At 51.9% G+C, this 56394-nt stretch carries 51 protein-coding genes and 9 tRNA genes; 48 read left to right on the top strand and 12 right to left on the bottom strand.

Translation table 11 applies throughout. The features are described 5' to 3' along the window. The first annotated feature begins 75 nt into the window (after window positions 1–75). The 9 genes from ACXAGQ_RS27070 to ACXAGQ_RS27030 all read left to right on the top strand — a co-directional run bounded on the left by ACXAGQ_RS27070 (window position 76) and on the right by ACXAGQ_RS27030 (window position 1048). Window positions 76–151: transfer RNA gene (locus ACXAGQ_RS27070), tRNA-Gly, on the top strand. A 42-nt stretch (window positions 152–193) separates the two neighbouring features. Beyond that, a tRNA-Met gene (locus ACXAGQ_RS27065) sits at window positions 194–270 on the top strand. A 3-nt stretch (window positions 271–273) separates the two neighbouring features. Further along, window positions 274–349, top strand: a tRNA-Gly gene (locus ACXAGQ_RS27060). Between the two features lie 42 nt (window positions 350–391). Beyond that, window positions 392–468: transfer RNA gene (locus ACXAGQ_RS27055), tRNA-Met, on the top strand. A 93-nt stretch (window positions 469–561) separates the two neighbouring features. Further along, a tRNA-Gly gene (locus ACXAGQ_RS27050) sits at window positions 562–637 on the top strand. A gap of 42 nt (window positions 638–679) precedes the next feature. Next, a tRNA-Met gene (locus tag ACXAGQ_RS27045) sits at window positions 680–756 on the top strand. Window positions 757–759: 3 nt separating this feature from the next. Then, window positions 760–835: transfer RNA gene (locus ACXAGQ_RS27040), tRNA-Gly, on the top strand. 42 nt (window positions 836–877) lie between these two features. Then, window positions 878–954: transfer RNA gene (locus tag ACXAGQ_RS27035), tRNA-Met, on the top strand. Between the two features lie 18 nt (window positions 955–972). After that, window positions 973–1048, top strand: a tRNA-Gly gene (locus ACXAGQ_RS27030). 846 nt (window positions 1049–1894) lie between these two features. On the opposite strand, the gene queG is transcribed toward ACXAGQ_RS27030, so the two are convergent. Further along, window positions 1895–3022: a tRNA epoxyqueuosine(34) reductase QueG gene (gene queG / locus ACXAGQ_RS27025; protein WP_475258259.1), complete on the bottom strand. Its 1128-nt coding sequence runs from the start codon at window positions 3020–3022 to the stop codon at window positions 1895–1897. 173 nt (window positions 3023–3195) lie between these two features. Between queG and ACXAGQ_RS27020 the strand changes: the two genes are divergently transcribed. The 12 genes from ACXAGQ_RS27020 to motX all read left to right on the top strand — a co-directional run bounded on the left by ACXAGQ_RS27020 (window position 3196) and on the right by motX (window position 16701). After that, the gene (locus tag ACXAGQ_RS27020; RefSeq protein ID WP_475258161.1) at window positions 3196–4686 is read left to right on the top strand and encodes an NAD(P)H-hydrate dehydratase; all 1491 of its coding nucleotides are present in this window, start codon (window positions 3196–3198) and stop codon (window positions 4684–4686) included. Window positions 4687–4693: 7 nt separating this feature from the next. Next, the gene (gene tsaE / locus ACXAGQ_RS27015; protein ID WP_475258159.1) at window positions 4694–5158 is read left to right on the top strand and encodes a tRNA (adenosine(37)-N6)-threonylcarbamoyltransferase complex ATPase subunit type 1 TsaE; all 465 of its coding nucleotides are present in this window, start codon (window positions 4694–4696) and stop codon (window positions 5156–5158) included. 4 nt (window positions 5159–5162) lie between these two features. Then, a complete protein-coding gene (locus ACXAGQ_RS27010) occupies window positions 5163–7052 on the top strand; it encodes a LysM peptidoglycan-binding domain-containing protein (RefSeq protein WP_475258157.1) in 1890 nt (629 codons plus the stop codon). 2 nt (window positions 7053–7054) lie between these two features. Continuing rightward, on the top strand, window positions 7055–9223 hold the full coding sequence (mutL, locus tag ACXAGQ_RS27005) for a DNA mismatch repair endonuclease MutL (protein ID WP_475258155.1): 2169 nt from the start codon (window positions 7055–7057) through the stop codon (window positions 9221–9223). After that, window positions 9216–10151, top strand: a complete 936-nt coding sequence (gene miaA, locus ACXAGQ_RS27000) for a tRNA (adenosine(37)-N6)-dimethylallyltransferase MiaA (RefSeq protein ID WP_475258154.1) — start codon at window positions 9216–9218, stop codon at window positions 10149–10151. Before mutL ends, miaA begins: the two co-directional genes overlap by 8 nt. A gap of 86 nt (window positions 10152–10237) precedes the next feature. After that, complete coding sequence (gene hfq / locus ACXAGQ_RS26995; protein ID WP_039458576.1) at window positions 10238–10507, top strand: RNA chaperone Hfq; 270 nt, start codon at window positions 10238–10240, stop codon at window positions 10505–10507. A gap of 25 nt (window positions 10508–10532) precedes the next feature. Then, window positions 10533–11822 (top strand): ribosome rescue GTPase HflX, encoded by a 1290-nt coding sequence (hflX, locus tag ACXAGQ_RS26990; RefSeq protein WP_475258153.1) that lies wholly within the window; start codon window positions 10533–10535, stop codon window positions 11820–11822. 57 nt (window positions 11823–11879) lie between these two features. Continuing rightward, a complete protein-coding gene (gene hflK, locus ACXAGQ_RS26985; protein WP_475258151.1) occupies window positions 11880–13037 on the top strand; it encodes an FtsH protease activity modulator HflK in 1158 nt (385 codons plus the stop codon). A gap of 2 nt (window positions 13038–13039) precedes the next feature. Next, a complete protein-coding gene (hflC, locus tag ACXAGQ_RS26980) occupies window positions 13040–14038 on the top strand; it encodes a protease modulator HflC (RefSeq protein WP_475258149.1) in 999 nt (332 codons plus the stop codon). An 88-nt stretch (window positions 14039–14126) separates the two neighbouring features. Beyond that, window positions 14127–14321, top strand: coding sequence for a DUF2065 domain-containing protein (locus ACXAGQ_RS26975; RefSeq protein ID WP_039459590.1), 195 nt, complete (start codon window positions 14127–14129; stop codon window positions 14319–14321). A 122-nt stretch (window positions 14322–14443) separates the two neighbouring features. Next, entirely contained in the window at window positions 14444–15760 is a 1317-nt protein-coding gene (locus ACXAGQ_RS26970; RefSeq protein ID WP_475258148.1) for an adenylosuccinate synthase, read from the top strand. Between the two features lie 311 nt (window positions 15761–16071). After that, entirely contained in the window at window positions 16072–16701 is a 630-nt protein-coding gene (gene motX, locus ACXAGQ_RS26965) for a flagellar protein MotX (protein ID WP_475258147.1), read from the top strand. Between the two features lie 99 nt (window positions 16702–16800). Here the strand turns inward: motX and hmpA are convergent, their stop codons facing one another. After that, a complete protein-coding gene (gene hmpA / locus ACXAGQ_RS26960) occupies window positions 16801–17985 on the bottom strand; it encodes an NO-inducible flavohemoprotein (RefSeq protein ID WP_475258145.1) in 1185 nt (394 codons plus the stop codon). A gap of 103 nt (window positions 17986–18088) precedes the next feature. Here hmpA and nsrR point away from each other — a divergent pair, with 103 nt between their 5' ends. The 6 genes from nsrR to rplI all read left to right on the top strand — a co-directional run bounded on the left by nsrR (window position 18089) and on the right by rplI (window position 23599). Next, window positions 18089–18520 carry a nitric oxide-sensing transcriptional repressor NsrR gene (gene nsrR / locus ACXAGQ_RS26955; RefSeq protein WP_475258144.1) on the top strand — a complete coding sequence of 144 codons (432 nt, stop codon included), beginning with the start codon at window positions 18089–18091 and terminating at the stop codon, window positions 18518–18520. Window positions 18521–18637: 117 nt separating this feature from the next. Beyond that, a complete protein-coding gene (gene rnr / locus ACXAGQ_RS26950) occupies window positions 18638–21193 on the top strand; it encodes a ribonuclease R (RefSeq protein ID WP_475258142.1) in 2556 nt (851 codons plus the stop codon). 3 nt (window positions 21194–21196) lie between these two features. Further along, window positions 21197–21931 (top strand): 23S rRNA (guanosine(2251)-2'-O)-methyltransferase RlmB, encoded by a 735-nt coding sequence (gene rlmB, locus ACXAGQ_RS26945; protein WP_475258140.1) that lies wholly within the window; start codon window positions 21197–21199, stop codon window positions 21929–21931. A 299-nt stretch (window positions 21932–22230) separates the two neighbouring features. Next, window positions 22231–22629 (top strand): 30S ribosomal protein S6, encoded by a 399-nt coding sequence (gene rpsF, locus ACXAGQ_RS26940; RefSeq protein ID WP_107351035.1) that lies wholly within the window; start codon window positions 22231–22233, stop codon window positions 22627–22629. A 252-nt stretch (window positions 22630–22881) separates the two neighbouring features. Beyond that, complete coding sequence (gene rpsR / locus ACXAGQ_RS26935) at window positions 22882–23109, top strand: 30S ribosomal protein S18 (protein WP_002539422.1); 228 nt, start codon at window positions 22882–22884, stop codon at window positions 23107–23109. Window positions 23110–23146: 37 nt separating this feature from the next. Beyond that, on the top strand, window positions 23147–23599 hold the full coding sequence (gene rplI, locus ACXAGQ_RS26930) for a 50S ribosomal protein L9 (protein ID WP_475258138.1): 453 nt from the start codon (window positions 23147–23149) through the stop codon (window positions 23597–23599). A 107-nt stretch (window positions 23600–23706) separates the two neighbouring features. Here the strand turns inward: rplI and ACXAGQ_RS26925 are convergent, their stop codons facing one another. After that, window positions 23707–24462, bottom strand: a complete 756-nt coding sequence (locus ACXAGQ_RS26925; protein WP_475258136.1) for a DUF481 domain-containing protein — start codon at window positions 24460–24462, stop codon at window positions 23707–23709. 226 nt (window positions 24463–24688) lie between these two features. On the opposite strand from ACXAGQ_RS26925, the gene ACXAGQ_RS26920 reads away from it, so the two are divergent. From ACXAGQ_RS26920 to ACXAGQ_RS26895, 6 genes are all read left to right on the top strand, one after another. Beyond that, on the top strand, window positions 24689–26086 hold the full coding sequence (locus tag ACXAGQ_RS26920; RefSeq protein ID WP_475258134.1) for a replicative DNA helicase: 1398 nt from the start codon (window positions 24689–24691) through the stop codon (window positions 26084–26086). A 62-nt stretch (window positions 26087–26148) separates the two neighbouring features. Further along, the gene (alr, locus tag ACXAGQ_RS26915; RefSeq protein ID WP_475258132.1) at window positions 26149–27228 is read left to right on the top strand and encodes an alanine racemase; all 1080 of its coding nucleotides are present in this window, start codon (window positions 26149–26151) and stop codon (window positions 27226–27228) included. A gap of 36 nt (window positions 27229–27264) precedes the next feature. Continuing rightward, on the top strand, window positions 27265–28515 hold the full coding sequence (locus tag ACXAGQ_RS26910) for a BamA/TamA family outer membrane protein (protein ID WP_475258131.1): 1251 nt from the start codon (window positions 27265–27267) through the stop codon (window positions 28513–28515). Window positions 28516–28657: 142 nt separating this feature from the next. Further along, window positions 28658–29401, top strand: a complete 744-nt coding sequence (locus tag ACXAGQ_RS26905) for a hypothetical protein (RefSeq protein ID WP_475258129.1) — start codon at window positions 28658–28660, stop codon at window positions 29399–29401. Next, entirely contained in the window at window positions 29398–30300 is a 903-nt protein-coding gene (locus ACXAGQ_RS26900; RefSeq protein WP_475258128.1) for a hypothetical protein, read from the top strand. Before ACXAGQ_RS26905 ends, ACXAGQ_RS26900 begins: the two co-directional genes overlap by 4 nt. Before the next feature lie 56 nt (window positions 30301–30356). Next, window positions 30357–31043, top strand: coding sequence for a hypothetical protein (locus ACXAGQ_RS26895; RefSeq protein ID WP_475258127.1), 687 nt, complete (start codon window positions 30357–30359; stop codon window positions 31041–31043). A gap of 4 nt (window positions 31044–31047) precedes the next feature. Here the strand turns inward: ACXAGQ_RS26895 and ACXAGQ_RS26890 are convergent, their stop codons facing one another. After that, entirely contained in the window at window positions 31048–31467 is a 420-nt protein-coding gene (locus tag ACXAGQ_RS26890; RefSeq protein WP_475258126.1) for a secondary thiamine-phosphate synthase enzyme YjbQ, read from the bottom strand. A gap of 293 nt (window positions 31468–31760) precedes the next feature. Here ACXAGQ_RS26890 and pgi point away from each other — a divergent pair, with 293 nt between their 5' ends. After that, window positions 31761–33413: a glucose-6-phosphate isomerase gene (pgi, locus tag ACXAGQ_RS26885; protein ID WP_475258125.1), complete on the top strand. Its 1653-nt coding sequence runs from the start codon at window positions 31761–31763 to the stop codon at window positions 33411–33413. 71 nt (window positions 33414–33484) lie between these two features. On the opposite strand, the gene ACXAGQ_RS26880 is transcribed toward pgi, so the two are convergent. The 3 genes from ACXAGQ_RS26880 to zur form a co-directional block, all read right to left on the bottom strand. Next, complete coding sequence (locus ACXAGQ_RS26880) at window positions 33485–33694, bottom strand: cold-shock protein (protein WP_036822839.1); 210 nt, start codon at window positions 33692–33694, stop codon at window positions 33485–33487. A gap of 271 nt (window positions 33695–33965) precedes the next feature. Further along, on the bottom strand, window positions 33966–34430 hold the full coding sequence (locus ACXAGQ_RS26875; protein WP_475258124.1) for a chemotaxis protein CheX: 465 nt from the start codon (window positions 34428–34430) through the stop codon (window positions 33966–33968). A gap of 35 nt (window positions 34431–34465) precedes the next feature. Continuing rightward, window positions 34466–34909, bottom strand: coding sequence for a zinc uptake transcriptional repressor Zur (gene zur / locus ACXAGQ_RS26870; protein ID WP_475258123.1), 444 nt, complete (start codon window positions 34907–34909; stop codon window positions 34466–34468). 1002 nt (window positions 34910–35911) lie between these two features. On the opposite strand from zur, the gene dusA reads away from it, so the two are divergent. The 7 genes from dusA to ACXAGQ_RS26835 all read left to right on the top strand — a co-directional run bounded on the left by dusA (window position 35912) and on the right by ACXAGQ_RS26835 (window position 42936). Continuing rightward, entirely contained in the window at window positions 35912–36931 is a 1020-nt protein-coding gene (gene dusA / locus ACXAGQ_RS26865; protein ID WP_475258258.1) for a tRNA dihydrouridine(20/20a) synthase DusA, read from the top strand. 217 nt (window positions 36932–37148) lie between these two features. Next, entirely contained in the window at window positions 37149–37379 is a 231-nt protein-coding gene (pspG, locus tag ACXAGQ_RS26860) for an envelope stress response protein PspG (protein ID WP_475258121.1), read from the top strand. A 148-nt stretch (window positions 37380–37527) separates the two neighbouring features. Beyond that, on the top strand, window positions 37528–38166 hold the full coding sequence (locus ACXAGQ_RS26855; protein ID WP_475258120.1) for a TIGR04219 family outer membrane beta-barrel protein: 639 nt from the start codon (window positions 37528–37530) through the stop codon (window positions 38164–38166). A 117-nt stretch (window positions 38167–38283) separates the two neighbouring features. After that, complete coding sequence (locus ACXAGQ_RS26850; protein ID WP_107300958.1) at window positions 38284–38517, top strand: thymidylate kinase; 234 nt, start codon at window positions 38284–38286, stop codon at window positions 38515–38517. A 147-nt stretch (window positions 38518–38664) separates the two neighbouring features. Next, window positions 38665–40491 carry an assimilatory sulfite reductase (NADPH) flavoprotein subunit gene (locus ACXAGQ_RS26845; protein WP_475258118.1) on the top strand — a complete coding sequence of 609 codons (1827 nt, stop codon included), beginning with the start codon at window positions 38665–38667 and terminating at the stop codon, window positions 40489–40491. Then, the gene (gene cysI / locus ACXAGQ_RS26840; protein ID WP_475258116.1) at window positions 40491–42182 is read left to right on the top strand and encodes an assimilatory sulfite reductase (NADPH) hemoprotein subunit; all 1692 of its coding nucleotides are present in this window, start codon (window positions 40491–40493) and stop codon (window positions 42180–42182) included. Before ACXAGQ_RS26845 ends, cysI begins: the two co-directional genes overlap by 1 nt. After that, a complete protein-coding gene (locus ACXAGQ_RS26835; protein WP_475258114.1) occupies window positions 42175–42936 on the top strand; it encodes a phosphoadenylyl-sulfate reductase in 762 nt (253 codons plus the stop codon). Before cysI ends, ACXAGQ_RS26835 begins: the two co-directional genes overlap by 8 nt. Before the next feature lie 129 nt (window positions 42937–43065). On the opposite strand, the gene ACXAGQ_RS26830 is transcribed toward ACXAGQ_RS26835, so the two are convergent. Further along, window positions 43066–43554 (bottom strand): DUF2780 domain-containing protein, encoded by a 489-nt coding sequence (locus ACXAGQ_RS26830; protein ID WP_475258112.1) that lies wholly within the window; start codon window positions 43552–43554, stop codon window positions 43066–43068. Between the two features lie 207 nt (window positions 43555–43761). After that, window positions 43762–44382 (bottom strand): FKBP-type peptidyl-prolyl cis-trans isomerase, encoded by a 621-nt coding sequence (locus ACXAGQ_RS26825; RefSeq protein ID WP_475258111.1) that lies wholly within the window; start codon window positions 44380–44382, stop codon window positions 43762–43764. A gap of 122 nt (window positions 44383–44504) precedes the next feature. On the opposite strand from ACXAGQ_RS26825, the gene ACXAGQ_RS26820 reads away from it, so the two are divergent. Then, window positions 44505–45230 carry a LysM-like peptidoglycan-binding domain-containing protein gene (locus tag ACXAGQ_RS26820; RefSeq protein ID WP_475258109.1) on the top strand — a complete coding sequence of 242 codons (726 nt, stop codon included), beginning with the start codon at window positions 44505–44507 and terminating at the stop codon, window positions 45228–45230. Between the two features lie 85 nt (window positions 45231–45315). On the opposite strand, the gene ACXAGQ_RS26815 is transcribed toward ACXAGQ_RS26820, so the two are convergent. From ACXAGQ_RS26815 to ACXAGQ_RS26805, 3 genes are all read right to left on the bottom strand, one after another. Beyond that, the gene (locus ACXAGQ_RS26815; protein ID WP_475258108.1) at window positions 45316–45768 is read right to left on the bottom strand and encodes a GNAT family N-acetyltransferase; all 453 of its coding nucleotides are present in this window, start codon (window positions 45766–45768) and stop codon (window positions 45316–45318) included. A gap of 97 nt (window positions 45769–45865) precedes the next feature. Continuing rightward, the gene (locus tag ACXAGQ_RS26810) at window positions 45866–46435 is read right to left on the bottom strand and encodes a Crp/Fnr family transcriptional regulator (protein WP_475258107.1); all 570 of its coding nucleotides are present in this window, start codon (window positions 46433–46435) and stop codon (window positions 45866–45868) included. Window positions 46436–46539: 104 nt separating this feature from the next. Next, a complete protein-coding gene (locus ACXAGQ_RS26805) occupies window positions 46540–48501 on the bottom strand; it encodes a bifunctional 2',3'-cyclic-nucleotide 2'-phosphodiesterase/3'-nucleotidase (protein WP_475258106.1) in 1962 nt (653 codons plus the stop codon). A 411-nt stretch (window positions 48502–48912) separates the two neighbouring features. On the opposite strand from ACXAGQ_RS26805, the gene cysG reads away from it, so the two are divergent. Genes cysG through cysQ form a run of 6 tightly spaced genes read left to right on the top strand, consistent with a single transcriptional unit; the run spans window position 48913 to window position 55837 of the window. Further along, window positions 48913–50337, top strand: a complete 1425-nt coding sequence (gene cysG / locus ACXAGQ_RS26800) for a siroheme synthase CysG (RefSeq protein ID WP_475258105.1) — start codon at window positions 48913–48915, stop codon at window positions 50335–50337. 13 nt (window positions 50338–50350) lie between these two features. Continuing rightward, complete coding sequence (gene cysD / locus ACXAGQ_RS26795; RefSeq protein WP_475258104.1) at window positions 50351–51259, top strand: sulfate adenylyltransferase subunit CysD; 909 nt, start codon at window positions 50351–50353, stop codon at window positions 51257–51259. Between the two features lie 10 nt (window positions 51260–51269). Further along, entirely contained in the window at window positions 51270–52700 is a 1431-nt protein-coding gene (cysN, locus tag ACXAGQ_RS26790) for a sulfate adenylyltransferase subunit CysN (RefSeq protein ID WP_475258103.1), read from the top strand. Window positions 52701–52706: 6 nt separating this feature from the next. Beyond that, window positions 52707–54434, top strand: a complete 1728-nt coding sequence (locus ACXAGQ_RS26785; protein ID WP_475258256.1) for an SLC13 family permease — start codon at window positions 52707–52709, stop codon at window positions 54432–54434. Window positions 54435–54458: 24 nt separating this feature from the next. After that, window positions 54459–55079, top strand: a complete 621-nt coding sequence (gene cysC / locus ACXAGQ_RS26780) for an adenylyl-sulfate kinase (protein WP_475258102.1) — start codon at window positions 54459–54461, stop codon at window positions 55077–55079. Between the two features lie 14 nt (window positions 55080–55093). Further along, window positions 55094–55837, top strand: a complete 744-nt coding sequence (cysQ, locus tag ACXAGQ_RS26775) for a 3'(2'),5'-bisphosphate nucleotidase CysQ (RefSeq protein WP_475258100.1) — start codon at window positions 55094–55096, stop codon at window positions 55835–55837. The last annotated feature ends 557 nt before the right edge of the window (window positions 55838–56394 follow it).

The raw sequence follows: 56394 nt of genomic DNA, 5'->3' as shown, positions 1-56394 counted from the left end.
AACCCTCAGGCCGTCGACGGAAGCGCCGCCCGGATCAAATCCGAGCCCCGCAACCAATTCTCTTCAAGAGAATATGCGACACTAGCTCAGTTGGTAGAGCGCAACCTTGCCAAGGTTGAGGTCACGAGTTCGAACCTCGTGTGTCGCTCCAAATTAAAAAGCTCTCATCATGCTTTGAATGGTGAACTACGGACGCGGGGTGGAGCAGCTTGGTAGCTCGTCGGGCTCATAACCCGAAGGTCGTCGGTTCAAATCCGGCCCCCGCAACCAAATGCGACACTAGCTCAGTTGGTAGAGCGCAACCTTGCCAAGGTTGAGGTCACGAGTTCGAACCTCGTGTGTCGCTCCAAATTAAAAAGCTCTCATCATGCTTTGAATGGTGAACTACGGACGCGGGGTGGAGCAGCTTGGTAGCTCGTCGGGCTCATAACCCGAAGGTCGTCGGTTCAAATCCGGCCCCCGCAACCAACAATTTCAGACAGTCTGGCGAATGCTTTGTCATAACCCTCAGGCCGTCGACGGAAGCGCCGCCCGGATCAAATCCGAGCCCCGCAACCAAATGCGACACTAGCTCAGTTGGTAGAGCGCAACCTTGCCAAGGTTGAGGTCACGAGTTCGAACCTCGTGTGTCGCTCCAAATTAAAAAGCTCTCATCATGCTTTGAATGATGAACTACGGACGCGGGGTGGAGCAGCTTGGTAGCTCGTCGGGCTCATAACCCGAAGGTCGTCGGTTCAAATCCGGCCCCCGCAACCAAATGCGACACTAGCTCAGTTGGTAGAGCGCAACCTTGCCAAGGTTGAGGTCACGAGTTCGAACCTCGTGTGTCGCTCCAAATTAAAAAGCCCTCATCATGCTTTGAATGGTGAACTACGGACGCGGGGTGGAGCAGCTTGGTAGCTCGTCGGGCTCATAACCCGAAGGTCGTCGGTTCAAATCCGGCCCCCGCAACCAATTCTCTTTAGAGAATATGCGACACTAGCTCAGTTGGTAGAGCGCAACCTTGCCAAGGTTGAGGTCACGAGTTCGAACCTCGTGTGTCGCTCCAATTTCAGGATAGATGTGCTCCCACGAGGAACCTCGTGTACCTAGTCGGCCACATCACTCCAATTTCTGCTGCCGCTGCAATGTGCAGGGGAACGGCAAAGCTACTACTGTGAAGTATTAGTTCAATTGCAACATTCCTGGACTATTCGACTCTCGATAGTCTTGTGTGTTGTCCCAATGTTCCATAACCGAAGTGTTATTGGGAACCATTATGAAGCGATCAGCTTCGAAAACATCATTGTTGATATTGCCCCTGCAGCCTTATGGCTGTTTATTTTTATCCTGCAATATCAAGATGCTCTGTTTAGTGTCAAAAGACGACACAAGCTCTTTGAATGGTTTGATACGGGTAATGTAAATTACCAGCAGGGAGCTGTGAATCGTATCTGTCTTAATTTATCCCGACCAGTCTATGCCCGAATGCCTTGCCGTTCGTGGGCTAGAGCTTGTGGCGGATAGAAAATACTGAGATCGTGCACAGAGTTATCCACAAAAGCATCTTGTGGGTAAGTCGGTTGATTACGTGTGCCGATACCGTGTGAACAAGTCTGTATTTATCTTTTTATTCTTCAATAAAACAATAATCGATAAAAAAATATCCACAGTATAAAGTGTTGTTTTTTATAGGTTTGGTGACATTTGCTCAAGACTTATATACAACTTGATCCACTCTGTGGATGTTTGGATAACTTTTTTTGAGTAGCAGATATTGAGCTGTGTTTAATATTGGGAATAGCAGATAAAGAGGCAAAAATGGAAATGTTTTCCACATTAGTTCAGAAGCCTGATCAAGCTCTCACTCTGTGTGGATAACGTTGCAATATGGTAGCCGGAGTCATTCCCCTTGCTAGGCATCCCGCGGTAGCCCCTTTTCCACGATGCGTACCAGCCGCTTGGTGTTAGACGGCAGCACGCTGATAGCTGTTTGTTGGCGCTTTTCGAGCTGCTTGCCTTTCGCCCAGTGGATATGCTCATCCAGTAATGCACTTTCACCTTCCCTGGACGCCAACGCTTCGAGAATCTCGGGATTATAAGGGGCGTTCCCCATCGCAATGGTCAAATTGCGCAGCCATTGGATATGGCCAATCCGGCGAATTGCAGACCCTTCGGTATTTTTTAGGAAGGTCGCTTCAGTCCAAGCATAGAGTGTAGTTAAAGGCTGCAACTTTAGGCTGTCACGGCAGTGATAATCCGCTTCTTCTGTCACATCTGAAAAACGGTTAAACGGGCAAACTAATTGGCAGTCATCGCAGCCGTAGACCCTGTTGCCGATGGCTTCTCGGAACTCTTCGGGTATCACCCCATCAAATTCGATCGTTAGGTAAGAAATACAGCGTCTTGCATCAACGACACCTTCCTCGACAATCGCTTGGGTCGGGCAGCTGGTCATACAGGCCACGCACTTGCCGCACTGGTTTTCTTCGGGCTTGTCGACTGGTAAAGGCAGATCAATCAGCAGTTCTCCAAGAAAGAACCATGATCCAGCCTGCTGGTTAAGCAGCAGCGAGTGCTTGCCTGTCCAACCCAGCCCGGCTTTTTCAGCCAGCGGGCGCTCTAGAATGGGGGCGGAATCGACAAACGGGCGGTAGCCGAAGGGGCCGACTTCTTGCTCGATAAGCTGGCCAAGGCGTTTAAGCCGGTTGCGGATAAGTTTGTGATAGTCACGGCCGAGGGCATAACGACTGACATAGGCCGTTTCAGCATGGCTCAGGCTGTAGGCAAAACTTGCCTCAGGCGGAAGGTAGTCCATTCTCGCGCTGATCACCCGGACTGTGCCCGGGTGCAGTTCGGCAGGGCGGGCCCGCATCATGCCGTGGCGGGCCATCCAGTCCATCTCGCCATGGTAGCCGGCATCGAGCCAGCGCTGGAGCTGGGCTTCATGCTCGCTAAGATCGACATCGCTGATCCCAACCTGCTGGAAGCCGAGTTCTTGGCCCCACTGCTTGATTTTCTGGGTCAGTTCGCGATAGTCGATGGTCATACTTCAATACCGAGCTTAATTGGGGGCGGAAGTTTACCACAACCACAGCAAATGTTGAGAGGATCATCATGAAGATCTTGGCCTAATGATCGATCTAGGCCTGGTTGTCGCTACAATGGAACGGGTTGGTATAGGTTTGGCTGTAACAGGCTGGGCAGGAGGATACGATGAGTACGGAATATTGGTCTGGCAAGCTATATCGGGCGGAGCAGGTACGCCGTGGCGAGCGGCAGGCGGCTTCACTGCAATCCCTGGCGATGTACCAGTTGATGGAACGAGCCGGGATGGCCGTTTTTCAGGAGCTTGAGCAAAGCTTTGCCCGCCATAACCATGTGCTGGTTTGCTGCGGTGGCGGTAATAACGGCGGCGATGGTTATATTGTTGCCCGTTTGGCCCTTGAGGCTGGCTATACGGTGACGCTCTGGCACCAAGGGGAGCCGGCGCGGCTGCAGGGGGATGCCGCTCGGGCAAGAGATACCTGGCTCGCAGCCGGCGGGCAGGTTTTACCGCCGGCTAATAGTGTGCCCGAGTCGGTTGATGTTATCGTGGATGCGTTGCTGGGAACCGGCCTCTCGGGTGAGGTTCGCCCGGAAGAACAGCGTTTGATCTCGATGATCAACCGGATCGCCTTGCCTGTTATTGCCATCGATATCCCCTCTGGCTTATGTGCCGATACCGGAAAGGTACTTGGCCAAGCGGTCAAGGCTAAGGCGACTGTCAGCTTTATCGGTAGCAAGCAAGGGCTATGGACTGCAGAGGCAGCGGGCTATGTGGGCCGGGTGTGCTTTGCCGGCTTGCAGGTGGCCGATGACTTTGAGCAAATTGAGCCGCCTTCGGCCCGGTTGATCCAAGCCGATGACATTGCCCTTTCTCTTCCCCCGAGAGCTCGCAATTCCCATAAGGGAGATCATGGTCGGATCCTTTTGGCCGGCGGTGATCATGGTATGGGCGGGGCGATCCGCATGGCGGCAGAGGCGGCGGCAAGAGCCGGGGCTGGGCTGGCAGCCGTGTTGACGCAACCTGACAATGTATTGTCAATTATCACGGCCAGACCTGAAATAATGGCCGTTGGTTGGCAACAAACAGACAAGGTATTGTTGGCGCAGCGCCTAAAGTGGGCCGATGTATTGGTACTCGGGCCGGGGCTTGGCCAGTCAAGTTGGAGCCAGTCGCTATATAGCGAACTTACCAACACTGAAAAAAGCCTAGTCGTGGATGCGGATGGATTGAACTTATTGGCGCGTTCACCAGACTATAAAAATAATCGTATAATTACTCCTCACCCCGGTGAAGCAGCCAGATTGCTAGATTGCTCGGTCCAAGAGGTGGAAGCCGACCGTTTTCGTGCCGCCAGATCGTTGCAAGCCAAGTATGGCGGTGTCGTTGTGCTTAAAGGAGCCGGGACTTTGGTCGATGATGGTACCCAGTGCTGGGTGTGTGCTGCCGGCAACCCCGGTATGGCAACCGGCGGAATGGGCGATGTACTCTCCGGTGTCATCGGGGCCTTGTTGGGGCAGGGTTTGTCTACGGTTGCGGCGGCCAGGTGCGGGGTATGGATCCACAGCACGGCTGCCGATCGCTGCGCAGTAGAGGGGGAGCGTGGTATGCTAGCAAGCGATTTGTTTCCTCATATTCGACAATTAGTAAATCCAAGATAAGAAGATAATGCATAGTTTTGAAATCCTGCTCGCCGATGAGCAGGCGACGGTAGATTTAGGCCACAAGTTGGCACATGCCTGTCAGCGCCAGACCACCATCTATCTGCATGGTGATCTGGGGGCAGGGAAAACCACATTCAGCCGCGGCTTCATTCGCTCTTTGGGTCACCAGGGCAATGTTAAAAGCCCAACCTATACCTTGGTTGAACCTTATGAGCTGCCGCCTTGGCAGGTCTATCATTTTGATCTGTATCGCCTTGCCGATCCCGAGGAACTGGAGTTCATGGGGATCCGTGATTATTTTGCCGCGGATGCTATCTGCTTGGTGGAGTGGCCAGAGAAGGGCGCTGGGCTGCTGCCAGAAGCTGACCTTGAACTGGACATGCGCTATCACGGTGAACAACGCAAAGTCACCCTGACGGCAAATAACGAATACGGTAGTGAGCTCATTAAACGCTTGGAGTTGAGTTGATAGGATGTCGTTACGGGCTTTTTTTCATGCTGTGATTTTAGGGGCCAGTCTGTTTAGTTCACTGGCGGTGGCAAATGAGCTCAAGGGGGTTCGGGTTTGGCCGGCACCAGACGAGACTCGCGTGGTGCTGGATCTTACTGAGGATGCGGTATTCAGTTACTTCACCCTGACCAAGCCTGACCGCTTGGTGGTGGATCTCAAGCAGACAACGTTGAATACCAAGCTGCCTGTGGTGGTTAAGGACAGTGCAATCCTGACCAAAATCCGCAACAGTGGAGCACCGGAAAAAGGGACGTACCGCCTGGTATTGGAAATGAAGTCAGGCATGACCCCGAAGCTATTCAAGCTGGCGCCGACACCGGATGGGACTTACAGCCACCGTCTGGTGATGGACTTGCCGCATGGCAAAGCCGCAACAGCAAAGAAGCCTGAACCGACATCGAAGCCGAACGTGGCCAACCAGCAGGCCATCTTGCCATATGGTACCGACGATATCATTGTCGCCATTGACCCTGGTCACGGCGGTGAGGATCCAGGTTCAATCGGGCCGAGCCGCTTGTACGAAAAGAAAGTCACCTTGGATATTTCGAAAAAGGTGGCGGCACGGATCAACGCGACGCCGGGGATGAAGGCGGTGATGACCCGCCAGGGCGACTACTTCGTCAACCTCAACCGACGGACAGAAATTGCCCGCCAGGGGCGTGCCCACTTGCTGGTGTCGATTCATGCCGATGGCTTCCACAAGCCTCAGCCGCGCGGGGCATCGGTCTGGGTGCTCAATACCCGCCGCGCCAACAGCGAAATTGGCCGTTGGATAGAGCAGCATGAGAAGCAGTCAGAGTTGCTGGGTGGCGGTGATGTGCTGTCCGGTGGTACCGATGATCAGTACTTGAGTATGGCGGTACTCGATCTGCAGTTTAGCCACTCGCAGAAAGAGGGCTACGACGTAGCCAACCGGGTATTGAAGGAAATGAGCAAGGTGACCACCCTGCACAAGAGCAAGCCGGAGCATGCCAGTCTGGCGGTGCTGAAGTCACCGGATATTCCGTCGCTACTGGTTGAAACCGGTTTTATCACCAACCCGACCGAGGAGCGGCTGCTAAACTCGAAGTCACACCAGAACAAACTGGCGGATGCGGTGTACCGTGGGGTGTTGTCGTATTTCAACGAGAAGCCACCGGAAGGAACCTTGTTTGCTTCGCGCAACCAGGGAATCAAGCATAAAGTGACTAGCGGCCAGTCGCTGAGTGTGATTGCCAACCGCTACGGCACGTCAGTGGCGGCGATCAAACAGGCCAATAACCTCAAGTCGAATACCTTGAAGGTCGGGCAGGTACTGGTGATCCCGGGCAAGGTGCCAGCTGCTGCACCAGCGGCAACCGCGGCGGCAACGACGACTAAAACGGTGACCCATACCGTCAAGCGTGGCGATTTCCTTGGCAAGATTGCTAGCCAGTACGGGGTGACGGTTGCCAGTATTAGGAATGGCAACAAGTTACGTTCCGATGAGCTGGCAATCGGCCAGAAGCTGAAAATTTCAGTCAAGGTCCCGCTAGTGGCATCGGCTCCAAGGAATACCGGGACTACTACCAAAACGGTGACCCACACCGTCAAGCGCGGCGAGTTCCTTGGCAAGATAGCCGGCCAATATGGTGTGACGGTGGCAAGCATCCGCAGTGCCAACAAGCTTCGCTCCGATGAGCTGGCGGTGGGGCAGAAACTGAAAATTTCGGTGCAGGCCCCGGCTCCGGTGGTGCATACCGTGCAGCGTGGGGAGTTTCTCGGTAAGATTGCCACCCGCTATGGCGTGACCGTAAGCCGCCTGCGTGAAGCGAACCAGTTACGTACCGATAAACTGGCTGTTGGACAAAAACTTACTATCCCGAGTAGTTGATTATGCCTATTCAGATCTTGCCAGCTCGGTTGGCGAACCAAATTGCCGCTGGCGAGGTTGTCGAGCGGCCAGCCTCGGTGGTCAAGGAGCTGGTTGAAAACAGCCTGGATGCTGGCGCAACCCGGATCGATATTGATATCGATAAGGGCGGCAGCCGGACGATCCGTATCCGCGATAATGGCAAGGGGATCCCGAAAGACGAGTTGGGCCTCGCCCTGAGCCGTCATGCGACCTCGAAGATTGCCACCCTCGATGATCTCGAGGCCATTGCCAGCCTCGGCTTCCGCGGTGAGGCGTTGGCCAGTATCAGCTCAGTCTCGCGCCTGACACTGACCTCCCGTACTGCCGAGCAGGAGGAAGCCTGGGCGGCGTATGCCGAAGGGCGAGATATGGATGTACAGCTTAAGCCTGCCGCCCACCCGGTCGGTACCACATTGGAAGTGCTTGATCTGTTCTTCAATACCCCAGCCCGCCGCAAGTTCCTCCGTACCGAAAAAACCGAATTCGGCCATATCGATGAGCTGTTAAAGCGCATTGCGCTCAGCCGGATGGATGTCACCATCAATCTGCGCCACAACGGCAAGGTGGTGCGGCAGTACCGCGCCGCCAATACCCAAATTCAAAAAGAGCGCCGCTTGGCCGCCGTGTGCGGGCAGGCGTTCTTGGACCATGCGCTGGCGGTTGAGTTAGCGCATGGTGACCTCAGGCTCGGTGGCTGGATTTGCAGCCCGCAGGGTGCCCGATCCCAGAACGATATCCAGTACTGCTACGTCAACGGCAGGATGATGAAGGATAAGCTGATCAACCATGCAATCCGCCAAGCCTACGAGAGCAGCCTAGCGCCGGATCAGTATGCGGCCTATGCCCTGTTCATCGATGTTGACCCGCACCAGGTTGATGTCAATGTTCACCCTGCCAAGCATGAAGTCCGTTTCCACCAGGCGCGCCTGGTGCATGATTTTATTTGCCAGGGGCTGCAAAGCGCATTGATCGAAGGCGCGGCGGATGATCCCGAGCAAGTTATGAATATTCCGGCGCCAAGGGCCAGTGCCCATGCGCCGCAGGCGGCATACTCTCCTCCTGTATCAGAGGCTTTCCCATCACATGAGCATGGCATTGCCGAGCCAGATGCCGCCTCAGCGGCTATTGCCCGTACCCCGGATTACCCCAACAAGGCCCCCGCGCGGGATTGGTTGTCCAGCGGCTCTGCGGGAAATAGCGAAAGCCACGAAAGTCGTGGGAGCGGTGCTGGGCGAGCCGAGTCTTCAGGCGCATCGGCCTACCGTGAGCGGTCGGCGCCGAGGGATGCCCAGGCCTATCGCGACAGCGATTATTCACCAGGCAGCAACTCGTCAAGCTACAATTCCTCAAGCAGCAGTTCGCCAAATAGCGCAGGGCGCTCTGGGGGCGGTCAGCGCGCGCGCCAGCAAGAGGATGGGCCGAGCCCGGAAGAAATTGAAGCCTACCAGCAGTTAATGCGCACGGTGGAGTCGGCACCGCAGCCGAACTCGCCGAGCCAAGTACCGGCGCAGCCATCTGCGCCAGCGCCTGCCGTTACCCAGCCGCCGGCCCGCCAGGATGCCATCGACACCGCCAACGGCATTGGCCTAGGCAAGGCTTTGTCGCTGGTGGCGGAACAATACCTCTTGCTTAGCCGCGATGAGGGATTGGCGCTGTTGTCCCTGGCCAGGGCTCAGGGGCTGCGTACCAAAGGGCAGTTGCGCTTGGCACAGACGGAGGGGTTAAAGCCGCAGCCGCTGCTGATCCCTCACTCCATCCCTGTCGAGCCGAATATGGTAGACTGCGCCGAGCAACATGCATTGCTGCTCAAGCAGTTGGGTATCCAGCTCAAGGCCAAGAACAAGCAACAGCTTGTGATTTTGTCGGTGTGCCAGCCGCTGCGCCAGCAGAACCTGCAACAGTTGATACCGGCGCTGCTAGCCTATTTGGCTGCGGTAGCCGAAGATCCTGAGTCGCAAGGCTGGGACAAACTTCTCGATTGGCTTTCTGGTCAGCTGACCGAGGCCAGCGGGGCCTATAGTTTGTCTCAGGCGATCCAGCTGGTCACCGAGCTCGAGCAGCTCTGGGGACCTGAACTCGAATACTATTTTCCAGACTTGCTGCGTCCGGTCGACGTGAGTGCAGCAATAGAAGCGTTTAATTATGACTAAGCCATTACCTCAGGCGATATTCCTGATGGGCCCGACTGCGTCGGGCAAAACCGATCTGGCGATCCGGTTGCGCCAACAACTACCTGTAGAGTTGATAAGCGTTGATTCAGCCCTTATCTATAAAGATATGGACATCGGTACTGCCAAGCCGGATGCCGATGAACTGGCGCAGGCACCGCATCGATTGATCGATATTCGTGATCCAGCGCAAAGTTATTCAGCTGCGGACTTTCGCGCTGATGCACTGAAAGAAATGGCTGATATAGTTGCACAAGGGCGCATTCCTTTATTGGTTGGTGGTACTATGTTGTACTACAAAGCATTATTGGAAGGTTTGTCACCGTTGCCAGCGGCAGATCCGGTGATCCGCGCTCAGATTGAGCAGGAAGCGGCGGAAAAAGGCTGGCAGGCGATGCATGAGGAGTTGGTGCGGATTGACCCGGTTTCCGGGGCTAGGATCCACCCCAATGATCCCCAGCGCCTTTCACGCGCATTGGAAGTTTTTCGTATTTCGGGTAAAACTTTAACTGAGCTTACGAAAACTCAAGGTGATACCTTGCCTTACAGGGTACACCAGTTTGCAATAACTCCCACGGATAGGGCTGTGCTGCATCGGCGGATCGAGCAGCGTTTTGAAAAGATGATCGAAGCGGGTTTTGAACAAGAAGTTCGTGCTTTGTATGAACGAGGTGATCTGCACCCAGATCTCCCTTCAATACGCTGTGTAGGCTACCGCCAGATGTGGGAATATTTGGACGGGCAGTGCTCTTTGGATGACGCGGTGTTCCGCGGTATCTGTGCCACCCGTCAATTGGCGAAGCGTCAGATCACCTGGCTGAGAAGCTGGAAAGACCTGACGTGGTTGGATAGCAGTGACCCAGAATCTGCGTTACAAACCGTCACAAACTCAGTTAGATGTGATGTTTGATTAGCGTGTATACTGATTACTGTTTTGCGTATTTTTAATTTTGTTCGTTGCTAACTACAACTACAAACAAATAAGGAAAAGAAATAATGGCTAAGGGGCAATCTTTGCAAGACCCGTTTTTGAACGCTTTGCGTCGTGAAAGAATCCCAGTTTCAATCTACCTGGTTAACGGTATCAAGCTACAGGGCCAGATTGAGTCTTTTGATCAGTTTGTGATCCTACTGAAGAACACTGTTAACCAGATGGTATACAAGCACGCGATTTCTACTGTCGTGCCTGCACGTCCAGTTAACCACCACCACACAGGTGACCGCCCGGCTTCGGCAGAACGTTCACAAGAAAAAACCGAAGAATAATATTCTTCATTAAGGAGTTGATTGCTTGTTTGACCGTTATGAAACCGGTGAGCAGGCAATTCTTGTTCATATCAACTTCACGCAAGAAGGGGAGTGGGAAGACTTAAGCGAATGCGAAATGCTGGTCTCCTCCGCGGGAGTCAATACGCTACGGGTGGTTACCGGTAGTCGTAAAACTCCCCACCCTAAATATTACGTGGGTGAAGGTAAAGCACAGGAAATTGCCGAAGCGGTTCGGGCTGAAGACGCCGAGATCGTCATATTCAACCATTCACTTTCTCCAGCGCAAGAGCGTAACCTGGAGCAAATTTGCAAATGTAGGGTACTGGACCGCACCGGTCTGATCCTCGATATCTTTGCTCAGCGCGCGCGTACCCACGAGGGTAAGCTGCAAGTCGAGCTGGCACAGCTACGTCACATCTCAACCCGACTGATCCGCGGTTGGACCCACCTTGAACGACAGAAAGGCGGGATCGGCTTGCGTGGACCGGGTGAAACCCAGTTGGAAACGGACCGCCGTTTGCTTCGCGACAGGATCAAGACGATATTGCGCCGTCTTGAGAAAGTGGCCAAGCAGCGCGATCAGGGACGCCGGGCGCGAAACCGCGCGGAAATCCCAACGATTTCACTGGTCGGTTACACCAACGCCGGTAAATCGACGTTGTTTAACCAGGTCACTGATGCGGGCGTCTATGCCGCTGACCAGCTGTTTGCCACCCTAGATCCAACTCTGCGTAAGATCGATGTTGCCGATGTCGGTACCTCGATTTTGGCCGACACGGTCGGGTTTATTCGTCACCTGCCCCATGACTTGGTCGCAGCCTTCAAGGCCACCCTGAAAGAAACCCAGGATGCCAGTTTGCTGCTGCATGTCGTCGATGCCAGCGATGATCGTTTCCGTGAAAATATCGAAGCGGTTGATACGGTACTCGAAGAGATCGACGCCGGCGAGGTGCCAACTTTGGTGGTGATGAATAAGATCGATAATCTGGAAGGGGCGTCGCCACGTATTGAACGTGATGAAGCCGGTGTTCCCCAGCGAGTATGGGTCTCGGCGATGGAAGGACAGGGCATTGACCTGTTGTTCGATGCCCTGACCGAGCGTTTGTCGGGCACCATGGTGAAACATACCTTGCGCTTGCCGCCACAATTTATTGGCCGTTACCGCAGTAAGTTTTACCAATTGGGCTGTATTGTCAGTGAGGAATACGACGACGATGGCAGCTTGAAAATCGACATTCGTTTGCCGTTGGCAGAGTGGTCTAGGTTACAAAAAAGAGAAAGTACTTCGTTAGATGACTTTATCGTTGCTTAATGGACTGCTAGAGTAATAAAAAAAACTGTCGTCATATCATATTGATGGAGTTCTATAATGGCGTGGAATGAGCCTGGTAACAACGGCGGCCGTGATAAAGACCCTTGGGGTAACAATAATCGCGGTGGTCGTGATCAAGGTCCGCCGGATCTCGATGAGGTTTTCTCGAAACTGAGTCGTAAATTCGGTGGCATTTTGGGGAATAAAAAGGGACCCTCGACTGGCGGCAGTGCTGCTGGCCTTGGGGTAATCGCAGTATTGGCTGCAGCGGTATGGGGCTTCTCCGGTTTCTATACCATCGGCGAAGCGGAGCGCGGGGTTGTTTTGCGCTTCGGTAAATTCTACGAAATGGTAGATCCGGGTCTGAACTGGAAGCCTACCTTTATCGATGAAGTCGAGCCAGTCAACGTACAGGCAATTCGTTCTTTGCGCAGCTCAGGCTTGATGCTGACCAAAGACGAAAACGTACTGAAAGTGGAAATGGACGTTCAGTACCGCGTGGCCGAGCCACAGAAATACCTGTTCAGCGTCACCAATGCGGATGACAGCTTGCGTCAGGCAACTGATTCTGCACTTCGTGCAGTGATCGGTGACTCGACCATGGATGAAGCCTTGACCACTGGTCGTCAGGTGATCCGTGCTAATACGCAAGAAGCAATTGATGGCATCATCCAGCGCTACGATATGGGTCTGTTGGTCGTTGACGTCAACTTCCAGTCTGCCCGTCCGCCGGAAGCGGTGAAAGATGCTTTTGATGATGCTATCGCAGCGCGAGAGGATGAGGAGCGTTTCGTTCGTGAAGCAGAAGCTTACAGCAATGACATCTTGCCGAAGGCAACCGGTCGTGCCGAGCGTCTGAAGAAGGAAGCGGAAGGTTACTCTGAGCGTGTGATCAACGGTGCACTCGGTGAGGTGGCACAGTTCGAGAAGCTGTTGCCGGAATACCTAGCAGCTACTGAAGTTACACGTAACCGTCTGTACCTTGAGACAATGGAACGCGTTTACTCGAATACCAGCAAAGTCATGGTCGACTCGCAATCAAGCGGAAACCTGCTGTATTTGCCTCTGGACAAGCTGATTAACCCAGCCCAGCAGAGCAGCCAACCGAAGAGCGGTTCGTCTAGCGATTACGGTATTGAGCTCGAGAAAGTCGAGACCGCCCCGGTATCAACTGCCCCGCGTAGTACCGATACTGGCCGTCAGGGGAGATTTTAATTATGCGTAAGTTAATGATCCCAGTGATTGTTGTCTTCATCGCGGCATTGCTGATGTCAATGTTCGTGGTCCAGGAAGGCGAGCGCGGTATTGTTGTTCGTTTCGGCCGTATCCTTAAGGCGCCTGATTCGGAAGTGGCAAAGATCTACGAGCCGGGCCTGCACTTCAAAGTGCCGGTATTCGACCGTGTCCGTACCCTGGATGCCCGTATCCAGACCATGGATGACCAGGCAGACCGTTTTGTAACGTCTGAGAAAAAAGACGTGATCATCGATACCTACGTGAAGTGGCGTATTGAAGATTTCGGCCAGTACTACCTGACCACCGGTGGTGGTGATGCGCTAACGGCGGAAGCGCTGCTGAAACGTAAGGTGGTCGACAGCCTGCGTGCGGAGATCGGTTCTCGAGAAATCAAGCAGATCGTCTCTGGCCCTGACCGTGGTGTTCAAGTAGATAGCACGGCTGTGGTTGAAGAAGATGATGCGCCAGCGTCTGAAATCGTGGCTGAAGTCGCTCCTCGCAAAGAGGTAGAAGGTCAGCGTGATCAAATCATGGCCAATGTATTGGCCGACATCAAAGTCAGCGCGTTTAAAGACTTGGGTGTCGAGGTGGTGGACTTCCGAATGAAGAAAATCAACCTGCCTGATGAGATCAGTGAATCTATCTACCGTCGTATGCGTGCCGAGCGTGAGTCGGTTGCCCGTAAGCACCGCTCTCAAGGCCGTGAGAAAGCGGAAGTTATCCGCGCCCAGTCTGAGCTAGAAGTTGCGAAGATCATCGCTGACGCTGACCGTCAGGCTCGAGTAGTACGTGGTGCTGCGGATGCTGAAACGGCGCAAATCTATGCGGGTGCGTTCAACAAGAACCCGGAGTTCTACAACTTCCTGCGTTCGTTGAAAGCCTACGAGAACAGCTTTAATTCCAAGAATGACATTTTGGTGGTTGATCCGAATACGGACTTCTTCAAGTACATGAAGGAATCCAGCGGCGTCGCTAACTAAGCGCCATTAAGGTTGTGATGAAAAGGCAAGACTTCGGTCTTGCCTTTTTTATTGGGTATAATCCAGCCATCAATGCGAGGAGATGACAATGAGTAAGGCGTTTTGGATGGCACTAGGGCTAGTGCTTGTGTTTGAAGGACTTGGCCCATTACTAGCCCCAAAAGGTTGGCGCGAGATGGTGAGCCAGTTGAGCCAGCAGGATGATAATTCCCTGCGCCGTATCGGTGGCTGCTTGGTGGTTGCCGGCAGTGTCATCGCATATATGATGTACACTAGTATGTAAATTCCGCTAGCACGTTTGCGTGACAGGCTTCTTGCAGTTTTGCCTCCCATGGTCAAAAAATGACTGCAAGCCAACGTTGAAGGTGCTAGAATCCCTTTTTAACTACTGATAGACGAAGAAAGATGGCAAATAATGTAGTCGTTCTTGGCACCCAATGGGGTGACGAAGGTAAAGGTAAGATCGTAGATCTATTGACCGAAGATGCAAAATACGTAGTGCGCTACCAAGGTGGTCACAACGCTGGTCACACCCTAGTCATTGACGGTGAAAAAACTGTCCTTCACCTGATCCCATCAGGTATCCTACGTGACAACGTTAAATGTATCATCGGTAACGGTGTAGTACTTTCTCCAGACGCACTGATGAAAGAAATGGGCCCGCTAGAAGAACGTGGTATCCCTGTTCGTGAACGTCTGTTCCTGTCAGAAGCTTGTCCGCTAATCCTTCCATACCACATCGCTCTAGACCAAGCGCGTGAAATCGCTCGTGGTAAGAAAGCGATCGGTACAACTGGCCGTGGTATCGGTCCAGCTTACGAAGATAAAGTTGCTCGCCGTGGCCTACGTGTTGGCGACCTGTTCGACAAAGAAGCATTTGCCGAGAAGCTTAAAGAAGTTATGGCTTACCACAACTTCCAGCTTGAGCACTACTACAATGCTGAGCCGGTAAGCTACGAAGAAGTACTTGAAAACATCATGGCACAGGCTGATATCCTGACTGCAATGGTTATCGACGTAACTAAAGAACTTGACGACGCGCGTCTGCGTGGCGACAAGATCATGTTCGAAGGTGCGCAGGGCACACTGCTAGATATCGACCATGGTACTTACCCGTACGTAACCTCTTCAAACACCACTGCTGGTGGCGTTGCAGCAGGTTCTGGCTTCGGTCCTCGCCACCTAGGTTACATCCTGGGTATTGCGAAAGCATACTGCACACGTGTTGGCGCAGGTCCATTCCCGACTGAGCTATACGACGGTCTAGACAAGCAAGACCCAGTTGGTAAGCACCTGGGTGAAGTGGGTAACGAGTTTGGCGCGACCACAGGTCGTCTACGCCGTACGGGTTGGTTCGATGCCGTTGCTATGCGCCGTGCTATCCAGATCAACTCAATCTCTGGCTTCTGCCTAACCAAGCTAGACGTACTGGATGGCCTGGAAGAGATCAAGATCTGTACTGGCTACAAGACCAAAGATGGCGAAATCCTAGATGTCTCTCCAATGGCGGCTGACGCTTACGAGAACATTGAGCCAATCTACGAAACAGTACCTGGCTGGTCTGAAACAACATTCGGTGCTAAGTCTCTGGATGCCCTTCCGCAGACTGCACTAGACTACATCGCTCGTATCGAAGAGCTAACTGGCGTGCCAGTTGACATCATCTCTACCGGTCCTGACCGTAACGAGACAATCATCAAGGTTCACCCATACGGTGAGTAATTGCTGATTGCTGTGCGAGTGCATTGCGAGAGCAATGTGATAGTACTGCAATGGTAATGATTGATACGAAAGCCAGCCTCAAGGGGCTGGCTTTTTTTATGGTTTCTCGCCGACAGATCAATCTGTTTTCTGTAGCGGAACTAAACCCTCGAGGAGGGGTTGGTTCCAAAACCGAGCTTTGCTGATTGCGTCAAAAACCTAATTAGACTATGTCATTGAAACGCCGGAAAATTGCCGTTTAGGGTGTTTTTTCTCTAAAGTCTGCTGCTCTGCCGCCGATAACGTTAGCACGTTTGGAAAGAGATCTATCCATGAGCCTACGCCCATTAGCCTTTGCTATTGCCTTGTGCAGCGCGATGCCTGCTTCCGCCCTGGAAGAGGTGGGTGATGCTGTACCTGTGTACAGCGAAAATGCGCTCAACCGGATGTTCGTCTCCAACAGCCATTTGCAGCAGGTGAGGGCTGATGATTGCCAGCTGGTACAGGATATTGAAGCCAGGGCGATCCGGGTCGAATCCCCTTCCTACCAGTTTCTCTACGGCGACATGCTTGCCTGGGGCGTGTGTGTCGACCGCGATGTCGAGCTTGGCATCCACTACATGCAGTCGGCTGCCCAGCAAGGCTCGCCAGCAGCGTTAGAGCAGCTCGGGCGTTATTACGCCCGCGGTACTCTGGTCCAGCAAGATCGGGAGCGGGCGATCCCCTACCTGCGTGAAGCCGCTGCTATGGGTAATGTCGATGCCCGCATCCAGCTTGCCGAGTTGCTGCTGAGCAACTACGGCAGCCCGCTCGACTTTGAAGATGCCTACCGCTGGCTGTACAACACGGTGACGGCAAGCCAAAGCACCCACAACAAGATTGCGAGCTTGCGCCGCGGGTTGGAAAACCGGATGCCGGCCAATGTCATTGCCAGGGCCAAGCGGCGGGATAGTTTCTGGTAAGCCAGGGAGCAGGAAGCTGAGGAACTGCGGTTGTGGCGAGTGCCAAGCCTAGGGTGGAAATAAAAAAAGAGAGGCTGGCGCCTCTCTTTTTCGTTGCGGTTAAATCACCTTGTGCGGGCCGAAGCATTCGTAGTGAAGCTGCTCTTCGGCAACGCCCATCTCCAGTAGCTGCTTGGCGACATGCTGCATGAAGCCGACCGGACCACAGAAGTAATAGTGCATGCCCGGGGTCGTGACCAGCTCTTTGATCTTGTTCAGATCCATCATACCGTCAAACTGGAAGTCCTCTGCTTGGCTGTCTGAAGCCAGCGGCTCACGGTACCAGGTGTGGCTGGTAAAGTGGTCGTGCTCGGCGACCATGCGCGCGACGGTGTGTTTGAAAGCATGGTGGCCGCCGTTCTCGGCAGCATGTAGCCAGTGCACATCGGCTTGGTGAGCCGTCAGGGCTTCAAGCATCGACAGGGTCGGTGTTAGGCCGACACCGGCAGAAAGCAATGCCACTGGTGTACCGGGTTCCACATCAAGGAAAAAGTCGCCGGCAGGTGGGGCAAGCTGGACTTTATCGCCCACTTGCAAGGCATCGTGCAGATAGCTCGAGACCTTGCCACCCTCTTCGCGCTTGACCGAAATACGGTACTGATTGGCCTGTGGCGCAGTAGATAGGCTGTATTGGCGGATTTCCTGGTACTCGAAGCCTTCTGGCTGGAGGTAGATCCCAAGGTATTGGCCTGGCAGGTAGCCAGCCACCGTACCGCCGTCGGCAGGCTTGAAGGTGAAGCTGGTGATCACTTCGCTCTCTTGGGTTTTCTCGTTCAGGATAAATTCGCGGGTGCCGCGCCAGCCGCCCGACTTGCCTTCGTTTTCCTGGTAGATCTCTTCTTCGCGCTTGATAAAGATATTGGCAAGCAGGCCGTAGGCTTCCGCCCACGCGTCTAAGACTTCTTGGCCTGGCGAAAGCAGATCGTCAATGGTACCCAGCAGGTGGCCGCCAACAATCGCGTATTGCTCGGCGGTGATCATGAAGCTGGTGTGTTTATGGGCTATTTTTTCCACTGCCGGCAGCAGGGCCGGCAGGTTTTCGATATTGTTGGCGTAGGCGCAGATAGCATTGAATAGCGCTTCGCGCTGGTCGCCGTTGCGCTGGTTGCTCATATTAAAAACATCTTTGAGCTCAGGGTTGTGGCTGAACATACGCTCGTAGAAATGGGCTGTGAGGGCTGGGCCAGTTTGGGCGATCACTGGGGCGGTTGCCTTGACGATATCGATAGTTTGGGAGCTAAGCATGACTTTACCTTTAATGGTGTATTTATAATATATGTTTTAAGTTGTATCGTATCTGTATCTTTTAGTCAATAACCAGATTAAAATGTCGGCAGGAGGAGTTATTGTGCAACTGACGAGTTTTACCGATTACGGCCTGCGCGCCCTTATATACCTAGCGACCCTGCCACAGGGGGAGCTGACGAGTATTACCAAAGTGACCGAGGTATACGGTGTGTCACGTAACCATATGGTGAAGATCATCAACAAGCTGGGACAGCTGGGTTACGTCGAGACAGTACGCGGCAAAAATGGTGGGATCCGCCTGGGCATGCCAGCCGATAAAATCGTGGTTGGTGATGTCGTGCGGGCGATAGAGCCCTTGCAGATCGTCAATTGCAGTGAGGACTTTTGCCATATCACCCCGGCCTGCAAACTGAAAGGTATCCTTTTCGATGCACGCCAGGCATTCCTCAATGAGCTGGATAATCACACCCTGTCAGAAATGATCAATGACAACCCGCCCCTGCGTGTCCTGTTGGGCCAGCCAGTGCAGTGATAGAAAATCAATAACTTCAAAATCTCTCTGGGGAGCTAATTTTTCGACTTGGCTCCCGTCTGTTCACCTAGGGCGCGGATATACTTGAAGTATCTCTTCGCCAACTTGGATCTAATTATGTCAAAAGGTACTACCGATTTACCGGTCGATCCTTTTCGCGATCGCGAAGCATCAAACTACGAAAATCCTATTCCCAGCCGCGAGATGCTGCTGGAAGTGATTCGCGGTTACTCGGCGCCCGTCAGCCGCGATCAGCTGTTTGAAGAGCTAAAACTTGAGGGCGATGACCAGTATGAAGGCTTGCGCCGTCGCCTGCGCGCGATGGAGCGTGATGGCCAGCTGATCTTCACCCGCCGCCAGTGCTACGCCCTGCCTGAGCGCCTCGACTTGATCAAGGGTCATGTCATTGGCCACCGGGACGGGTTTGGCTTTCTGCGTCCGGAAGGCACCCACAGCAAGGAAGAAGACTTGCTGCTTCCCCACCACCAGATGCGTGGGGTGATCCACGGCGATTACATCCTGGCTCAGGTCGCTGGTACCGATAAGCGCGGCCGCCGTGAAGGCCGTGTGGTTCGTGTATTGCAGCAATACGAAGGGCAGATTGTCGGCCGCTTCTTTATCGAGGACGGTATGGGTTATGTGGTGCCGGATGACTCTCGCATTGCTCAGGATATCGTGATCCCGAATGACCAACGTATGGGAGCCCGGATGGGCAACGTGGTGGTTGTGGAAATCAATCAGCGTGCTACCCGTCAGTACAATGCCGTCGGTAAGGTGGTCGAGGTACTGGGCGAGAATATGGCGCCGGGGATGGAAATTGAAATCGCCCTGCGTACTCATGATATTCCCCACGAGTGGCCGGCGGAAGTCGATAAACAGATCCAGGGGCTTGGCGAAGAAGTCCCTGAGGAGGCCAAGAAGGGCCGTGTTGACTTGCGTGACCTGCCATTGGTAACGATTGACGGCGAAGATGCCCGTGACTTCGACGATGCAGTTTACTGTGAGCGCAAGAAATCAGGCGGCTGGCGTCTTTGGGTGGCAATTGCTGATGTTTCTCATTATGTCCGTCCGGGTTCCGCGCTTGATACTGAAGCCGTACGTCGTGGTAACTCGGTATACTTCCCGTCTCAGGTGATCCCGATGCTGCCGGAAGTCCTTTCCAACGGCTTGTGCTCGCTCAACCCGCAGGTTGACCGCCTGTGTATGGTGTGTGAGATGACCATCTCGGCATCCGGCAACCTATCCGGCTATAAGCACTACGAAGCGGTAATGAACTCCCATGCCCGCCTGACCTACACCAAGGTTAGTAAGATGCTGGAAGGCGACGAGGAACTGCGCGAGCGTTACGCGCCATTGGTGCCACACCTTGAAGAGCTGTATAGCATGTACAAGGTGCTCAAGACTTCACGTGAAGAGCGCGGGGCCATTGAGTTCGAAACTGTCGAAACCCAGTTCATCTTCAATGCCGATCGCAAGATTGACCGCATTGTGCCAGCTGAACGTAACGATGCCCACAAGATCATCGAAGAGTGTATGATCCTGGCTAATATCGCCTCGGCCTCGTTTGTCGAGAAAGCCAAAGAGCCGGCGCTGTACCGGGTACACGATACTCCGGGTGAAGAGCGTCTTACCGGTTTCCGCGATTTCCTCGGCGAGCTCGGCTTGCAGCTTTCCGGTGGTTTGGAGCCTGCGCCGAAGGACTATGCAGCCCTTGCGGCGATGATCCAGAGCCGTCCTGACCATGAGCTGATCCAGACCATGCTGCTGCGCTCGATGAAGCAGGCGGTTTATCAGGCTGATAATATCGGTCACTTCGGCTTGGCCCTGAAGCGCTATGCCCACTTTACCTCGCCGATCCGCCGTTATCCGGACTTGACCCTGCACCGTGCGATCAAATATTTGGTGGCCAAGCAAGAAGGGACCAACAAAGATCGCTGGACGCCAACAGGCGGTTACCATTACTCTTTCGACGATATGGATACCCTCGGCGAGCAGTGTTCAATGACCGAGCGCCGCGCTGATGATGCAACCCGTGATGTGGCTGACTGGCTGAAATGTGAATACATGCAAGACCATGTCGGTGATGAGTTCGAAGGGGTCATTGCCAATGTGACCGGCTTCGGTTTCTTTGTTCGTTTGAATGAGCTGAACATTGATGGCCTTGTTCATATCTCGAACCTGGCCAATGATTACTACCAGTATGATCCGATCGGTCAGCGCCTGATTGGTGATAGCTCCGGTCAGGTGTATCGCCTGGGTGATACGGTGAAAGTCAAGGTAGCGTCGATTAACCTCAATGACCGCCAGATTGACTTTGATATCGTCGGCAGCAACCGCAAGCCGCGTGGGGCTGGCAAGACCGCCAAGAGCCGTGAGAAAAAACAGCGCATGCGCAAAGCTGAGGGCATGCAGCGCCAGAGCATGAAGGTATACCGCGTTAAAGATGGAGAGGCCGAACAAGAGTCGCGCTCGAAGTCGAAGAAAGAACGTAGCTCGGTGCGCCAGAAGCTGAAAGCCGGTGCGATTCCGAAACTTGAGGAAGATAAGGCACCGGAAGGCAAGGCCGGTAAGAAGGGCGGCAAGGGTAAGCCGACCGCGAAGAAAAAATCGACCAAGGTCCGCAAGAAGAAACAGCGTGCCGGTAAGAAAGAACGAGCAGCGAAGAAGAACTAATCCATGAGTAATAACATGATTTTCGGCATCCATGCCGTGAAAGCCGTTTTGGCGTCAGACCCTTCACGCTTCATTGAAGTTTTTGTGTTGAAAGGCCGCGAGGATGACCGTTTGTTGCCGGTGATCAACGAGCTGCAGATGCTGGGTATCACTATCCAGCAAGCAGGCCGCAAGGCACTCGACGACAAAGCCAAAGGAGCATCACACCAGGGTATTATTGCCCGTGTGCGCCCGGGCAAGCAGTACAACGAGAACGACCTCGATGATGTGCTGGCTGGCAAAGAGAGCCCGCTGCTGTTGGTACTCGATGGCGTGACCGACCCGCATAACCTAGGCGCCTGTCTGCGTAATGCGGATGCAGCCGGTGCGGTGGCGGTCATTGTGCCGAAAGACCGTTCGGCGCAGCTAAACGCGACTGCTAGCAAGGTAGCTTGTGGTGCAGCGGAAGTAGTGCCACTAATCCGTGTGACCAACCTAGCCCGTACCCTGCGTGCACTGCAGGACAAAGGCGTATGGGTGGTGGGAACCGCTGGTGAGGCGACTCATGATCTTTACCAGAGCAAGCTGACCGGCCCGCTGGCGATTGTGATGGGTGCTGAAGGCGAGGGTATGCGCCGCCTGACTCGCGAGACCTGTGATGATCTGATCAAAATTCCGATGGCTGGCTCGGTCTCAAGCCTGAACGTATCGGTCGCGACTGGCATCTGCCTGTTCGAGGCAGTGCGTCAACGCCAGTAACAGCAGGAACTGGGAAAAACTGTTCCTAGGCCCTAGGTAAAAAGATAAGTCCACACAGCTTGCTGTGTGGATTTTTTTATTGGTATCGGAAAAGTATAAGCAATACTTGACCCTTGCTATTAGTTAGGAACACTTCGGCTGCAACCCAGAACCCCATTTCATCACAAATTTCTCTTGCTTCAATTGTCCATTCTCTGTACTATTCTGCCTCCAAATTCTCGGTTATTTATTTTAGTTCCTTGCTTCTCTTGGTTAACCGGGCCAATCCGAGAAGCTGATTAATCCGTAAGGAGCAACCAATGCGTCATTACGAAATCGTATTCATGGTGCACCCTGATCAAAGCGAACAGGTTGCTGGCATGGTCGAGCGTTACACTGCTGCTATCAAAGATTCTGGCGGCCAGATTCATCGTCTAGAAGATTGGGGCCGTCGTCAACTGGCTTACCCAATCAACAAACTGCACAAAGCACACTACGTTCTACTGAACGTTGAAGCTGAGCAGTCTGTAATTGACGAGCTGGAGTCTAACTTCCGTTTCAACGATGCAGTGATCCGTAACATGATCATGCGTACTAAAGGCGCTATCACTGAGCCATCTCCAATGATGAAGGCTAAAGAAGAGCGTGCCCCACGTCGTGAAGAGCGTGCAGAGCAACCAGCTCCAGCACAATCTGAAGGCGAAGCAGCAGCTGAGTAATTTTTGCTCGACCAATCGCCTGGTGTCGTTTGGCGTCATTGCTTAAGCCCCCAAGCGAAGCACATTGTTAGCAAGAAATGCTTTAGCGTTCTGGTTAGCAAGCAAGGTCAACAAATACTCACTCAAGTTTTAGCTGTTGGCAACCACATTAAGGTAAGGGACGTTGTCTCGTACCAAACCGAAGGCAATAGCATCGGTAGATTAATGTTGTATGCCAACCACATTGATAAAATTTAGATCAGGAGATAGCCCATGGCTCGTTTCTTCCGTCGTCGTAAGTTCTGCCGTTTCACTGCAGAAGGCGTACAAGAGATTGACTACAAAGACGTAGCAACTCTTAAAAACTACATCACTGAAGCTGGTAAAATCGTACCAAGCCGCATCACTGGTACTCGCGCTAAATACCAGCGTCAGCTAGCTCGCGCTATCAAGCGTTCTCGTTACCTAGCACTTCTACCGTACACTGACAAGCATCAGTAATCGGTAGCGGTTTAATTAAGTTTAAGAGGACAAGATAATGCAAGTTATTCTACTTGATAAAATCGGTAACCTAGGTGGCCTTGGCGATCAGGTTAACGTTAAAGCGGGTTTTGCTCGTAACTTCCTTATCCCACAGGGCAAGGCAGTAATGGCTACTAAAGCTAACGTTGAAATGTTCGAAGCTCGTCGTGCTGAGCTAGAAGCAAAAGTTGCTGAGCAACTTACTGCTGCTGAAGCACGTGCTGAGAAAGTTAACGCGCTTGAAGCTGTAGTTATCGCATCTAAAGCTGGTGACGAAGGTAAACTATTCGGTTCTATCGGTACTCGTGACATCGCTGACGCAATCACTGCGGCTGGTGTTGAAGTAGTGAAGAGCGAAGTTCGCCTACCAGAAGGTGCACTACGTACGACTGGCGAATTCGAGATCAGCGTTCAGCTGCACTCTGACGTATTCGCAACTGTTAACCTAAACGTTGTTGCTGAAGACTAATAACGTTTTGTGTTGATTGATTAAAACCAGCCTCCGGGCTGGTTTTTTTATGCCTGAAACCCAGTACTAAACTGTGGGAGAGGGTGTAAGAAGGGTAGTTGCCGGGATTACATCTTGAATAGCAGGTTGATCGTCATGGCGGAGTCGCGCTTTTTCAGGCCATCGGGCACCCAGCTGTTGAGTTTCTGGTTGTTGGTGATCTTGATGGCGGCAAAGTCACTGATGTCGGTCGTGAGGTTGAACTCGGCTTCCATGGTGCTGTTGCTGTTGCCGGCAATACCGGTCAGCCGCACGCCCAGCTCAACGGTTTTCGACGGTTTCCAGGTCATTTTGGCATTGCCTCGGAGGATCAGCTCATCGACTGTTTCCGGTGGGATGATATCGTCATCGTCGATCTCATCGAGGTTGGGCTCCTGGTGGCGGTAGCCCGGGCCGGCTTCCACTTCCATCTGGAAGGTCTCCCGCCGAACTAACTGGTAACCCATACCGGTTGCAAGGGTGAAATCGGTAAAGTAAGGCCCGTAGCGGTCATCAACATAGTTGATGTTGCCCAGCACATAGGTCCGCTCATTGATCTTTTTGTCACTCTGCAGCTCAACCTGTCCCTTGCGCTTGTCCTCTTCCCCGTCTTTTTCAGCCAGCAGGAAACGCAGCTCGCCACTGTGTCGGTATTGATTTTTGACATAGACCCCGCCAATGCGGGTGTTGAGCGTTTGCGAGTCCGAGTTTCCGCCCAGGGACTGGTAGCCGAGCTCCAGCTCAGTGGCTAAGGGTGGCGGGATCCGGGTTGGGCGTTCGTCACTGGTGTTGGCGAAGGCATGGGGGCTGGCAAGCAGTAATATAGCGAACAGTTTTCTTGCCAAGCGGCCTCCTCGTAGGTCGGAACAGATAAAGACTAAGCACCGCAGTGTAACCGATTTATGTCATCTTTAGGTCAGGAATTACAAACAGAATGCCCCAAATTGCTCCTAACCCCCTAAGATGGCAATTCAACCGGGAAAATTGCCATCAAGGCTATATTGATAGGTAGACTCTTTTCGAATTAAGGTATAATGCACGGCCTAGTTTCCGGCAATCATTTCAATTTCTATGGCAGAGAATAGCAAACCGAATCCTCAAAAAGACTCTAAGGTGGACGCAATTAAGATGGCGCCGCATTCGCTCGAGGCAGAGCAGTCGGTCCTCGGCGGCTTGATGCTGGACAACGAAAAATGGGATGTTGTTGCCGAGAAAGTGGTGGCCAAAGATTTCTACAGTCGCCCTCACCGAATCATTTTCGAAGGCTCGGCGGCCTTGTTGGAAGCGGGTAACCCGCTTGATCTTATCACCCTGTCTGAACACCTTGAAACGGCCGACCAACTTGAAGATGTGGGCGGTTTTGCCTATCTGGCAGAGTTGGCCAAGAACACGCCATCAGCAGCCAATATCCTGGCCTATGCCGAGATTGTCCGTGAACGGGCATTGATCCGTGACATGATCAGTGTGGCCAACGAAATTGCCGATGCCGGTTATGATCCCCAGGGGCGTGACAGCGAAGAATTGCTGGATATGGCAGAGAGCAAGGTGTTTGCCATTGCCGAGCAGCGTACCTCGGAAAACGAGGGACCGCAGAATGTTGAAGGGATCCTGGAAAAAACCCTCGAGCGTATCGAGACCCTCTACCAGACGCCGCAGGATGGTGTGACCGGCGTGACAACCGGGTTTACCGACCTGAACAAGAAGACGGCGGGCTTGCAGGGCTCGGATTTGATCATTGTCGCGGCGCGTCCGTCGATGGGTAAAACCACGTTTGCCATGAACCTGTGTGAGAACGCAGCGATGGCCGAGGAAAAGCCGGTTTTGATCTTCTCGCTGGAGATGCCATCGGAACAGATCATGATGCGTATGCTTGCCTCGTTGGCGCGAGTCGACCAGACCAAGATTCGTACCGGCCAGCTTGATGACGAGGATTGGGCGCGAGTGTCTTCAGCGATGGGCAAAATGCTGGAGAAGAAGAACATGTATATCGATGACAGTTCGGGCCTGACACCGACCGAAGTGCGCTCGCGAGCACGGCGTATAGCCCGGGACCATGGTGGCCTTAGCCTGATCATGATTGACTACCTTCAGCTAATGCGTGTGCCAAGCTTGCAGGATAACCGTACCTTGGAGATTGCGGAAATTTCCCGCTCGCTCAAGGCGCTGGCCAAAGAGCTTAATGTGCCGGTGGTAGCGCTGTCGCAGCTTAACCGCTCGTTGGAGCAGCGTGCCGACAAACGCCCGGTAAACTCGGATCTGCGTGAATCGGGCGCTATCGAGCAGGATGCCGACTTGATCATGTTCATTTACCGTGACGAGGTTTACCACGAGGACAGTGCACTGAAGGGCATTGCCGAAATTATCCTCGGTAAGCAGCGTAACGGCCCGATCGGTACGGTGCGCTTGACCTTCCAGGGGCAGTTCTCTCGGTTTGATAATTATGCCGGCCCGGCCTTCGATGATGAATAAGGCCGAGCTAGCCAAATAATGTAGTACCGGTTTGCCGGGGCAAGAATTAAGTAGGAACAAAGATGAAAGCGGCAACAGCGTATATCCATACCGAGGCACTGACCCATAACCTGCAGCAAATCCGCAGCCAGGCCCCGCACAGCAAGATCTTGGCGGTGGTCAAGGCCAACGGTTACGGCCATGGGTTGGAGCATGTCGCCAAGAGCCTGCCTGATGTCGATGGCTTTGGTGTTGCCCGTATTGAAGAAGCCCTGACCCTGCGCGCAGGTGGCGTGGTCAAACCGGTGCTGTTGCTTGAGGGTTTCTATGCCCCGTCTGATTTGCCTGTTCTGGTCACTAACAACATCCACACGGTTGTTCACTCTATTGAGCAACTAGAAGCCTTGGAGCAGGCTGAGCTGGATAGCCCAGTGGTGGTGTGGCTGAAGATAGATACCGGCATGCACCGCCTTGGGGTTCGCCCTGAGCAGTATGCCGATTTTGTCGAGCGCCTCCATGCCTGCCCCAATGTCGCCAAGCCGTTGCGCTATATGAGCCACTTTGGCTGTGCCGACGAACTGTCCAGCGATGTCACGCCACACCAGATTGATGCCTTCATGGCATTGACCGATGGGTGCCGCGGTGAGCGCTCACTGGCAGCGTCTGCCGGTATCCTGGCCTGGCCGGATAGCCATCTTGAATGGATCCGCCCGGGTATCATTATGTACGGTGTCTCTCCGTTTGCCGAAGATGGCCACGGCGCAGCATCATACGGCCTCAAGCCAGTGATGACATTGACTTCCAGCCTGATCGCCGTACGCGAAGTGAAAAAAGGCGAGTCGGTGGGCTATGGCGGGATCTGGACCAGCGAGCGCGATACCAAAGTTGGGGTTATCGCCATTGGCTATGGTGATGGCTACCCGCGGACAGCGCCGAATGGCACACCGGTGTTGGTCAATGGCCGTATTGTGCCGATGGCGGGCAGGGTGTCGATGGATATGCTGACGGTCGATCTCGGCCCAGACTCGGCCGACAAGGTCGGTGACGAAGCTATTTTGTGGGGCGAGGGCTTGCCAGCAGAGGTGGTTGCAGGTCATATTGGAACCATTGCCTATGAACTGGTGACTAAACTCACATCCAGGGTCGCGATGGCTTACCAATAGCCAGCACAATAATTACGGACTGATAAACTTATTATAATGACAAAGATTATCAAAGCCGCAGCACTGGCTGCGGCTTTTTCATACTCAACCGCAAGCTGGGCCGATAGCTGGCCGACATGGGATCCTGAAACGGCTTTCGTCCCTTTTGCTTTTTCGACCGATGCGATGGGGATCTCTGTCGGTATGGCAGGCTTGCTCAAGGGGGCAGGCCAGCCGCAGGCTGCATTGCTCGGAGCCGGGGTGTATAGCGAGAAAGGCACCTGGCTCACCTATCTTGGCGCCAGCAACTATATCCTTAGCCAGGACAGCCGTTGGCTGTTTGGTGCCGAGCTGTTCGATGCCAGTTACAAGCAGTTCGACTATTACCTTGGCGATGCTGCTAGCAACGACTCGTCGGCAGATGACAAGGTGTTGGCGGACGCCAAAGAGTTTCAGTACCGCTTATCGATGCGCTATGTATTGCCGTTGGGTGCCGGCAAAAGCCAAGGCCTGAGAGCTGCGCTGATGCCAGTCCGCAAGCTAACCGGCCATACGCCGTGGCAAAGTGGTGTCAGCTCATTGGAGTTTAGGCCGTTTTACCAGGGGCGGGAGTTCGATGATTTGCCGGCTTTGCACATTGAGCCTGCTGATTATAGCGAGGCTGAAGAGATCTGGGGGCTGGAAACCCGGTTTGATTGGGACAACCGCAACAACACCCGCAACCCGACCAAGGGGAGCCAAAGCCAGTTTTCGGTGACGGTCGACCCCGGCAGCAGTGACCGTGCCAGCTGGTGGAAATGGGAATTCGAGCAGAGCTGGTTCTGGTCATTCGGCAATCTGGGCGAACTGTTCGACCAACAGATCCTGGCCTTGAACATGTACACGGCCGATACCCCGAGCTGGAACAGTACCGAGCAGGTCAATGGCAGTGAAGAGTTTCGCCGTCCGCCGGCCTACGCTGCCAACCGCCTGGGTGGCCTGTACCGGCTGCGCAGTTTTTCTGGTGGTCGTTTTGTTGACCGGGCAGCTCTGAACTACAGCATGGAGTACCGGGTGATGCCGGACTGGCAACCGTTAGAAGATTGGCCGGTATTTGAGTGGTATGACGTCCCTTGGTGGCAATGGGTGGCCTTTGTCGATGTCGGCCGGGTGGCCGACGACTATGACTTAGCGGAATTGCACCGTGATATGAAGTGGAGCCTCGGCGGGGCCGTGCGTTTTCAGGTCGAGGGCATTGTGGTTCGGACCGAAATGGCCTGGGGCAGCGAGGACAGCTTGTTCAGGGTGATGATCAACCAGCCGTTCTAGCAGCTGTGTAAGAAATTGACGGGCGGCGAGCCGCCCGGTCAAGAAAGAAACTGAACTATACTTGTTCGTACCACTGCCTGTGTTTGTTACAATATCTTTCACTGTCTCGCCGTTATCCATCACTATTCTGGTATAGATACTCATGTCATCGAAATATCTCGAAAAGGCCTGGAGCCACAAAACCGTAAACCTAGAAGACAAGCTGTTGCTGGTGGCTTTGGCAGAGCTGTCAGACAGGGACGGCGCATTCATTACCAGCATGGCCCAGCTCAGGGAGATGATGTGTGCTTCCGAGAGCATGATCGATAACCTAATTGCCAAGTTGTCCATGGAGCAGGTGATCATTGGTGTGAACAAGGCGTCTGCGAGTTACCGCAGTAGCGGCAAAATCAATGGCCGGCTGAACTTTGACACCTATGTGGAGCAAAGTGTACCCAACAGCCAGGCCAGCTATGGCCAGCCCCATCACAGCAGCCCTGATGTCTACAGTAATGCCAAGCGGGTCTCGAGCTTCCACCGCTCCCAGGTAACCCCGGTTAACAAGACGATCTCCGGTAAGGCAATCAATATCCTCGAGCTATCGCCGAATGTCATTGAGCCATGGGCCGAAGCGGTGATGTTCAAGAGTGGCTATGGCAACCAGACCCAGGTGTGGGCATCCTTTGTTGAGCGTGTCCGGGAAACCCCGAGCAAGCAGCTCTATTCGCTTGATGAGCTCAGGAGCCGTCTGCATTCACACCTCCACAGCGAGAAAAGTTACAAGCAGGGTTATAACCGTTCTTCGGCTCGGCCGCAAACCGTCAAGCGGGGGGCGATTGATATCCTTGAAGAGAAGATTGCCAACTTTAACTTCAAGAGCGATGACGAAGGAGATGACTTGCTATGAGCTCACCAAAAAATATCAGTGAAACTCACGCCGAGTACTGGAACCGGATAAAGAGCGAGCTCAAAGCGCCCAAGGCGGCCGACCCTAGCGCTAAGCCCGCCCCTTCGGTACCGGCCCAGAGCCAGCCAGCAGCGCCTGCGGTCAGGAGCTCTGCACCGGTTGCCTCCTCTACACCGGTTCCACCTGCGCAGCATGAGGACCGCGGGGCGGTTGGCTTTGCGGCAGGCAGCCAGGATGCCTCGGGTTTCTCACCGAAAACCCAGATGATGCTGGATAAGTACAACGGCACCAGCCAGAAGAAAATCATGCAATTCTGGTATGACATGAACATGAACTTCGGGCAGAGCAAGGTGCGCCAGGAGTTCGGTGATGAGCCAGGTGAAAGGCTAATGCAGTTTGCCGCCTCGCTGGACCGCAACAGCTACCGCCGCCTCAAAGACAACCTTGACGAACGCCTCAAGAAAGGCCAAGAGTGGCCGCCGTCTTTTGCGGTCTTCAAAGCCCTTAAAGATACCCCGACTGATCGCGAGATCCTCGAGGCCCGCACCAATATCCTGACCTTGAAAAAGCCGGTCAGCCGGGTCGAGATCTATATCAGCAAGCGCAAGTCGGCCAAGCTCCGTACCCTGTCGGAAAAGTATATCGCCGAGGAGTTCCGCACCCTGTATCTCGAAGCGTTCGAGGAAGTGGAAATCTACGACCGCGACATCAAGCTCGATGAGCGGGAGTCGGCTATTAGCGAAGTGACCAACAACATTCCGAAGTCAGAGATGGACAAGGACATTGATGAGATGGTCGCCCACGGTTACAAATTACCCGGCAAGCTAGGGGATACTTTCGACAGGATCCAGTCCCTGAGGTCGAGTAATAGCCACGTGGTTATCGACGAGATTGACTAACCTGACGCCATGCTAGCAAGATAAGGCTGTTTTGTTTTTGAGGGGACTGGGGACCGATGCAAGAATTTACCGTGCTAGAGCGCAAGGACTCCTATTTTCTGTGCCGCAAAGGGGCAAGTCACTGCCGTATCATCATTGACGAGAACAGCCAGACCCTGCCGCTGGGCACTTTCATGTTACATGTCGAGGAAATCACCGACCGTTATGCCCACCATGCCAACGACGGTGTGTTCAGGCTGCTGATGCCCTTCGAAGAGCAGGGCAATATTGATATCTGCACCCTCGCCACCGGTCGCAAGAATCACTTCGTGTACAAGCGCTGCCTGCAGCTGGGCGGGAAGTGGGAGCCAGTGCTCAATGAGTGGGTTTTCTCGGCGGCGATAAAATATGAAGTCGACAAGCTGGCAGAGCAGATTAATTCTGAGCTGATCTATATCGAAGCCACCTTCAACGAAACCATCAAGCTTACCTCAGAGCCATTGACCCTGTTTGGGTACCCCCTGGTTAAATCCGTCGGCAGGAATGGCAAAGTATCGCTCAACTATGGCATGAAGCTTACAGCAGGCGAAATTGTATGTATGCCTGCAGGCGCCACGCAAACCATTATCTTGGCCGACTCGAAAGTGCGGCTGTATATCCCCAAGGCATTGCTGGATCTGCCGGCCTTTCATGAAGACTTTCTTTGTGTGGTTGATGTTGAAAAAAAACGCAAACCTCGCAAGCAAGTCAACTTTCCCTGGTAACCCGCTATTCTCCCTGCAGGGTGATCACCAGCCGCCGGCTACCGCCGTGGTCGCGGTGTTCGCCTAGGTAAATCCCCTGCCAGGTTCCCAAGGCCAACCGGCCGTTACTTATTGGCATACTAATACTGCTACCTATTGTCGATGCCTTGATATGAGCCGGCATATCGTCATCGCCCTCATAGGTGTGCTGGTAGTAAGGGGCACGCTCCGGCACGGATTGGTTAAAGTGCGCCTCCATATCGCTGCGGACGGTTGGATCGGCGTTTTCGTTGAGGCTCAAACTTGCTGAGGTGTGCTGGATAAACACGTGGGCAAGCCCGGTTTTGATTTGTGCGAGCTCGGCAATTTGTTGTTCAATTTCATCGGTAATTAGGTGGAAGCCGCGGGCGCGGGGGCGGAGCTGGATTGTTTTTTGGTACCACATCGTTATTATTCCTTTTAATACACGAGCAAGAAACGGGTTATATAGTCAATATATGCCGGTTTCCTGAGCTTGCCATTTACTCTCAAGTTTCGTGACCTGACGCAATGAAGGTAGGTATCCCTTCACGTCATAATTATTCATAAGTTGTAAAATTACAAAAATTTAGCTGACCTGTTAACTTGAGCTACACTAGGGTCAACATAACGAACAACATTTACTAAGATCGGGGATCCATTGCTTGGATTATGCTGACAAGACTAATGGATTAACAATTAAAAATCAGGAACTTCATCATGTTGAAAAACATCAATCCGACTCATACCGAGGCGTGGAAAGCGCTGACTGCACACTTCGAAGACGCCCAGGATCTTCAGCTTAGCGATCTGTTTGCTAACGACAGCGAGCGTTTCAACAAGTTCTCAGCCAACTTTGGCGATGACATCCTTTTGGATTTCTCAAAGAACCTGATCACTGAAGACACCATGAGCAAGCTGTTTGCATTGGCAGAGCAAACCGAAGTGAAAGCGGCGATTGCTGATCTGTTCAGCGGTGAGAAGATCAACAAGACAGAAAACCGTGCAGTACTGCACTCGGCACTGCGTAACCGCAGCAACACGCCTGTTATGGTCGACGGCGAAGACGTAATGCCAAACGTCAATGCGGTACTGGAAAAGATGAAAGCCTTCACTGCACGTATCGTTGACGGTGAATGGAAAGGTTACACCGGCAAAGAAATCACCGATGTAGTGAACATTGGTATCGGTGGCTCTGACCTTGGCCCTTACATGGTGACCGAAGCGCTGGCTCCATACAAAACCCGCCTTGGCATGCACTTCGTGTCTAACGTTGATGGCACCCACATCGCCGAGACATTGAAGGGTCTTAACCCAGAAACCACGCTGTTCCTGATTGCATCTAAGACTTTCACTACCCAGGAAACCATGACCAACGCCCACTCTGCGCGTGATTGGTTCTTGGCTTCGGCGGGCGATCAGGCACACGTTGCCAAGCACTTTGCCGCACTGTCTACCAATGCTCAATCAGTGTCTGATTTCGGTATCGATACTGACAACATGTTCGAATTCTGGGACTGGGTTGGTGGTCGTTACTCGCTATGCTCGGCTATCGGCCTGTCTATCAGCCTAGCTATCGGCTTCGATAACTTCGTCGAGCTACTAGATGGTGCCCACGCGATGGATAAACACTTCGCAGAAGCACCGCTTGAGCAGAACCTGCCAGTTATCCTTGCCCTGATCGGTATTTGGTACAACAACTTCCACGGCGCAGAGTCTGAAGCTATCCTGCCTTACGACCAGTACCTGCACCGCTTTGCTGCTTATTTCCAGCAGGGCAACATGGAATCGAACGGTAAGTGTGTCGACCGTGGTGGCAACCCAATCGATTACCAAACCGGTCCAATTATCTGGGGTGAGCCAGGCACCAACGGCCAGCACGCGTTCTACCAGCTTATCCACCAGGGTACCAAGCTGATCCCTTGTGACTTCATTGCCCCGGCAATCAGTCACAACCCGCTGAGCGACCACCATCCAAAACTGATGGCGAACTTCTTTGCCCAAACTGAAGCGCTGGCATTCGGCAAGACCAAAGAGCAGGTAGAAGCAGAGTTCCTGGCAGCAGGCAAGACGCTGGAAGAAGTGGCAGAGCTGGTACCGTTCAAGGTATTCGACGGCAACCGCCCGACCAACTCTATCTTGGTTAAGCAAGTGACCCCTGCGGTACTGGGCTCCCTGATTGCACTTTATGAGCACAAGATCTTCACCCAGGGTGTGATCTGGAACATCTTCAGCTTCGACCAGTGGGGTGTTGAGCTAGGCAAGCAGCTAGCTAACCAGATCCTGCCTGAGCTAGGCGGTGAAGAAGCAGTCGCTAGCCACGATAGCTCGACCAACGGCCTAATCAATGCATTCAAGCAGTGGCGCCAGTAATCGCCGCGTAATGAAAGCAATAAAAAACGCCGCTTAGCGGCGTTTTTTTTATGAAGAGTCGGTCGGCGGCATTAAGACAGAGCAACAACTTCGCTAGCTTGTGGACCTTTCTGACCATCAGTTACGATGAACTCGACATTTTGACCTTCATGTAGGGTGCGACGGCCCTGAGCCTGAATAGCACTGAAGTGGACGAATACATCTTTGCCATCAGCACCAGAGATGAAGCCAAAGCCCTTTTCATCGTTGAACCATTTCACGGTTCCAGTCAGTTTGTTCATGTTACGATCTTTCCTTTGAATGAGGGTATTTCCTTGCTTAGCCCCTACGGGGAAGCAAAATGACACGCAGGGGGGCAACAAAGCATAAGCGCATTGATGCCTATCCAGCATATCGAGTCTAGATCGAATATATGACAGTTGGTAGTATTTTATTTGAGATTTGTGGCAACTTCACATAAAAATCAAAGTGATAAGTTTAATGATATGTGAAGGGAAAGACTTTCAGCGGGCAGGGCTAGCTGAAAGCCTCAAGGATCTCTAGAGGTGGCCTTTAGCCGTCAAAGCATATCTCAATAAAGGCTTTTCCATATTCGGAATCAAACGGCATGATAATAATGGCACTATCACACTTATGGGTAATGGTATGACCGCGGCCGGAGACCACTGCCGGGGTCGCCATATCGAAATCGTAGCCTTTCTCGGCAAGGATACGCTTGGCACCGCCTGTGACCATATTGGTGATTTCACCCACCATGTCTGTTACTTCTTCATTGATGCTATGCGGGCGCTCGCCCAGCATTCTCTGCATGATTTCCAGTGCTAGCCCTTCATCAAAGGTGATCGACATTGATCCCTTGGTTTTCGGGCCGACCATGCCAATTAGGCCGGATACATCGCCTCTGGCAATTTCATCTTTTTTCAGCCGGGGTTTTTGGGGAGCCAGCTGCATTGACGCCATTGTTTTGAGAACATTCAACAGTGACGCTAAGAAGGGGTTTACGAATTCTGCGCGCATAATTTTATAACGACGATCTCTGTCTGGATAATAACTTACTTGTTTTTACAATGCTGGCAAACACCATGGCTTTCAACGACATGGTTCGTCACCTCAAAGCCCCGTTGCTCGGCGCGTTGGCGAAGGAGTTTTGCAAGCTCTTCGTCATGGCACTCTTCGACTTTACCGCACTGGCTACAGATAAGGAGCTGGGAGCAATGATCAGCATGGCCCAGTAAGCAACAGGCAATGTAGCTATTGGTTGATTCGACTTTGTGCACAAAGCCTTGGGCAAGAAGAAAGTCCAGCGCTCGGTATACCGTTGGCGGTTTGGCTTGGGGTTCGCTTTCACGCAGCAAGTCCAAGAGTTCATAGGCACTGATGGAACTGTGGTGTTCAATGATCAATGCCAGAACCTTCAGTCTTTGAGGCGTCAGTCTTACTCCTCGTTGCTCACAGAGCTGCTGGGCGGTTGCCAGCAACTGACCTTTATTTGCCATATAACCTCAAAATACAAGCGATAAGTACTTCATATTACCATACTCGTGGCCAAATTGAGCTGAGTAATGGTGATTCCGTTAATCATACCGAAAAACAGTCATTGACGGTCGCAGCTTGGCGCACTTCCTACCTCCCCCCTTCCTGATAGCTGCTTTTTTATGGTTGTTGACCATAAAGCTGTACGTTTTTTTATTTATAAACACATCGGTCTTAAGTGTCTGATTTTTAATGCTTGTTTTTGGCGTTCAGCTTTTCTTGCTTTTTTTTCATAGAGCTAATAAGTATTTATACCATTGGTGTCAAAATACTTATCTGTTAATAATCAATAAGTTATGTGTTTGTTTGAAATATTATTTTTCAATTGGCCTATGATGTTACTTTTGAATAGAGCAAATTGCCTATAGTAGTCTTTTTAAGCTAAGTATTTAGCCTATGATGATCTTTTTACTCAAAGCAAATCGCCTACCATGATCAAAAAAGAGGGTGATTTTGGATCATGATGATCTTTTTATTGACTATTGTTCGGGCAGTCCTGTCGGGAATGGTGTACAGCAAAGGTTGTGATGTTCAGGATAAAGCTGCCCTATCGTTTGTGCGCCTAAGTAGGGCGGATTTATAATTGCTATATTTCAATGGTTTATATGTCTGTTCAGCTTTCTTGGTTTTATTCTTGGGTTGCTAGTGTCCAAAAGTATGTAAAGCTGTACAGTGGTCTTGTTGGTGGTATTAAGATTTTGTTTTTATTGCTGTATTTTAAGTTAGTGAAAGGAGCGTAATGTTCTTTTTATTTCTGTGTGCGGCACAGTTAATGTGGGGTTTTACAGTATTGGCTGCCTGAGATTACAGGCTGTAGACGATGTGATTTGGGATAGCGCTTGGAATAGGGTAGAATCCGCCTCCTTACAGCGTTGTAAGATCCTTGGCGTCGGTGTTCCCTGCGCCAGGAACGATAGATTTAGCGGTCGATAATGAGGTTTCCGATGACAGATACTGCTGTTGTAATGAACGAACAGTCAAACAATGAGCAAGCACAGGCGGGTCAGTACCCGGACTGTCGTTTTTCCATTGCGCCAATGCTCGATTGGACTGACCGCCATTGCCGTTATTTCCATCGTCTGCTCAGTGAGCGCACCCAGCTTTATACCGAAATGGTGACAACAGGCGCCATTATTCACGGTAAGGGTGATTACTTGGCCTACAACGAAGAAGAGCACCCGCTGGTGTTGCAGCTTGGTGGTTCAAACCCGGCAGATCTGGCTCAGTGTGCCAAACTGGCTGCAGAACGCGGTTACGACGAGATCAACCTCAACGTTGGTTGCCCGTCTGATCGGGTTCAGAATGGCCGTTTCGGTGCATGCTTGATGGGAGAAGCGGATCTCGTTGCCCAGTGTGTGTCGGCGATGCGTGAAGTGGTGGATATTCCGGTATCGGTAAAGACCCGTATCGGTATTGATGATCAAGACTCCTATGAGTTCCTGACAGACTTTATCCGTACTGTCAGCGAAAAGAGTGGCTGTGAAGACTTTACTATCCACGCCCGAAAAGCATGGTTGAGCGGCTTGAGCCCGAAGGAAAACCGTGAGATCCCGCCGCTAGATTACCCACGTGTATATCAGCTGAAAAAAGATTTTCCGCACCTGACCATGGGCATCAATGGTGGGGTGAAAACGATGGAAGAGATCGAGGCACACCTGCAGCATATGGATGGTGTGATGGTAGGTCGCGAAGCTTACCAAAATCCTTACCTGCTGGCGGAAGTGGATCAGCGCCTGTATGGCTCAGACAAACCGGTGAAAAAACGCCGCGAGATTGTGGAAGCCATGTACCCGTATATCGAGCGTGAGTTGGCCAAAGGTACTTACCTCAACCATATCAGCCGCCATATGCTGGGCTTGTTCCAGAATATGCCGGGTGCACGCCAGTGGCGCCGTCACATCAGCGAGAATGCCCATAAGCCAGGTTCTGGTATTGAGGTGTTGGAGCAGGCCATGGCGAAGATCCCGGCCCACCTTGATGTTTAACCCAATCGGAATGCAATGGTGAAATAAGCCAGCCTATTGGCGAATTAGACCAATATAAAGATTATCAAGGCACACCGTTTGCGGTGTGCCTTTTTTAATGTGCTGATTTTTATGGGCTATTGGTTTTTCTGCAACTTGGTCTGCTTTGTGCAATACCTAAATCATCTAAGGCAATGATGCTGCCAAAGGCGTTTACGGGAAGTCGAAGGAGAGAGCGATGATCGAGTTTTTATTTTTGCTGGTGTTTGCGGTGGTACTGGTTTGTACCGGTGTGAGTATCTTGGGAATGGCGCTGGCCGTTGCCGCTGGCTTTGTGGTGATGGCGGTTGCAGGCATGATCGGGGTAATGTTTAAATTGCTGCCCTGGTTGCTGTTGATTGCGGTTGCGGTGTGGTTCTACCGTGAGCACAAGGCCGAGCAAGCCCATAGAAAGCGTTATTACCGTTAATGGCCGCTGGATTGGCGGCCTAAAAATAGAATGTAAAAAATTGAAAAGAAAGTAGATGATTGACATTGCAGGTGCAGTTTTCTTAACCGGCATCTGCTATAGTCTGGCCGTTTTTTAATGAAATACTAATAAAGAGCGGAGACTCAAAATGAAAAAATTAGCGCTTTCTGCGGTAGCCGCTGCTGTCGCACTGTCTGCGGCAGTACCTGCCCAGGCAGCAACGCTTTTTGGGGTAAAAGCCGGTGCCGATGCTTGGTTCACAGATGCCAAGGTGAATGATAGTCGTAGCGAGTCTGACAGCAACACATCTGGTTCTTACTACGTGGCGTTCGAACACTTTGTTCCATTGGTACCAAACTTCCGTCTGCGTTACACCGATGTGGACAATGGTATTGTTTCCTTCGGCCAGACTGACTACACCGCTTACTACGAAATCCTGGATAACGACGCGGTTGCGTTCGATATCGGTGTCACTATGAGTAAGTTCAACTCGGGCAAGTTCGGTGATGAAAGCTTCAGCGAGTGGCAGCCAAACATCTACGGTAATGTTGAGCTGGGTATTCCAATGACACCAGTTTCGCTGTTCGGTGATCTGAACTTCGGTAACTACGACAGCACCAGCACAGTAGACGGCCAAGCGGGCGTGAAGTGGAGCATTCCACTGGTTGCGGCTGATCTGAACCTACGTGCGGGCTACCGTGTGATGGACTACGACTTTGATTTCATATCTAACGGCGGTGAGTTCTTCGCTGACGGTTGGTTCCTAGGTGCAGAAATCGATATCTAAGCGATTACTTTAAAGCCTCTATTCCAAAGCCACGAGAAATCGTGGCTTTTTTGTTGCCTGTTTTCTCGGTTTTGTACCACCTTTATAAAAGGTGAAACTGAAAAAGGGCAGGGGCTTATGACGTTAACAGAGTTGCAGAACCTCTATACCAATAGCGAGATTGTGGAAGCTGTAATTGAACCATCTATCCAAGCTAACGGATGGATTGTTGAGTTCCGCCACCGTCGGGGTGGGTTCGTTCCCCTCACTGATGGTTCGGGCAGCGAGAAGTGTTACCACGATATCGATACCGCCACCGAGCGGGCATTCGAAGTCGGTTTTCACCAGGTGAGGATAGCCGATACTTTCTGAATTACTTAGAAAAACTGCAGCATGGCCTGCAGTTTTTTTTACCCTTCACCCTTACAAATCGTTATAAAACATTCTTATCTATTCTTTCTTGTTATTTCTCTGAGTAGCTAATCTAACCCATACGCAATGTATAGGGATCGTCGTGTCATGTTACTTAAGGAACTTTCAGCTCTGGCTAGCCCGCTCAATGATCAGCAAATAGGTCAACTGCAGCAGGCTGCCGCCGAGTTATCGCCACAACAGCTGGCGTGGATCAGTGGTTATTTTTGGGGCCTAAGCCAAACCCAGGTGTCAGGCCAGGCTCAGCCTGCCTCAGCACCGGCATTGGCAACCAGTACTCAGCCTGCTGGCAAACTAACTATTATTTATGCTTCCCAAACCGGTAATGCCAAAGGGGTTGCCGAGCAATTGAAAGAGGAAGCGGATGCCAAGGGCATCAAAGCTGATATTTTTGCTGCCGGCGATTACAAGGGAAAAAACCTCGCCAAGGAAACCCATGTGATTATCGTTGCTTCCACCCATGGTGAAGGGGAAGCGCCGGATGATGCCATTGAGCTGCATGAATTTCTGCAATCGAAAAAGGCGCCGAAGCTACCTAACCTGCAATACGCCGTGGTGGGATTGGGTGATTCCAGTTATGAATTCTTCTGCCAGACCGCGAAAGACTTTGATGCCTTCCTTAGCAAACAGGGCGCGACCGCTTTCCACCCTCGCCTGGATTGTGACGTGGATTACGAGTCAGCGGCAACAGAATGGCGCGCCCAAGCGCTGGAAAAGGTTGAGGAAGCCTTGAAATCAGATCAGGGAGCTGAAGCCGATGTGGTTCAGTTGCCTCTAGGGCAAGTTTCGCCTGCTGTCCCAGCGTACAGCAAGAAGAACCCATACCCGGCCGCGCTGCTGGCCAGCCAGAAAATTACCGGCCGACAGTCAGGCAAAGATGTCCGCCATGTGGAAATTGACCTAGAAGGCTCCGGGCTGACCTATCAGCCGGGAGATGCGCTGGGGGTGTGGTATGACAACGACCCTGCTCTTGCAGAGGCGGTGTTAGCCAAAGTGGGGCTGGCTACTGATGAGCAAGTTGAGGTGGATGGCGAGCCGGTATCATTGAAAGAGGCACTGGTTAAGCATTATGAGATCACACTGTCTAACCCGCAGTTGGTGACCAAGTATGCCGAACTCTCCGGCAGTAAAAAGCTGGCCAAGCTGGTCGAGGATAAAGACAAGCTGCGCGAATACGCTGGCAATACCCAACTTATTGATGTGCTAAGTGAGAAAAAAGCAACCCTGAGTGCCGAACAGCTGCTTGGTTTGCTGCGCCGCCTGACCCCGCGTCTTTACTCTATTGCCTCGAGCCAGAAAGAGGTAGGTGAGGAAGTCCATTTGACTGTAGGGCTAGTGGAATACCAGAAAGGCGAAGAAACCCGTCAGGGTGGCGCCTCTGGTTACTTGGCCCAGCGCCTGGAAGAAGGAGACAGCGTCAGGGTCTTTGTTGAGCCGAATAACCACTTCAAGCTGCCGGAAAACGATGCAACACCTGTGATTATGGTTGGCCCTGGTACTGGCATCGCCCCATTCCGTGCCTTTGTTCAGGAGCGTGATAACCGTGAGGCTGATGGCAAGAACTGGTTGTTCTTTGGCGACCGTACCTTTACCGAAGACTTCCTGTACCAGGTGGAATGGCAGAAGTACTTGAAATCAGGTGTAGTCGATAGGATTGATGTGGCATTTAGCCGTGATCAGGCCGAGAAAGTGTATGTCCAGCACCGCTTGCTCGAGCACGCTGCCGAGGTGTGGCAGTGGCTGCAGGACGGCGCCCATATTTATGTGTGTGGTGATGCTACCCGCATGGCCAAAGATGTCCATGATGCGCTGGTGACGATCATCGAGCAACAGGGCAAACAGAGCCGTGAGCAGGCAGAGCAATATTTGAGTGAACTACGCAAGAGCAAGCGTTATCAAAAGGATGTGTACTAATGAGCGAGCAAAAACTGTCGGATAACGAACGCCTCAAGCGTGAAAGTAACTTCCTGCGCGGCACCATTGTTGAAGATTTGAATGATAGGATCACCGGTGGCTTTACTGCCGATAACTTCCAGTTGATCCGTTTCCACGGTATGTACCAGCAGGATGATCGTGATATCCGTGCCGAGCGTGCCAAGCAGAAACTCGAACCGCTGCACAATGTGATGCTGCGGGCAAGGATGCCGGGTGGGGTGATAACCCCTAAGCAGTGGCTGGCGATAGACAAGTTTGCCGAGGAGCACTCGCTGTATGGCAGCCTGCGTTTGACGACCCGCCAGACGTTCCAGTTTCACGGTGTGCTTAAGCCAAATATCAAGCTGATGCACCAGACCCTTAACAAGATTGGCATCGATTCCATCGCGACTGCAGGGGATGTGAACCGAAATGTGCTGTGTACCACCAATCCGGTAGAGTCTGAGCTGCATCAGCAAGCCTATGAGTGGGCGAAGAAAATCAGTGAGCACCTGTTGCCGAAAACCCGCGCTTATGCCGAGATTTGGCTCGATGGTGAAAAGCTGGAGACAACGGACGAAGAGCCAATTCTGGGCAGCAATTACCTGCCAAGAAAGTTCAAGACGACCGTGGTGATCCCGCCGCAAAATGATGTCGATGTCCATGCCAATGACCTGAACTTTGTCGCGATTGCCGAAGCAGGCCAGTTGGTGGGCTTTAATGTATTGGTGGGCGGTGGCCTGGCGATGACCCATGGCGACAAGGCGACCTATCCGCGCAAAGCTGATGATTTTGGCTTTGTGCCGCTGGAAAACACCTTGGATATTGCGGCGGCGGTGGTAACGACCCAACGTGACTGGGGCAACCGTTCTAATCGTAAGAACGCCAAAACCAAATATACCCTGGACAGAGTCGGCGTTGATGTCTTCAAGGCCGAGGTCGAGAAACGGGCGGGGATCACTTTTGGCTCAAGCCGCCCTTATGAATTTACCGAGCGCGGCGATCGCATCGGCTGGGTGGAAGGCATTGATGGCAAGCACCACCTGACTTTGTTCATTGAGAACGGCCGCTTGCTGGATTACCCGGGTAAACCCTTGAAAACAGGGGCTGCGGAGATTGCGAAGATTCACAAAGGCGATTTTCGTATGACCGCCAACCAGAACTTGATCGTTGCCGGCGTGCCGGCCAGCGATAAAGGCAAGATCGAAAAGATCGCGCGCGATCACGGTCTGATCGATGATGGTGTGTCTGAGCAGCGGAAAAATGCCATGGCGTGTGTGTCGCTGCCGACCTGTCCGCTGGCAATGGCAGAAGCAGAGCGTTTCCTGCCGGAGTTTGTGACTGACATCGAGCAACTGCTGGAAAAACACAGCTTACCGAAGGATGACAATATCATTTTGCGTGTCACCGGTTGTCCGAATGGTTGTGGCCGGGCGATGTTGGCTGAAGTGGGATTGGTGGGTAAGGCGCCAGGGCGCTATAACTTGCACCTCGGGGGTAACCGTAATGGTACCCGTATTCCGAAAATGTACCGCGAGAATATCACGGTCGAGCAAATTCTGACTGAACTGGATAGCTTGGTTGGCCGCTGGGCCAAGGAGCGTGAAGCCGGCGAAGACTTTGGTAATTTTACTATTCGTGCCGGGATCATCGAACCGGTTCTGATCTCAAAGAGGGATTTTTATGCTTGATAGCCAATATGCCGCGTTGCTGCAGGCCAGCAAGGTGGAACAAATCCTTAAACTGGCTGAGATCAATGCCGAACTCGAAGCGATGTCTGCCCAGCAGCGGATCCTATGGGCATTGGATAACCTGCCGGGGCAGATTGCCCTTGCCTCGAGTTTTGGTATTCAGTCGGCGGTGATGCTGCACATGGTAACTCGGATCAAATCTGATACTCCGGTGATTTTAACGGATACGGGATACTTGTTTCCTGAGACCTACCAGTTTGTCGATCAGTTGACTGAGCGACTGAAATTGAACCTGCATGTTTACCGTGCAGAGCTCAGCCCGAATTGGCAGGAAGCTCGTTTCGGTAAACTGTGGGAGCAAGGTCTAGACGGTATCAAACAGTATAATCGTATCAACAAGGTTGAGCCGATGCGCCGTGCATTGGATGAGCTCGGGGTATCTACCTGGTTCTCCGGACTGCGTCGCGAGCAATCCCAGAGCCGGGCTACTTTGCCGGTGCTGGCGGTACAGAATGGCTTGTTCAAATTCCTGCCACTGATTGACTGGAGCGACAGCGATATCGAGCAGTATCTCGCCGAGCACCAGCTGCCTTACCATCCGCTCAAGGATGAAGGTTACCTGTCTGTCGGTGATACCCACACTAGCCAGAAATGGCAGCCGGGTATGAAGGAAGAGGAAACCCGCTTCTTTGGCCTCAAGCGTGAGTGCGGCCTTCATGAGGATGATGTTGAAGCCGATGGTTCTGGCATCTAGCTAAATCCACAAACCGTATTGAAAATAAAAGCCTTACTCATTGCTGAGTAAGGCTTTTTTACATCTGTCTGACAGAAGGCTCGATGATGCGCGGTATCTTTGCGCGCGATTTTTTAAGGTATGTTCAGGTTAGCCTGCGGCTTGCCAGATACTGCCTAGGTTATCGAGTAATCCGGCGCTAGCTCCCTGGTCACCCAGAAACTGCATAACGACCGGGATAAACTGGCTCACCATGCTCGGATCCATGCCGAGGGCACTGAATACTTGATTGATGGTATCCATATTACCCAGCAAGGCACTGGTGCCAGGCGGTAGGCTGCCAGTCAGGGCATCAAGCCCCGGGAGCATATTGGTTAACTCGGAAGCCTGCTCGCCACCAAGTTGGCTCGCGGCGATGGAAAGCAGGGCACCAGCCCCACCTGCGGCTTGTTCGGTGGAAACATCAAGTTGGCTGCTGAGTAAATCAGTCAGTGGGTTGTTGAGTGTCGAAGCCGCTTCTTCGTCCCCACCGCCAAATAAGTCCGAAAGGCTGAAGGCGTGGCTGGTGGCAGGCAACATCAAGCTGCCGACAAGCAGTAGTAGCCAGGTTTTGGCGCGGGCTTGGGTCAATAGGTACATCTTTCGCAATCCTCCATGTAGGCGTCGACTATAGGTGTCCCATTTAAGATTAGTCAGGAATGCGGGTGAGATACCAAAATCTGTGGCAAAAAATGAATTAAAAGATAAAAAAAGCCAAACTTTGGGTAGGATGGTCGTTAGTTAATTGAAGTGCTGGAAACAAAAAACGGTGCCGAAGCACCGTTTTGTCATCAATCGCGAGGGCGATTAAAGGATGTCTAGTAGTTCTACTTCGAATACTAGTGCTGCATATGGAGGGATCGCTGCACCTGCGCCGCGCTCACCGTATGCAAGGTTCTGTGGGATGTATAGTTTCCACTTAGAACCAACAGGCATCATCTGAAGAGCTTCAACCCAACCAGAGATTACGCCAGTTACTGGGAACTCTGCAGGCTGGCCGCGAGAAACAGAGCTGTCGAATACAGTGCCGTCAGTTAGCTGGCCGTGGTAGTGAACACGAACTTGCTTGTCTGAAGTAGGGATTTCACCGTTACCTTCAACAAGAACTTCGTACTGAAGACCAGATTCAGTTACTGTAACTTCTGAGCGTAGTGCGTTATCTTTTAGGAACGCTTCGCCTTCTGCTGCTGCAGCTTGAGCTTGTTCTTGACGAACAGCTTCTGCGCGAGTGTGTAGGTCGCGTAGTGCGTTGTTGATGTCGTCAACTTCGATTTCTGGCATGTCGCCAGTTAGAGAAGTCGCGATACCTTTAGCGATAGCAGCAACATTTAGGCCCTCTAGACCACTTTGTGCTAGTTGCTGGCCCATTTGAAGACCGATACCGTAGCTTGCTTTAGTTTCAACTGTATCTAGTTTAACGTCAGACATGGTGTCATCTCTTTAGTAGAGTGAATAAAGCAGGCAGGATAACAGTTTCTCCCCCTAGGGGTAAACCATTGTAACAAGCTGTCGATGGATAGCGTGAATTTGATAGCGCTGGAGTGTTGTTTATGGGACAGGCCAAACGCCGTTCGAACAAAAAGAGTGAATTTACGTGGCCTCGTATCTCCTTGGATAAGGAGGCGTTGAAACAAGGAAGTACGGTTATCCGTGCCAAGTTTGCTCCGCTGGCAAGCAAATGGCAACAGTTACCCCAATTGCACCGTCGTGCCTTGATGGTGCTTGTACCTGTGGTAGCGGTATTAATGATCCTACCCGGCGGAGGTGACAAAGCTTCACAGCCTACTTCATCAGAGCCAGTCCGTCGCGAGCTGTCCCTGAATCTGGAAAGCCAGCAGCCACAGCGTGTCGCAGTTGGTGATAGGGAAGAGCCGGTATCTCCGCCTCGTCCTTCTCGTATAACCCCGTTAGAACCAGTTGAAAGTCGGCCGGTCAAAAGCCAGCCAGTAGCTGCGAAGCCTGCAGCCAAACCATCTGAAAAGGCCACTACCTCAACGCAGTCGGCCAGTGCTGACTGGCAGCGCTATCAGGTAAAAAGCGGCGAGACCTTGGCTAACATTTTCCGTCAGCACAATTTACCGCTCAATGATCTCTACGCGGTTGCCGCTATTGAAGGAGACGACAAGCCTCTGAGCCGGATCAAAGCCGGGCAATGGCTGCGTTACCGTCAGACTGCAAAGGGCGGATTGGATGCGTTGCAAATTGAAGGGCGCAATGGCGAGCCGGTGTTGTTCTTCCGCCGGTCGGACGGCAGTTTTGTCCGCCGTACCCAGTAAACGACCGATGCATTGAAACCGGTACAACAAAAAAGCCACTTCGGTGGCTTTTTTGCTATCTGGCTATTGAGGTAACTTGGGTATATCACTCTTTGGTCAGGCGCATATCGATATGCGGAATACCGTCTTCCAGATATTCTGCTGAAAATGCCTCGAAGCCATAGCGCTGGTAATAATGTTGCAAGTGCGATTGGGCACCGATCTCAATAGTCTCTCCCGGCCACAGTTGCTCGGTCATAGCGATGCCTTGCTCGAGTAGTTGGTTGCCCACCCCTTTGCCTCGGGCTTCCGGGGCGGTAACGACCCGGCCGATGCTCACTGCGTCATAGGTTGTTCCTGCGGGCAGCAGACGGAGGTAGGCGACAAGCGTATTGTCTTGATAGCCCAATAGGTGGTGAGTGCCGGCCTGTCGGTCATGGTCGTCCAGCTCTGGGTAGGCACATTCTTGCTCGACCACAAAGACATCGCAGCGCAATTTGAGCAGATCATAAAGTTGGTGGGTTGTCAGTTGGTCAAAGCTGAGGCACTGCCATTGCATGTCGTTCTCCTGATGGTACGTATTATTCACTCTTCCTTGAGGATAAATTACCTCAAAGGCGTTGGCATTAACTTAAGGCAAGTTGGCTCTCGCCCGATTAACTTTCTTCACTGAGCCTGGCGCGGATCCGGCTTAGGCTGGTGGCGGTAATCCCCAGATAAGAGGCTATCTGATAATCGGCAAGCTGAGCGTGTAGTTCAGGGAAGCGGTCGCAGAACAGGGTGTAGCGCTCTTCGGGGGTATGGATCAGCATAAAGCGTTCTTTGTGCTCTTTGAACAACAGTTGTCTTTCGAGTAACGCCATATAGATATTTGGACAACGGGTTTTCCATTCTTCGATTACAGCCAAGGGCAAAGCGAGTATTTGGCTGGCGGACAGGGTTTCCAGCAAGTATTCGGAAACCTGCGTGGTAATTAGGCTCTCAAACCCCAGGATCAGCTCTTGCTCCCAGTAGAACTCCTTGCTGAACTGGCGTCCTTCGGGAGTCAGGTAGCAGGCATGGCAAATGCCATCGACCAGAAAGAAAGCATGATTGGGCAGTTCCCCTTGGTTGAGCAATATGTGACGGGTCGGCAGTTCCATCGGCTCTGCAAGATCAAGGGCGTGATTGATGGTCTCGTCATCGGCACCATGGTCTCGAAGGTATTGGGCTAGGGCTGTTTTCATTTTTTGCTCACAGGGTTGGGTATCACATTGACCGTGTTTTCATCTTAACAAAAAAATACCGCAGCCGAGGCTGCGGTATGGTCAACGTTAATCAGTTAGCTGGCTTACTTTTGTAGATCGATTCGGTAAATCGCAAAGCCGATTTCGTCAGTACCGGTTTTCTCCATTGGGTACTGCGCTTTTTCCTTGATGAAGTTGGCCGCCTTGTCACCTGGAGAGGTTTCGAAAGTGATGTTTAGCTCTTTCTCATTCTTCAGTGGAGCGAAGTGCCAGTTGTTGTCAGCACTTGGTGTCACTTCGCCTTGCTCTTTGCTGACGCGGGTGATGTAGTCCGCCACAATGGTGCGGTTTTCATCTGGCGAAGCAAAAGCAATGAAGTCTTCACCGGTACCGGCAAACTTGCCGCTGTATGCGCGGTAGTTGTTGGTGGCGATGATAAATGGCTGCGCTGGGTCAACTGGCTTACCGTTGAAAGTTAGGTTCTGGATACGCTCAGCCTTGTCATTGATCAGCTTGCAGTCACCGTCGTAGCGGGCTGGCTGAGATACATCGATGCTGTAGTTCACGCCGTCGATCACATCGAAGTTGTAAGTACGGAAGCCATCCCAGTTGATCAGACCTTGCTGCTTGTTGCTGTTAAGGTCGATTTGGTTGAACTGGCCAGCAGAACACTCTAGCCACTCTTTTACTTCTTTACCGGTAACTTTCAATGCCACTAGGGTGTTCGGGTACAGGTAGAGATCTGCCGCGTTACGGAAGGTCAGCTGGCCGGATTCGACTTCGGTAAAGTTTGTCGGATCGTTGCCGCGGCCACCTGCCTTGAACGGGGCAGCAGCAGAGAGCACAGGAATGCCGTCTAGATCCGGATCGCCCTGGATAAAGCGCTCAACATAATCCTGCTGGGCTAGGCTGACGATTTGAACCGTCGGATCATCCTGCACTAGAGCCAGGAAGCTGTACATCACATCGTTGGCTTTGCCGATAGGTTGGTTAACGAACTCACGGGTACCGTCGTGCTCGGCCTTGATTGTTTCAACCATCTTCTCGTCGGCTTCTACGATAGCTTCGCCTTTGATCTTATCGAAGATAGGGCGGGCTTCGGTTTGCGCACTGGTTACAGTCCAGCTGTCGCCTTTCTGTTTCAGGACTAGGTCAATCACACCCAGGTGATCACCCCAGCGGCCAGGCATAACAGAAGGTACGCCGTTGATAGTGCCTTTTTCCACATCGGTATTTGGCAGATTAGCAAAAGCTTTGCTTGGGAACACCGCGTGTGAGTGGCCAAAGGCGATTGCATCGATGCCTTCTACTTCTGTGAGATAGTACACCGAGTTTTCAGCCATTACCTTGTAAGGATCAGCAGAGACGCCAGAGTGCGGGATAGCCACAATGATATCAGCGCCTTCCGCCTTCATTTGCGGTACAAACTTCTCGGCAGACTGTTTGATATCTTCAGCCTTGACCTTGCCTTCCAGATGACGCTTGTCCCATACCATAATTTGCGGTGGGACAAAGCCGATGTAACCGATCTTCACTTCGTGCTCGGCACCGTCGGTATCTTTGAAGGTGTGCGACTTAATCACATAGGGAGTGAACAGGTTTTTGCCGGTTTTCAGGTCATAGACGTTGGCGTTGACGTAAGGGAAGTTGGCCCCTGCGATAGCTTTGTCGAGGAAGTCCAAGCCGTAGTTGAACTCGTGGTTACCGATGTTACCGACTTCGTAGTTAAGCTGGTTCATCGCCTTGTAAACCGGGTGGATATCGCCAGCGTTTAGCCCTTTAGCTGCCATGTAGTCACCCATAGGGCTACCTTGGATCAAGTCACCGTTATCAACCAAAACACTGTTGGTTACTTCAGACTGGGCTTGCTTTACCAATGTCGCGGTACGGACTAGGCCGGTTTTCTTGGTCGGCTTGTCTTTGTAGTAGTCATAGTCCATGACATTAGTGTGGATATCCGTGGTTTCCAGGATGCGAAGCTTGATGGTGTCTGCTGTAGCCGGTCCTGCCATAGCCAGCATGCCACCCAAAATCGCAAGGGATAAGGGTTTGGCTGATAACTTCATAATTTTCTCCGTGAGTGTCGGTATAGGAAAGCGTGCATAAGGTAACAAAAACGCTCCCAAATTTGCGCAAAAGAATAGCTTTTATGTGTGATTAATCGCGTTTTTCTGCGCATTTTCTCATGTTGTCGAAAACGGTTGCCTCAGAAAGGAACATTTCGGCTACGCATAAGCCTAGGACAAAAAGGTATAGCTTATGAGTCATTCGCCTATATCACTGTGATGAATCATTCCTTTCGCGATAAATGCAGGGTTTTGTCTAAATAAACTGATTTATTGCTGTTTTTAGCAAAGCGACGAGAGATAAATCTTGGGGTGAACTTTTTGGAATAAAAAATGAAATTTAAGAATTTCAGGTAATAAATCACCGCAACTATAGTGCTTCTATCAATGGATTCTTAGGGGCACCCTCACATGGATTATCTGCCAATTTTTGCTGATCTAAAGCGCCGGCCTTGCCTAGTTGTCGGTGGCAATGATATTGCCTGGCGCAAGGCAAGGATGCTGCTTAAGGCAGGGGCTGACGTAAAGGTCATCAGCCCGGAGCTGTCGCCGCTTTTCCAGCAGGCTGTCGAAAACGGCCAAGTGACATATGTGGCAGAGGAGTTTTCGCCCCACCATCTTGATGGCGTTTTCCTAGCGATCGCCGCCACTGAGCGCAAGGCGGTGAATGCGCTGGTTTACCAATCAGCTAACCAACGACAGGTTTTGGTGAATGTCGTGGATGACACCCAGCGTTGTAGTTTCATTGTGCCATCCGTCGTCGACCGCTCCCCCATCATCGTTGCGGTATCGTCATCAGGCCAAGCTCCTGTCTTGGCAAGGCTGATCCGCGAAAAACTAGAAGCGCTACTGCCACAGCATATTGGCAAGATGGCAACAATTGCCGGGCGCTTCCGCTCTCGCTTGGCTCAGACCGTGACTTCTTTCTCTGCCCGCCGCCGATTCTGGGAGCAAGCCTTCAATGGACGGTTTGCTTCTTTGGTTGCTGCTGGCCAGGTTGAATCGGCCGAGCAGGAGTTGGAGCAACTTAGCCAAGGCCTATCGACTCAAGGTGAAGTGGCTCTGATCGGTGCCGGGCCGGGTGATGCAGGGTTGTTGACACTTCGAGCATTGCAATTACTGCAGCAAGCCGATGTGGTGCTGTTTGATTATTTGGTTTCGGAAGAGGTGATGGATCTGGTTCGCCGCGATGCTGAGCGGGTGTGTGTCGGTAAAAAAGCCGGCTTTCACAGTGTGCCGCAGGCCGAGACGAACCGTCTGCTGGTGGACTATGCCTCGCAGGGTAAGCGTGTGGTTCGCCTGAAGGGGGGAGATCCTTTTGTCTTCGGTCGCGGTGGCGAAGAGCTGGAAGTCTTGTTCGACCATAACATTCCGTTCGAGGTCGTTCCTGGTATCACTGCCGCTGCCGGTGCGACTGCCTATGCCGGCATTCCTCTGACGCACAGGGAGCATGCCCAAACCGCGATGTTTGTCACCGGGCATCTCAAGGCTGGCAGTGATCAACTGGACTGGCAGACGTTGGCTCGGGGTAACCAGACCCTGGTGATTTATATGGGCTTGATGAATGCCTCCGATATTAGGCAGCAATTGATTCAGCACGGCCGCGCAGCCTCTACCCCGGTTGCCATTATTGAACGCGGTACCCAACCCACCCAGAAAATTTACAAAGGCCAACTCGATGAGTTGGACGACTTAGCTCAACAGGCGGCTTCCCCGGCACTGATTGTGGTCGGTGAAGTGGTCAACCTATCAGAAAAATTACATTGGTTCGGAAAGCAACCACAACCGGCTCATCCCGAGATGGATCAGCAAGGTGCCGTGGTGAAACTGGCTTAGCATGGAGAGAGTAATGGACCCGAAACGATTTACCCACTTAAAGCAACTTGAAGCGGAGAGTATTCATATTATCCGTGAGGTTGCTGCCGAGTTTGATAACCCCGTCATGATGTATTCAATCGGTAAGGACTCCTCGGTCATGCTACACCTTGCCCGCAAGGCGTTTTATCCGGGCAAGATCCCTTTCCCGTTACTGCACGTCGATACCGACTGGAAGTTCCGGGAAATGATTGAGTTCCGTGACCGCACTGCCGAGAAGTACGGCTTTGACTTGCTGGTACACAAAAACCCTGAAGGCTTGGCGATGGGTGTTGGCCCGTTTACCCATGGCTCGTCCAAACATACCGACATCATGAAGACCCAGGGGCTCAAGCAGGCTCTGAATAAATACGGCTTCGATGCAGCCTTTGGCGGGGCACGCCGCGATGAGGAAAAATCCCGGGCCAAAGAGCGGGTTTACTCCTTCCGAGACAAGAACCATACCTGGGATCCGAAGAACCAGCGTCCGGAGCTGTGGAAAACCTACAACGGTCAAATCAACAAGGGTGAAAGTATCCGCGTCTTCCCATTGTCCAACTGGACCGAATTGGATATTTGGCAATACATCTACTTGGAAGGTATCGAAATCGTACCTTTGTACCTCTCTGCCGTACGTCCTGTTGTTGAGCGCGACGGTATGCTCATCATGGTCGACGATGATCGGATGAAGCTGCAGCCAGGTGAACAGATAGAACAAAAGAGTGTGCGGTTCAGAACCTTGGGGTGTTACCCACTAACAGGGGCGATTGAGTCTGAGGCCGATACGCTGCCGGGCATTATCGAAGAAATGCTGGTAGCGACGTCAAGTGAGCGTCAAGGCCGAGCCATTGACCATGACCAGTCTGGCTCGATGGAGCTTAAGAAACGCCAGGGATACTTCTAAGGAGAGAATAATGAACAGTGCAATTGAACAACAAGTGGCCGAGTTAGGGATTGAAGCCTACCTCGATCAGCACCAAAACAAATCCCTGCTGCGTTTTCTGACTTGCGGCTCGGTGGATGATGGTAAAAGTACCCTGATTGGTCGCCTGCTCCATGATTCCCAGCAGATTTATGAAGATCAGCTTGCAGCGATCCATGCCGATAGCCAGAAGGTCGGTACTACAGGTGATAAGCCTGACTTGGCGTTGCTGGTGGATGGCCTGCAGGCTGAGCGCGAGCAGGGGATCACCATTGATGTCGCTTACCGTTATTTCTCGACCAAGAAGCGTAAGTTCATTATTGCCGATACCCCTGGTCATGAGCAGTACACCCGTAATATGGCAACCGGAGCCTCGACCTGTGATGTCGCGGTTATCTTGATTGATGCCCGTAAAGGAGTGCTGGATCAGACCCGCCGCCATTCCTATATCGCCAGTTTGCTCGGCATCCGTCACTTCATTGTGGCAATTAATAAAATGGATCTGGTGGGCTTTGAGCAATCACGCTTTGAGTCTATTCGTGATGAGTACTTGGCGTTTGCTGAACAACTCAACCCGCAACTGGATATCAAACTGGTGCCGCTATCGGCGCTAGAAGGGGATAACGTGGTCGATCTTAGTGACCAAACGCCATGGTATGACGGTGATTCTCTACTGGCGATGCTGGAGTCGGTTGATATCAATGTCGATCGCCAGTCTGGTGATTTCCGTCTGCCTGTCCAGTATGTTAATCGGCCTAACCTAGACTTCCGTGGCTTTTCCGGCACTGTCGCCTCAGGCACTGTAAAGGTGGGAGATAGCGTCAAGGTATTGCCATCGGGCAAACAGTCGCAGGTCGAGCGTATTGTCACATTTGATGGTGATTTGCCTGCTGCTTTTGCTGGCCAGGCGATTACCCTGACTCTGGCTGATGAAATAGATATCAGCCGTGGCGATACCTTGGTGGCGGCAGACAACGAGGCCGTATTGGGTAACCACCTGCTGGCCGATATTGTTTGGATGGCCGAAGCTCCGCTTGAAGTGGGACGCCAATACGACATTAAAGTCGCAGGCAAGAAAACAGTAGGTAGTGTTTCAGCTATTCGCCATCAGGTTGATATCAATAACCTCGGCAAATTTGAAGTAGGCAGCCTGCCACTTAACGGCATTGGTTTGTGTGAAGTGACCCTGACAGAGTCCATAGCGGTTGACCCGTATCTGAATAGTCCGGATACCGGTGGTTTTATCGTTATCGATCGCCTGACCAATGTGACCGTCGGTGCCGGTATGGTTCGGGAAGCATTGGCTGGCGAACAAGATATCGTATCAACCTCGGTCTCTGCATTTGAAGTTGAACTCAATGCCCTGATCCGCAAACACTTCCCTCATTGGCAGGCGAAGGATATCAGTAAGTTGCTGGGGTAATTGATGATGCAATGGGAACAAGGAATGGTTCTCGCCATGTTAATGGTGATAGTAACCTGCCTGCTGACGACAAGGATCAAGCCTGCTTATTTATTTGCAGGTGCGGCCTTTATCGGCTTTCAGGCTGGGATGATTGATTTGCCGACGTTGGCAGGCAATTTTACGAATTCATCACTATTAACCTTGGTGTTACTGATCCTTGTTTCTATTGGCTTGGAAAAAACCCGCCTGATAAGTTGGGTCGGTAAGCAGATATCGAGTGGGGGACAATCGACGGTGGTGGCAAAGCTTGGCCTGTCGACCGCTTTTCTTTCTTCCTTTACTAATAATACGGCAGTCGTGGTTTCTTTGATCGGTGCGATCAAGCGTAATCAGCGCCACGCGCCATCTCGTTTGCTGATCCCTCTATCCTATACTGCCATTCTCGGGGGAACCCTGACCCTAATCGGTACCTCGACAAACCTGATCATTAATAGTTTTGTCGAAGATGCCGGGTTGCCCAGCTTGGGTTTCTTTGCGCCGACGACTATCGGTTTGGCAGTGCTGGTGATTGGGTTGTTGATTTTGATCCCGCTCAGCTACCTTCTTCCTATCTATGACGAGAACTCGCAAGACGATCTTCCTTATTTTTTGGAGGCCAAAGTGGTTGGTGGTTCCCCGTTGGTGGGTAAAACGGTAGCCGAAAATGGTTTGAGGGCACTGCGTCGGCTGTTCTTGGCGGAAATTATCCGCGATGGGGAGACGTTGGCGCCAGTGTGTCCTGATACACAACTCAAGGCAGGCGACACCCTATTGTTTTGCGGTGATGTAGAAAGTGTAACAACCCTGCAGGAAATTAATGGCCTCCAGCTTTTTGGCCAGCATCACCTTAACGGCCAGTCAATGCTGGAAGTTATTGTCAGTCATTCGGCGGGGATCCGGGGCAAGACATTGAAGAGTGTTCAGTTCCGTGAGCGGTTTGATGCGGTGGTGGTGGCTATTCGCCGTGGTCATGAAAGGCTGGCTGGTGGGCTTGGTAATATTGAGCTCCATGCCGGGGATACCTTGGTGGTCGTTCCGGGAAAAAACTTCAACAGTAAAAAGCAGCAACTTAATCGTGAGTTCGTTTTGGTCAATGGGCTGGACTCCAGTGCTAGGCTCGATAGCCAAAAGAGCCTGACGGTGCTGTTCGGCTTTATGATGGTGATTGCTGCGGCGTTATTGAATGTCCTTCCTATTATAAAGGGGCTAGCTGCATACCTTGTTGTGCTGATAGCCACAGGAGTAGTGACATTTGCCGAGCTTAAGCGCCGTTTTCCCATTGATATTGTCGTGATTGTTGGCTCTGCATTGTCATTGGCCCAGCTGATGCTCTCAAGTGGTCTTTCTGAGCGCATGGGTGAGATGTTAATGACAGGGTTTGCCGACTGGGGGATGTATGGTGCTTTGGTTGCAGTATATCTGCTGACTTTGGTATTAACCGAACTGGTAACCAATAATGCAGCGGCAGCGTTGGCTTTCCCTATCGCCTACAGTTTGTCAATTAGTTATGGCGTTGATCCTATGCCTTTCATCATGGCTATATTATTTGGTGCCAGTGCCAGCTTTATTTCTCCCTATGGGTATCAAACTAACTTGTTGGTTTATAGCGTAGGTAATTACAAACTGAAAGATTACTTACGGATTGGGCTGCCTATTTCATTAGTGTATTCGGCTGTTGTATTAGCCCTGATACCTCGACTATTCCCTTTTTAACAAGACATATAAATGGAGTTATCTATGACCTCGGCTATTAGTACGGTCAATAATGACAATATTGTTTGGCATACACACCAAGTAGACAAAACCTACCGGGCCAAGCAAAAGAACCAGCAGCCTTCAGTATTATGGTTCACAGGGCTTAGTGGTGCCGGTAAGTCGACGGTAGCTGGCGCACTGGAGCAACGCTTAGCCGAATTGGGTTACCACACTTACTTACTTGATGGTGATAATGTTCGCCATGGCCTTTGCCAGGATCTTGGATTCTCCTCGGAAGATCGCCGGGAAAATATCCGCCGCATCGGTGAAGTAGCGAAACTGATGGCTGATGCTGGGTTGATTGTATTAAGTGCGTTTATTTCTCCCCATCGTCATGAACGTCAGTTGGTGCGTGATATGCTGCCATCGGGTGAATTTCTCGAGGTGTTTGTTGATACCCCTCTGGAAGAGTGTGAAAAGAGGGATCCAAAAGGGCTGTATAAAAAAGCACGATTAGGTGAGCTCAAGCAGTTTACCGGTATTGATTCAGAATATGAGCAGCCATTGAATGCCGAGATTCATTTAGCCGCTGGCAGTCATGATGTTCAACAGCTCGTTGAACAGTGTGTTGATGCGCTTAGAGCTCGCAATATTATCGAATGACAAAGGAGTGACATGTGGGAAAACAGCTTGAGTCGTTGTACCAAATTGCATTGGAGGCTGGTGAGGCCATCATGGCGCTTTACCATTCTCATATTGAAGTATCGGAAAAAGACGATCGCAGCCCGGTGACTGCTGCTGATTTAGCTGCAAATGCCATTATCTTAGATAAGCTGGCAGCATTAACACCAGAAATTCCTATTGTCTCTGAAGAGTCTGCACATATCCCTTGGTCTGAACGAAAGCACTGGCAGCGATTTTGGTTAGTTGATCCGTTAGATGGAACCAAAGAATACTTACGCAAGAATGGCGAGTTCACCGTGAATATCGCGCTGATTGAAAATGGGCGTCCTGTGCTAGCGGTTGTCCATGCGCCTGCAATAGAGATAAGTTGGTTGGGGAATGGCAGTAAGGCATGGAGTGTCAGTAATGATGAGTGGAGACCCATTAAGACTGAAGCAGCACAGACACCGGTTATAGTAGGGAGTCGCTCTCACCCAAGTCCGCTGTTAGCTGAATATTTGGCGCAGTTCCCTCTATATAAGATGAAAGAAGCGGGGTCATCCTTAAAGTTCTGTCTTGTTGCAGAAGGAAAAGCGCAATTCTATCCTCGCTTAGGGCCGACCATGATGTGGGATACCGCGGCTGGGCAATGCATCGCTGAAAGTGCTGGGGGCCAGGTTAAAACTCTTGATGGAGTACCTTTGTCATATCATCGCGAAGATTTACTCAATCCATTCTTTGTCGTTAGCTACCTTTAATTCCCCAATCTGAAAAATTCCTAAGGTTGTACCACTCTCCAGCCATTTGTTGTCTACGCTTAACGGTACGCTGCAAAAAAGGAGAGTGATATCCACTTCTTGGCTGTTTTTTGTATTTATTCCGTTTTTACGCTCTTTTTGTCATCAGTCGGCAAAAAAAGTCAAAAAAAGCATTGCCATTACTTCTCGTCTCCCTATAATGCCGCCTCACCAACGGGATGACAGCTTCTTAGTAAGCTATTCACAAATTGTGGATAACTTGTTGGTGGTTGGCAGAATAAATTTTTATGCCTTTTTTGAGCTTGACTCTGAGACATAAAAGACTAGAATTGCCGGCCTTGCTTATTAATACTGGTGAGTTCTTCAAAATAAGAATCTATCTGTTAGCAAGGCTTGTCAGCAAAGAGTTTTAAAGAAAGTTTTTTGAAATTAATTGTTGACACCGAGGATTGCGCTGGTAAGATACGCAGCCTCAACCGACACGCAGTGTCGAGTGAATGTTCTTTAACAATTTGACCATGCAATCTGTGTGGGCACTCGTGAAATGATAGTCAACA

This window comes from Photobacterium sp. ABD4_091 (genome assembly GCF_056160145.1).
Note: the sequence above shows the minus strand (reverse complement) of the source record. Positions and strands in the feature narration are given on the sequence as shown.

What these genes read in the sequence shown, in the direction of transcription:
- rlmB (WP_475258140.1), top strand. Translation starts at nt 21,197, where the DNA reads ATGAGTAATAACATGATTTTCGGCATCCATGCCGTGAAAGCCGTTTTG.
- ACXAGQ_RS26810 (WP_475258107.1), bottom strand. Translation starts at nt 46,435, where the DNA reads ATGAAAACAGCCCTAGCCCAATACCTTCGAGACCATGGTGCCGATGAC.
- pgi (WP_475258125.1), top strand. Translation starts at nt 31,761, where the DNA reads ATGTTGAAAAACATCAATCCGACTCATACCGAGGCGTGGAAAGCGCTG.
- tsaE (WP_475258159.1), top strand. Translation starts at nt 4,694, where the DNA reads ATGCATAGTTTTGAAATCCTGCTCGCCGATGAGCAGGCGACGGTAGAT.
- cysD (WP_475258104.1), top strand. Translation starts at nt 50,351, where the DNA reads ATGGACCCGAAACGATTTACCCACTTAAAGCAACTTGAAGCGGAGAGT.
- ACXAGQ_RS26845 (WP_475258118.1), top strand. Translation starts at nt 38,665, where the DNA reads ATGTTACTTAAGGAACTTTCAGCTCTGGCTAGCCCGCTCAATGATCAG.
- cysC (WP_475258102.1), top strand. Translation starts at nt 54,459, where the DNA reads ATGACCTCGGCTATTAGTACGGTCAATAATGACAATATTGTTTGGCAT.
- pspG (WP_475258121.1), top strand. Translation starts at nt 37,149, where the DNA reads ATGATCGAGTTTTTATTTTTGCTGGTGTTTGCGGTGGTACTGGTTTGT.
- ACXAGQ_RS26830 (WP_475258112.1), bottom strand. Translation starts at nt 43,554, where the DNA reads ATGTACCTATTGACCCAAGCCCGCGCCAAAACCTGGCTACTACTGCTT.
- motX (WP_475258147.1), top strand. Translation starts at nt 16,072, where the DNA reads ATGAGCCTACGCCCATTAGCCTTTGCTATTGCCTTGTGCAGCGCGATG.
- rpsF (WP_107351035.1), top strand. Translation starts at nt 22,231, where the DNA reads ATGCGTCATTACGAAATCGTATTCATGGTGCACCCTGATCAAAGCGAA.
- mutL (WP_475258155.1), top strand. Translation starts at nt 7,055, where the DNA reads ATGCCTATTCAGATCTTGCCAGCTCGGTTGGCGAACCAAATTGCCGCT.
- ACXAGQ_RS26890 (WP_475258126.1), bottom strand. Translation starts at nt 31,467, where the DNA reads ATGTGGTACCAAAAAACAATCCAGCTCCGCCCCCGCGCCCGCGGCTTC.
- ACXAGQ_RS26825 (WP_475258111.1), bottom strand. Translation starts at nt 44,382, where the DNA reads ATGTCTGACGTTAAACTAGATACAGTTGAAACTAAAGCAAGCTACGGT.
- rpsR (WP_002539422.1), top strand. Translation starts at nt 22,882, where the DNA reads ATGGCTCGTTTCTTCCGTCGTCGTAAGTTCTGCCGTTTCACTGCAGAA.
- miaA (WP_475258154.1), top strand. Translation starts at nt 9,216, where the DNA reads ATGACTAAGCCATTACCTCAGGCGATATTCCTGATGGGCCCGACTGCG.
- ACXAGQ_RS26910 (WP_475258131.1), top strand. Translation starts at nt 27,265, where the DNA reads ATGACAAAGATTATCAAAGCCGCAGCACTGGCTGCGGCTTTTTCATAC.
- cysG (WP_475258105.1), top strand. Translation starts at nt 48,913, where the DNA reads ATGGATTATCTGCCAATTTTTGCTGATCTAAAGCGCCGGCCTTGCCTA.
- ACXAGQ_RS27010 (WP_475258157.1), top strand. Translation starts at nt 5,163, where the DNA reads ATGTCGTTACGGGCTTTTTTTCATGCTGTGATTTTAGGGGCCAGTCTG.
- ACXAGQ_RS26785 (WP_475258256.1), top strand. Translation starts at nt 52,707, where the DNA reads ATGCAATGGGAACAAGGAATGGTTCTCGCCATGTTAATGGTGATAGTA.
- ACXAGQ_RS26970 (WP_475258148.1), top strand. Translation starts at nt 14,444, where the DNA reads ATGGCAAATAATGTAGTCGTTCTTGGCACCCAATGGGGTGACGAAGGT.
- ACXAGQ_RS26835 (WP_475258114.1), top strand. Translation starts at nt 42,175, where the DNA reads ATGCTTGATAGCCAATATGCCGCGTTGCTGCAGGCCAGCAAGGTGGAA.
- dusA (WP_475258258.1), top strand. Translation starts at nt 35,912, where the DNA reads ATGAACGAACAGTCAAACAATGAGCAAGCACAGGCGGGTCAGTACCCG.
- rplI (WP_475258138.1), top strand. Translation starts at nt 23,147, where the DNA reads ATGCAAGTTATTCTACTTGATAAAATCGGTAACCTAGGTGGCCTTGGC.
- ACXAGQ_RS26820 (WP_475258109.1), top strand. Translation starts at nt 44,505, where the DNA reads ATGGGACAGGCCAAACGCCGTTCGAACAAAAAGAGTGAATTTACGTGG.
- ACXAGQ_RS26805 (WP_475258106.1), bottom strand. Translation starts at nt 48,501, where the DNA reads ATGAAGTTATCAGCCAAACCCTTATCCCTTGCGATTTTGGGTGGCATG.
- ACXAGQ_RS26855 (WP_475258120.1), top strand. Translation starts at nt 37,528, where the DNA reads ATGAAAAAATTAGCGCTTTCTGCGGTAGCCGCTGCTGTCGCACTGTCT.
- ACXAGQ_RS26975 (WP_039459590.1), top strand. Translation starts at nt 14,127, where the DNA reads ATGAGTAAGGCGTTTTGGATGGCACTAGGGCTAGTGCTTGTGTTTGAA.
- ACXAGQ_RS27020 (WP_475258161.1), top strand. Translation starts at nt 3,196, where the DNA reads ATGAGTACGGAATATTGGTCTGGCAAGCTATATCGGGCGGAGCAGGTA.
- hflK (WP_475258151.1), top strand. Translation starts at nt 11,880, where the DNA reads ATGGCGTGGAATGAGCCTGGTAACAACGGCGGCCGTGATAAAGACCCT.
- ACXAGQ_RS26815 (WP_475258108.1), bottom strand. Translation starts at nt 45,768, where the DNA reads ATGCAATGGCAGTGCCTCAGCTTTGACCAACTGACAACCCACCAACTT.
- ACXAGQ_RS26900 (WP_475258128.1), top strand. Translation starts at nt 29,398, where the DNA reads ATGAGCTCACCAAAAAATATCAGTGAAACTCACGCCGAGTACTGGAAC.
- ACXAGQ_RS26880 (WP_036822839.1), bottom strand. Translation starts at nt 33,694, where the DNA reads ATGAACAAACTGACTGGAACCGTGAAATGGTTCAACGATGAAAAGGGC.
- ACXAGQ_RS26905 (WP_475258129.1), top strand. Translation starts at nt 28,658, where the DNA reads ATGTCATCGAAATATCTCGAAAAGGCCTGGAGCCACAAAACCGTAAAC.
- cysI (WP_475258116.1), top strand. Translation starts at nt 40,491, where the DNA reads ATGAGCGAGCAAAAACTGTCGGATAACGAACGCCTCAAGCGTGAAAGT.
- hfq (WP_039458576.1), top strand. Translation starts at nt 10,238, where the DNA reads ATGGCTAAGGGGCAATCTTTGCAAGACCCGTTTTTGAACGCTTTGCGT.
- hflC (WP_475258149.1), top strand. Translation starts at nt 13,040, where the DNA reads ATGCGTAAGTTAATGATCCCAGTGATTGTTGTCTTCATCGCGGCATTG.
- zur (WP_475258123.1), bottom strand. Translation starts at nt 34,909, where the DNA reads ATGGCAAATAAAGGTCAGTTGCTGGCAACCGCCCAGCAGCTCTGTGAG.
- ACXAGQ_RS26875 (WP_475258124.1), bottom strand. Translation starts at nt 34,430, where the DNA reads ATGCGCGCAGAATTCGTAAACCCCTTCTTAGCGTCACTGTTGAATGTT.
- alr (WP_475258132.1), top strand. Translation starts at nt 26,149, where the DNA reads ATGAAAGCGGCAACAGCGTATATCCATACCGAGGCACTGACCCATAAC.
- ACXAGQ_RS26895 (WP_475258127.1), top strand. Translation starts at nt 30,357, where the DNA reads ATGCAAGAATTTACCGTGCTAGAGCGCAAGGACTCCTATTTTCTGTGC.
- ACXAGQ_RS26850 (WP_107300958.1), top strand. Translation starts at nt 38,284, where the DNA reads ATGACGTTAACAGAGTTGCAGAACCTCTATACCAATAGCGAGATTGTG.
- ACXAGQ_RS26920 (WP_475258134.1), top strand. Translation starts at nt 24,689, where the DNA reads ATGGCAGAGAATAGCAAACCGAATCCTCAAAAAGACTCTAAGGTGGAC.
- hmpA (WP_475258145.1), bottom strand. Translation starts at nt 17,985, where the DNA reads ATGCTTAGCTCCCAAACTATCGATATCGTCAAGGCAACCGCCCCAGTG.
- rnr (WP_475258142.1), top strand. Translation starts at nt 18,638, where the DNA reads ATGTCAAAAGGTACTACCGATTTACCGGTCGATCCTTTTCGCGATCGC.
- cysN (WP_475258103.1), top strand. Translation starts at nt 51,270, where the DNA reads ATGAACAGTGCAATTGAACAACAAGTGGCCGAGTTAGGGATTGAAGCC.